Raw genomic sequence first — 57,671 nt, 5'->3', positions numbered from 1 at the left:
TCGCGTTCCTGTATATCGGCGATGTCGCGGTTGATGTCGAGCAACGGACGGGTGAACCACGGGTGCACCAGCAGCAGGTAGGCCAATGCCAGCGCGGCCAGCAGCAGGCCCAGTGCCAGCCAGCGGTCACGGCGTGTCGGCGGCATTGCCATCGGCAACCTCCGGGGCAGGCGCGGCAGCGGCAGGTGCGGCCGGGGCCGGTGCACCGGGCAACGGCTGCAGCTCGGCGGTGAGGGTGAAGCGGTCGCGGCCACCGGCGCCACCGTCGGCCTGCAGCACGCCGGTCAGGTTGACCTTGCGCCACAACGGCGAGTCCTGCAGCAGCGGCACCAGCTGCGAGGCTTCGCGGCTGAGGCCGATCAGCTGCAGGGTGTTGCCTTCCACCGACAGCTTTTCCAGGTACGTGCCGTCAGGCAGGAGGCGGGTGAGTTCGTTCCACAGCTCCACGGTGCTGGCATGCTCGCTGCGCTTGGCTTCCAGGAACGCGGCGCCGTCGACCAGCTCCTGCAGCTGCTGGCGTTGCGCGGCCACGCGGCGCGCGTCGCGCGCGGAGGCGTCGACCTGCTCGCGCAGGCGCTCGGCGGCGGCCTGGCGGTTGTCCAGCAGCTGGGTCGCGGCGAGCGCCAGCAGCACCACGGCAGCGCAGCCGAGCAGCAGGTTCCAGCGCCGCATCGGGTCGCGGGTGAGCTGGCGCTGGGTCGCCGGCAACAGATTCACGCCGAGCGGTTGGCCGTGGCCGTCGTCGGCATCCACGCCCGCCAGCTGCTGCGCCCAGGTGCCGGCCTGCTGCGACCACTGCTCCAGCGCCTGGCGCGGAATCACCACCAGTTCCACCTGCAGCTGGCCGTCGGGCAGCGCACCCAGTTCGCGCACGTCGTAATGCACCTGGCTGGCTTCGAACGGGGTCTGCCGGTCGATCTCGAATCCGACCACGTCGCGCAGGCGCGGCGCGGCGGCGGCCGGCAGGCGCAGTGGGCGGCGCAGCACGGCAGAGGCCGGCAGCACCCAGTGCCGGGGCAGTCCGCGCAGCCGCGCGTCCAGTACCTGCTCCAGATCGGCCGGCGCGGTCGGCCACGGCAGTTCGGCCACGGCCTGGACCTGCTCGGCGGTATCGCGGCGCAGCACCAGCTGCTCGGCATGCCGCGACAGCAGCAGCCGCGACTGCGACCAGCCCATGGCCCACTGCCAGCGCAGCGGCAGCCAGGCCAGCAGCGAACGCCGCCACCAGCGCAGGCTATTGCCTACGCCGGGAGCGAGCCGTCCCCGTGCCTGTTCCAGACTGTCCCGCCAAACCGTCATCGAGCTGCCATTCCCTGTTCCCAGCGAAGTACCGTGTAAGTCGTTCCGGGCGTGCCCGCCGCGCCCATGCGTACCACCGCGCGCAGCACCGAGACCCGGCCGCGCGCGTCCATCGCGCGGCTCTCGATACTATAGGTGCCGCTGCCACTGGCAAGCGCGCCGGTCACGTTTTCGTCGCCCGCCGCCTCGCTGCGCTCGCGCTGGGCCAGCAGCGGTTCGGCGTCCAGCCCGAGCGCGGTCAGCACCGGCCCGGCCGCGAAACGGGGATCCGGACGCGACTGTCGACTGTACAGGGTCAGCATCGGTTCCATCCGTTCATACAGGTCCGCGTCCATGCCGAGCACCCGCTGCAGTTCGCCCAGGGTCTCGAAGCGCCCGTTGCGCGCGCCATACGGCAGGCCGGCCGCCTGGTAGTCGGTCGTTTCGGCACCGCCACCGGGTTGCTTGAGGCTGTCGGGATCGCGCCAATCGGCGATCGCGCCGGCCAGCTGCTGGGCCCGTCCCGGTTCCACGTCCAGTGCGCGCAGGAAACCTGCCAGCAGGGCGGTGTCGGCCAGGTTGAGGTTGATCTTGCCGTTCTCGTCGACCACCCGCAGGTCGATGCGGCGCTCGTCGAAGGTCCATCGGTAGCGTCGCCCGTCGGCCTGCCAGGACGGCTGCAGCGCGGAGGGCCGCATGCGGAACAGCGCGTACTCCAGTCCGGCGCGGGCATGCTCCTGGCCGATCGCATCGTCGCCGATCACCCGTTGCTGCAGGTGCTCGATGCGCGCGCTGAGCGCGAATGCGCCGACCACGGCGGTAAGCAGCGCGATCAGCCACAGCACCAGCACCAGTGCGGCACCGCGCGCGCGCCTCATCGACGTGCCTCGCGCGCCTGCGACAGCGCGGCCACCATCGGCGGCCACGCCGGTCCCTGCAGCGGCACGATGCGGATTTCCACCAGCAGCGGCAGCCGCCGGGTGTCGTCCCACTGGGTCTGCCACTCGCCCAGCTGGCCGCTCTGCGGGTCGATGCCGCGATAGCGGAAGGCCACCTCGCGCAGTGCATCGGCCAGCATTTCCGGCGGGCGCGGCGGGGTTTCGGCAATGCGTTCGCCGTTCTGCACCAGGCTCAGCGCCACGTCGAGGCGCAGGTCACTGCCGCTGCGGTTGACCTGCAGTTCGTGCACATACGACCCGCCACGGCCGAGGTAGCCGGGCAGTTCGGACACGAACAGCATGTGCTGTGGTTCGCCGAGGAAATACAGTGGCTCGCGGGTCGGATCGGGCGGTTCGGCGGCGGTCGGCAGGGCCATGCTCAAACGCCGTCGCAGGAAGCCTTCGACCGCGCGCATGCGCTCGTTCTGCGCGGCCACGCGCTCGCCGCGCTGGGCGATGTTCATCGCCGAACGCACGGTGGCAAACGCCAGCGCAAGACCGCCGACCAGCAGTACCGTGGCCAGCAGCACTTCGATCAGGGTGAAGCCACGCGCGGTGCGGTGGCTCATCGCGCCGCCTCCGGAGTGGTGGGCAGCAAGCGCAGCGATCGCCACTGCAGGCGCTCGCCGTTGCCCTCGCCCCAGCGCACCTGCAGGGTCAGCTGGGCCAGGGTGGGGCCGGTGGCGACGCTGGCTGCCGACGGTTGCAGCGTATCGACGCGCGGATCCACATACGGTTCGACCTGCAGGTCCCAGCGATAGCGCCCGTCTTCCCAGTCGCCCTGGGTGCGCCCGACCTGCAGCGGCGCCTCGATCCCGGTCGCCGCCAGCAGCGACTGTGCGTGCAGGGTGGCGCGGGTGCGCAGGTCGGCGCCGTGCACCTGGCGCGCCGCGCCGGACAGGCTGCCCAGCAGCAGGGTCAACGCGAGCGCCAGCAGGGCGAAGGCGACGATCACTTCCAGCAGCGAATAGCCACGCTGCCGTTTCATTGCGCGCCCCGCACGGGGCCGGAGCGGACCTCGCCGGTGATCCAGGCCACATCGATGCGCCACAGCGCGTCGCGCACGCCCAGCTCGATGGTGCCGCCGCTGGAGCCGCCGTCCGGATGGAAGGCGATGCCGCCCTTGCCGGACGCGACGCCCGCGACCTGGCCGGCGCCGCGGAAATGCACCTCGATGGCGGCTGGCAGACTGCCGTGACGTCCGTTGGCAGCTTCCCACGTGCGGTTTTGCGGATCGATCAGGAACCGCTGCTGCTCGCCGGTGGCAATGGCCTGGGTGCGCGTGTAGCGCAGCTGGCTGGCCACTTCCTTGCCGGCGTTGCGCAGGCGCATGCCATCGATGCCGCCGTTCATGGCGGTGGCGGTGATGGCGCCGATGATCGCGATCAGTGCGACCACCAGCAGCATTTCCAGCAGCGACACGCCACGCACGGCCCGCCGCCGCGGTGCGACGCGACGGGGCCGGGTGCTGCACGGCGCTGCGGAAGGAGCCAAGCGCGCTTACTCGTACTTGATGTCCGCGTCGTAGCTGCTGCCACCGACCTTGCCGTCCTTGCCCAGGCTGATCAGGTCGAACGGCTGGCCTTCGCCGGGCGCGCGGTATTCCAGCGCATTGCCCCAGGGGTCGTTGAGCTCGGCCGGCTTCGCATACGGGCCCAGCCAGCCGCTGCTGCCACCGGGCTGGGTGACCAGGTCGTCGAGCTTGGCCGGCAGCTTGCCGGTGTCGAGCTGGTAGTTCTCGATCTTGCCGGCCATGGTCTGCACCTGCGACTTGGCGATGTTGGCCTTGCCGCGGTCGGCGCCACCGAGCACGCGGCTGCCGACCAGGGTCAGCACCGCGCCGATCAGCACGATGACGATGATGATTTCCAGCAGGCTCATGCCCGACTGGCTGCGCGGCGAAGCGAATTGCACACGGGTGCGACGGTGGATCATGGAAGCTCCTTCAGCCTATGGCATTGGTGAGGTCGTACAGCGGCACCAGCACGGCGACGATCACCAGGCCGACCACCGAGGCCAGCACCAGCGTGATCACCGGTACCAGCGCCGACAGCAGGCGGTCGATGGCACGTGCGGTTTCCTGTTCGAAGGTATCTGCAGTCTTGAGCAGCATGACATCCAGCGCGCCCGATTCCTCGCCGACCTGGATCATCTGCAGCGCGAGCCGCGGGAAGCGCTTGCCCTTGCCGAGCGCGGCGGACAGGCCGTTGCCATTCTTGACGTCGTCGCTGGCGGCGTCGATATCGGCGGCCAGCGCGCGGTTGCCCAGCACGTTGCGCGCGATGCCCAGCCCGGACAGCAGCGGCACGCCGTTGCGGAGCAGCGTGCCGAGGGTGCGTGCCAGGCGCGCGGTTTCAAGTTTGGCGATCAGCCCGCCGATGCCTTTGCGCTGCAGCAGCCAGCCATCCAGCGCCAGTCGCGCGGTCGGTTGGCGCAGCTTGCGTTCGACCACCAGCAGCGCCAGCGCCGGCACCACGATCATCGCCAGCCAGCCCTCGCGCACCACCAGGCCCGCGTTGAGCACCCACTGGGTGAACCACGGCAACGCCACATCCAGGCTTTCGTACATCAGCGCGAACTGCGGCACCACGTAACCGAGCAGGAACAGCAGCGCGCCGCCGACCACCGCGAGCAGGATCGCCGGGTAGATCAGCGCGTTGATCACGCGGCCTTTCAGTTCCTGGCTGCGTTCGAGATAGTCCGACAGCCGCTGCAGGGTGTCGTGCAGGCTGCCGCCGGCTTCACCCGCGCGCACCATGTTGATGTACAGCCGCGAGAACAATCCGTGCTGGCGTTCCAGTGCGGTGGACAGGGCAGCACCGCCACGGACCACGTCGCGGATGTCGGTGATCACCCGCCGGCTGCGTTCGTCTTCGGGCAGTTCCAGCAGGATGGTCAGCGCGCGGTCCAGCGGCTGCCCGGCACCCAGCAGCGTGGCCAGCTGCTGGGTGAACTGGACCAGCGCGGCGCCGTCGAACGGCTTGCGCCGCAGCAGCGCGGTCCACGAGGTGCTGCCCGCCCCGCCCTCGCCGGCCAGGCGCGCTTCCATCGGAAGGTGCCCCTGGTCCTGCAGCTTCGCGGCGACATCGGCTTCGCTGGCGGCATCCATCTGGCCATCGAACAGCTCACCGTGCGCGTTGAGGGCCTTGTAACGGTACTGCGGCATGCTCAGCTTTCCTCCGTCACGCGCAGCACTTCTTCAATCGTGGTGTAGCCCTGCAGCGCCTTGGAAAGGCCGTCTTCATACATGGTGCGCATGCCGGCCGCGCGCGCGATCTGCTCGACCTCGCCCATGCCAGCGCGACGCATCACCGCGCGGCGCAGCTCGTCGTTCATCACCAGGAATTCCATGATGGTGGTGCGCCCGAGGTAACCGGTGGGCGCGAGCGCGGAGGGCTGCGCGCGGTACAGATGGATGTCGCCTTCCGGCTGCAGGCTGCGCAGGTCGAAGCGTTCGATCTCTTCGGGCGAGGCCAGGTAACGCAGTGCATGCTGCGGTTCCAGCCGGCGCACCAGGCGCTGGGCCAGGATGCCGTTGATGGTGGAGGTCAGCAGGTAGTCTTCCACGCCCATGTCGAGCAGGCGGGTGATGCCGCCGGCGGCGTTGTTGGTGTGCAGGGTGGAGAGCACCAGGTGGCCGGTCAGCGCGGACTGGATCGCGATGCGCGCGGTCTCCAGGTCGCGCATTTCGCCGATCATGATGATGTCCGGGTCCTGGCGCACGATGCTGCGCAGCGCGCTGGCGAAATCCAGCCCGATCTGCGGCTTGGCCTGGATCTGGTTGATGCCTTCGATCTGGTATTCGACCGGGTCTTCGACGGTGATGATCTTGACGTCGGCGGTATTGAGCTGGCTCAACGCGGTGTACAGCGTGGTGGTCTTGCCCGACCCGGTCGGCCCGGTGACCAGCAGGATCCCGTGCGGCTGGTCGAGCACCTTGCGGAACTGCGGCAGGAACGCGTCGGTGAAGCCGAGCCGGTGGAAATCGAACACCACCGTGTCGCGGTCGAGCAGGCGCATCACCACGCTTTCGCCGTGCGCGGTCGGTACGGTGCTCACGCGCAGGTCCAGCTCCTTGCCCTGCACCCGCAGCATGATGCGGCCGTCCTGCGGCAGGCGGCGCTCGGCGATGTTCAGCCGCGCCATGATCTTGATGCGGCTGATCACCGCGGCGGTCAGGTTGGCCGGCGGGCTCTCGCCTTCGATCAGCACGCCGTCCACGCGGTAGCGCACCTTCAGCCGGTTTTCGAACGGTTCGATGTGGATGTCCGAGGCGCGCAGTTCCACCGCGCGCTGGATCACCAGGTTGACCAGGCGGATCACCGGCGCTTCGGAGGCGAGGTCGCGCAGGTGTTCGATGTCGTCGACCGCGCTGCCTTCGCCGTCGGCGGTTTCGACGATCGCGCCCATCGCACTGCGGCCCTGGCCGAACCAGCGCTCGATGACGTCGTCGATTTCCGAGCGCAGACCGACATGCAGGCGCACCGGCACCGCCATCGCCAACTGCACCGCGTCGGCGGTGTAGGGTTCCTGCGGATCGCTCAGCCACAGGTCGAGCACGCCGTCGTGCAGCGCCAGCGGACAGGCATGGAATTGTTTGAGGAAGCGCAGCGACAGCGGCAGCGCGTCGAGCAGGGATTCGGGCGGCGCTTCGGGCACTGCCTTGCCTTCCAGCAACGGCAACGCCAGCACCTCGGCGCAGGCCTGGGCATGGTCGCGTTCGGACACCAGGCCCAGCCGCACCAGCAGCGGCAGCAGGCTGCCGCCGGATTCGCGCTGCAGCGGGCGCGCGCGGGCCAGGTCGGCCTCTTTCAGCCGCCCGTTGCGCAGCAACAGCGCCACGATGCGGGCTTCCGCATCGGTGGACGACTCTTCAGCAAGATCGTGGGTTACCGCATTCACGAAAGCTCTCCTGGCGACCTGCCGACTTTAGCAGTTCGCCGCCGGGCCACATGCGGTGGTGGCCAACAGAAAACGGGCGCCCGTCACATTGACGGGCGCCCGCAGGGACTACCGGGCCGTTACTGGACGGCCTGGATGCTCACGCCACTGAAGGCCGATTCGCCGACCAGCTTGATGTAGTACGTGCCCGCCACCGGCGCGGTGAAGCGCACGGTTTCGCTGTTGCCCGGACGGCTCGATTTGGCATCGTAGTCGGTCGCGGACGGCTCTTCGCCGGCGCTGACATACAACGAGACGTTGCCGCTGCCGCCGTAGGTGAGGAAGCTCACCGTCTTGCCGGCCGCCGCTTCGAAGCTGTACAGCGTTTCGCTGCCGCCGGCGCCGGTCAGGCCGGTGACCGCCACGCGGTTGGTCAGTGGCGTCGCATCCGGCGCGCAGTCGACCGTGCACGGCTCTTCCAGCGCCTTGTCGAGCGCGCCCTTGGCGTCGACGATGCCGCTGCCGATCGGGGTCGCGGCCGGGATGGTCACCGGGAAGTTGCGGGCGCTCTGCTTGAGCAGCGTTTCCAGCTGGGCCGGGGTCAGCGGGTCCTTGCCGGCCGACGCCAGCGCGCCCTGCACCAGCGCGGCGACGGCGGCCACGTGCGGCGAGGCCATCGAGGTGCCGCCCATGCCCATGTAGCTGTAGGCACCGGAGGTCGGGGTGGTCAGGCCGTTGTAGCCGGCCTGCCAGACGTAGCCGCCCGGGTTGCCATCCACGCCGCCGCCACCGCCCGGACCCGACAGGTCCACTGCCGCGCCGAAGTTGGAGTAGGAGGCGATGCCGCCGGTGATGCGGGTCGCACCGACCGCGATCACGTTGGCGCAGCTGGCCGGGCGATAGCCGGAGGCGTTGGAGGCCTGGTTGCCGGCCGCCACCACCACGGTGGTACCGCGCGACACCGCGCCGTTGATCGCATCCTGGTAGGCCGGATCGCACGCGCCGCCGCCGCCCAGGCTCATGTTGATCACTTCGGCCGGGTTCGGGTTGGCCGGTACGCCGGCAACGGTGCCGCCGGAAGCCCAGGTGATCGCGTCGGCGATGTCGGAGAGGTAGCCACCGCACTTGCCGAGCACGCGCACCGGCAGCACCTTGGCCTTGTACGCCAGGCCGGCCATGCCGATCGTGTTGTTGGTCGCTTCGGCGACCGTGCCGGACACGTGCGTGCCGTGCCACGAGCTGTCTTCGGCCAGCGAGCCGGCATAGCACTCGTTGTCGTTCTCGACCCAGTCGCCGTAATCGAGCGCACCCGGGACGCGTTCATCGGTCGGACGGCGCGAGGTTTCCGCGTCGCTGATGAAGTCGTAGCCTTCCAGCAGGGTGCCGGCGGCAAAGTCCGGATGCTGCGGCAGGATGCCGGTATCCAGCACCGCCACCACCACGCCTTCGCCCTGCGCCACGTCCCACGCGGCCGGTGCATTCACGCCACCGGTGGCGCTGTGCAGGTGCCACTGGTACTGCGCGTAGTACTGGTCGTTCGGCACCAGCTGCGGGGTTTCCTTGGCACGCGTGTCAGCGCGCTGCAGCTTCACGTCGACGGCGGCGTACTGCACCGACGGGTCGGCCTGGATTTCCTTCAGCACTTTCTGCAGGTCGGCCTGGCTGAGCTTGCCCTGCAGGCGGATCACGTCCGCCCCGGTGCCGAGCCGGCGCAGCAGCTGCGGGCTTGCCGCGGCCGCACGCGAGGCGGTGCCACCCACGCTGGCGCGCGACACGGCCGAGGTGACCGTGGCCAGCTTGGCCGAACGGTCGGCGGCAGCGGCGGTGCCGGTGCGGTACTTGACGATGATGCGCTCGGAGTTCTGCTGGGCGGTGCTGGCCTGGCGCGCCGGCTCCTTGACCGGCAGGCCGGCGGCATAGGCGCTGGCGCCCACGGACAGCGACAGCACGGCGGCTGCCAGCACGTTGATGCGAAGGTTCTGCTTCTTGGTCACGTTGAAATCCTCTTCAAGGTCATGGATCAAACGACGTTCAGGCCAACACTCCATCGGTCACCCCCGGCCGGCCCTGGCCGGGGTTCCCGTGACCCGCCCCCTCAGGCCTTGCATTGCATGCGCGGTTACCAGCCGAAGCCCGCACCCACGCCCACCGAGCTGTCATCGCTGGTGAACGCACCGCCGAAGGTGACGGTGGCGCGGTCGCTGATGGCGCGCTGGTAGCCCAGCGACAACGCCGACTCGCCGCTCTGGAAGCCGACACCGACACCGACGCGGTTCTGCGTGCGGACACCGGCGGCGCTGGTGGCCATGTTGAGCATGGCCGCGTTCATCGCACCCTGGCGGTCGATGCGACGGTCCTGGTGACGCAGGCGTTCGTCGATCTCGCCCTTGTAGATGTCGAAGGTGTCGGCCATCGCGCTGTACCGCTGGTCGGTATAGCTGTTGGCCGAGGCCACCCCGCCATCCAGCTGGCCCTTGTTGACCGCGTCGGTGGCAGCGCTGCCGGCGGCCACGTTGGTGACCTGGCGTTCGGCCCCCACCGCACCTACCGAGACCGTGTCGGCACGGTCGGCGACCGAGCCCTGGCCCAGGGCCACCGAGTTGGCGGCCGTGGCGCTGGCCCCCTGCCCGATCGCGGTCGCCGAAGCGCCGCTGGCGATGGCGCCTTCGCCCATGGCCACCGAGGTGACCGGCAGTGCGGCCGCCACCGGCTGCGAGCTGCCGTAGCTGGCCGCCGTCGGCGTGCCCTGCACCACCGGCGCAGCCGCATCGGCAGCGGCCACGCGGGCCGTGTCGGCGCTGGCTGCGGTCGCCGCAGTGTCGGCCGCTTCGGGGGTGGCCGCCACGCTGGCGGTGGACACCGACGCGGTGCGCGCACGCGCCGCGTTGCTGCCGCCACCGGCGATGCGCTGGTCGAGGTCGCTGACCTTGGCATCGAGCGCGCCGAGTGCATCGCCCACGTTGTTGTAGGTGCTGCCCTGGATCACGTAGTTCGGGGCCACGAACACGCCCTGCATGCCGACGCTGGCGCCGCCGCCGAGGAAGCTGGCGGTGTCGGTCAACGCCTGGAACAGCTGCCCGCCGTTGATCGCCTGGCGGCTGCTGCTGGCGATGGAGCCGTTGCCGACGTTGTCCACGGTGGTGCCATCGATCCCCGCCAGGGTCAGCGTGTCGCGACTGCTGTCGTCGTAGCTCAGCGCGTTGACGGTGGCGTTCTCCACCGACCCGATGCGGTCGTCGATGTCGCCGACCCGGGTTTCCACTGCGCCCACGCGCTGGTTGGTGGTGTTGAGCTGGCCACCGGTGACCGCGTCGGTGCTGCCGGCGGCGACACGACCGGCCGCGACATTGACGATGCGGCGGGTGGCCGGCGAATCGGTACCGTTGCCGCCACCGACCGAGACCACGTTGGCTTCGGTGGCCCTCGACCCTGCACCCAGCGCCAGCGAGTTGGCCCCGGAGGCGGCCGCGCCGGCACCGAGTGCGACGCCACCGGCACCGTTGCTGACGAACGCGCCGTTACCGATCGCCACCGCGTTGGTGGCGTTGGTGGAGGACAGACGGCCAAGCACGGTGCTGTTGGTACCGCTTGCCGTGGCATCGGCACCGACCGCGGTGGCGCCGGTGGCCGACGCGGTGGCGGCGGTGCCCAGCGCGCTGCTGCGGGTGCCGCTGGCAGTGGCCGCCGAGCCGGCGGCCAGCGCGTCGGTGCCACTGGCGGTTGCGACGCCGGTGCCGCTGGCCTTGAAGCGCTGCCCCACGGCATCGGCGTTGGCCGCGACGCTGTCCAGCTGCGCCTTGTTCACCGCATCGGTGGCATTGACCGCCGCGCCGACGTTGGTGATGCGGCGCGTGGCCGGACCGGTGGTGCCGTTGCCGCCACCGACCGAGACCACGTTGGCTTCGGTGGCACGCGAGCCTGCGCCCAGTGCCACGCTGCCGGTGCCGTTGGCCGAGGCGCTCTTGCCCAGTGCGGTGGCGTTGATGCCGCTGTACGCGAAGCTGTCCTGGCCGATGGCGGTTGAGCCCGCCGAGGTCGCCCACGCGAACTGGCCGACGGCGGTGGTCTGCGCGGCGGTGGCCCAGGCGCTGGCGCCAGCGGCGAAGCTGTTGGCGCCGCTGGCCAGTGCGCTGTTGCCGATGGCGATGCCATAGGCGCCGGACGCGGTGCTGCCCCAGCCGAACGCAGAGGAGTAATCGCCTGTGGCTTCTGCACCGTAGCCTACGGCCGTGGTGCGCACGCCGCTGGCCGCGCTGAAGGCGCCGACGGCGGTGCTGTAGTCGCTGCCCGCTTCGGCGCTGTAGCCGAACGCGGACGACTGCACACCCGCCGCAGTGGAACCGGCACCGCTGGCGGTGCTGAACGCCCCGCCCGCCTGCGCACCGGCGCCCAGCGCGGTGGCGCCGGTGCCGCTGGCACTGGTCGCCTTGTCCAGCAGCACGTTGCCGTTGGCATCTTCGTAGTACAGCGCACCACCGACCGCCGTAGCCGAATCGGCGGTGGCCGACGCGTTGTAACCCGACGCCGACGCATAGCGGCCGGACGCCAGCGAACCGCTGCCGTAGGCCGAGGCACCGGTGCCGAACGCGTTGGACGCTTCACCGGCGGCGGTGGCGTAGGCGCCATCGACGTAGCTGCCCACGTCATCGCCGTTGCCGCTGCCGGAGGCCTTGAAGTAGCGGTTCGTTTCCTCGGCGGTATCGGCCACTTCGTTGAGTTGGTCGAGGTTGACCGCGTCGGTGCCTTCGGTACCGGCGGCGACGTTGGTGATCTGGCGCTGCGAGGTGGCGGTGCCGACCGAGACGCTGTTGTCGCGGTCCGCACTGGAACCCGCACCCAGCGCCACACTGTTCACGCCGGTGGCGGTGGCGCTTTCGCCCAGTGCGGTGGCACTGACGGCGTCGGCCCACGAGTTCCAGCCGATCGCGGTGGTGTAGTCGTCGGTGGCCCAGGCACCGGCACCGAACGCCGCTGCACCGGTGCCCGACGCACGCGCCGGAATGAAGCCGAAGAACGTGCTGCCGCCGATGGCGACGCTTTCATCGCCGGTGGCTTCGCTGAACTCACCGACGGCGACCGCGCTGGCGCCCGATGCGATGGCACCGTAACCCAGGGCCGAAGACAGCTGGCCGGTGGCTTCGCTGTAGCTGCCGAACGCGGATGCACCGGCTTCCGAGGCGGTGGAGCGGAAGCCGTTCGCGGTGGCCTGCTGGCCCGACGCGACCGCTTCGCTGCCACTGGCGCTGCTGTACGCCCCCGAAGCCTGCGCGCCGGCACCGATGGCGCTGGCACCGATCTCGCTGGCGGCGGCACCGTTACCGACCGCGACGCTGTTCTCACCGGTGGCCTGGGCGTCGCTGCCCAGCGCTGCAGCGCCTTCCGCCGCGGCCAGCGCGTTGAAGCCCACTGCGGTAGCGTTGTCGGCCAGGGCGTTGGCGCCGCTGCCGAGCGCGCTGGCACCGTTGCCGATCGCATTGGACGCCTCGCCGGCGGCCAGCGCGTTGTCGCCTTCCACATACGCACCGGCGTCGCTGTCGTCGCTGCCGCTGGCCTGGAAGTACTTGCTGGTGGTTTCAGCCACCGCCGCGACTTCCTTCAACTGCGCCAGGTTGACCGCGTCGGTGTCTTCGGTACCGGCACCGACGTTGGTGATCTGGCGATCAATGGCGTCATGCACGACACCGGCGGCATCGGTCCACGCCTGCGCGGCGCCGACCGACACCGAGTTGGCGCGATCGGCCAGCGTGCCGGCACCGAGCGCCACGCTGTTTTCGGCGTCCTTGGTGGTCCAGGTGTTGCTGCCGAGCACGGTCGAGTTCACCGCCTGCGCGTAGCTGTTGTAACCGACCACGGTGGCACCGTCTTCGGTGGCCCAGGCTTCGCTGCCGACCGCCGTGGTCTGCACGCCCTGGCTGGTGCTGTTGGCATCGGCGCCGGCCAGCGCGTTGAAGCCGACTGCTACGCCGGAGTCGGCGGTAGCTGCGTTGTTGCCCAGCGCGACGCCGTAGGTTCCGGCGCGGGCCTGCACGCCGAATGCCGCACCGGCGATGTCGGCGAAGGTGCCCTGGCCGACCGCGGTGGCGACTTCAGAGGCCTGGCTGTAGGTACCGATGGCCGTGCCGAAGAAACCGGCGGTGGCGCCTGCACCGAACGCACTGGCGGCCCAGCCGTCGGCGGTGGCGAAGTTGCCGATCGCGGTGGTCTCGCGGCCCAGCGCCCACGCGCCGTAACCGACTGCGGTCGCGGCCAGGCCGCTGGCTTCGGAACCTGCACCGATCGCCACGCCGCCGAAGCCCTGCGACAGCGCGCCGCCGCCGATGGCGACCGAGGCGTTGCCGCTGGCACTGCTCAGGTCGCCCACCGCAACGGCACCCGCGCCGCTGCTGGCCGCATTGCTGCCCAGCGCTACCGCGTTGTCGGCAGTGGCAGTGGCATTGAAGCCGACCGCGGTGGCTTCATTGGCCACCACGGTGCTGCCGGCGCCGAGCGCGGTGGCGCCATTGCCGATGGCGTTGCTGGCTTCACCGGCGGCCAGTGCATCGTCGCCGTCGACGAACGCACCGGCGTCGCTGGCATCGCTGCCGCTGGCCTGGAAGTACTTGCTGGTGGTGGCGGCCGAGTCGGCCACCGCGTTGAGCTGGTTCACGTTGACCGCGTCGGTGCCTTCGGTACCGGCGGCGACATTGGTGACCTGGCGTTCGCTGCCGGCACTGCCCACCGACACGCTGTCGTCGCGGTCTGCGATCGAGTCCGCACCCAGCGCCACGCTGTTTTCGCCTTCCGAGGTGGCGGCGTTGCCCAACGCGGTGCTGTTCAGGCCCGGCGACCAGGCGCCACCGCCCACGGCGGTGGAGTAGTTGCCGGAGGCTTCGGTCGGCAGCAGGCCGAACAGTGCGCCACCGACGGCCACGCTGTTGGTGCCGCTGGCCAGGCTGCCCTGGCCGGTCGCGGTGCTGTAAGCGCCGCTGGCCACGGCGTCGCCGCCGAGTGCGACGCTGTTGGAGCCGGTGGCCTGGGCGAAGCTGCCCAGCGCGGTGGCATTGAAGGCGGTGGCCGCCGCGTATCCACCAATCGCAGTGGTGTAGCCGGCGGTGGCTTCGGAGGCGAAGCCGTAACCGGCCGACAGCGTGCCGCTCACCACGCTTTCGGCGCCGACTGCGGTGGCGCCGGAGCCGCTGGCGGAGCTGTAGTAACCGAGCGCGACCGATTCCTCACCGGCCGCTTCAGACAGCGCGCCACCGGCGAGGCTGCCTGCGCCGGAGGCGACGCTGGCGGCACCGCTGGCGGTGCTCTGCTCACCCGAGGCCAGGCTTTCGGCACCGCTGGCGGTGGCGTATTCGGCGGTGGCCTGCGCGTTGGCGCCGGACGCGGTTGCGTTGGCGGTGGTGGCCAGTGCGTTGAACCCGACCGCCGTGGCATTGGTGTCGAGGGCGAACGCACCGCTGCCGACGGCCGACGCGCCGCTGCCGCTGGCGAAGCTGCTGGAGCCCACTGCCGTGGCGTAGTCGCCATCGGTGGCGGCATTCGAACCGGCCGCCACGCTTTCCGCGCCGCCAGCCACGGCCACGCCGTCACCGGTGGCCTGGAACTTGTCGGTAGCGGCGGTCAGCTGGTCCACGTTGACCGCGTCGGTGCCTTCGGTACCGGCGGCGACCTGGGTGATCTGGCGCTGCTGGTCGTCGTTGCCGACCGAAACGGTGTACGCGCGGTCCGCGCGCGAGCCCGCACCGAGCGCCACTGCGTTGGAGGCGCTGGCGTTGCTGCCGGCACCGATGCCGATGGCGCTTTCACCGCCGGCAACGACATTCGTGCCGATGGCGATGGTGTTGATGCTGTTGCCCAGCGCCTGGTAGCCGACCGCGACGCTGTTGTCGCCGTAGCCGAACGCGCCGCGGCCGAGTGCGGTGGAACTGGTGCCGCGCGCCCAGCTGTTGTAGCCGACCGAGGTGGCGCCGGCGCCATCGGCCCAGGCTGCGTAGCCCACGGCAGTGGCATTGGCGTCGGTGGCCCAGGCGCTGGCGCCGAACGCGGTGGCGCTTTCAGCGGTGGCCCATGCGTAGGCACCGGTCGCGGTGCTTTCCACGCCGCTGGCGAAGGCGTTGTCGCCCTGTGCGGTGCTGTAGTCGCCGGTGGCGCGCGACTTGTAGCCCTGCGCCAGGCTGTTGTCGCCGGTGGCCTGTGCGCCATTGCCGAACGCGTTGCTCTGCGCACCCGTCGCCTGCGCGCCGGCACCCACGGCGACCGCATCCTGCGCGGCGGTGGTGCCCACGGTGACGGCATTGCCGTCGCCGTCGACGATGGGCTGGTTGTACTGGTCGTAGGCCTGGCCGAGGCCGCCGATGGCGACGCTGCCGGCGCCGGTGGCGGCGACGTTGCGGCCTACCGCTACGCTGTCATCGCCGAGCGCGGAGGCGCCATTGCCCACCGCGGTCGCGCCTGCGCCGAACGCATTGCTGGCTTCGCCTGCGGCCAGTGCGCCGTCGCCGTCGGCGAACGCGCCCACATCGCTGTCCTGCGAGGGATTGGCCTTGAAGCGCTTGGCGGTTTCATCGGCGGTGGCGGCCACGCTGTCCAGCTGCGCCTTGTTCACCGCGTCGGTGTCTTCGGTGCCGGCGGCCACATTGGTGACCTGGCGTTCGCTGCCGACGTCGCCGACCGATACAGTGTTGTCGCGCACCGCAGTGGAGTTGGCACCCAGGGCCACGCTGTTTGCGCCGCGCGCGGTGCTGTAGAAGCCGACCGCGGTGCTCAGCTCGCCGCTGGCCCAGCTTTCCGCGCCGAGCGCGGACGCGCCGTCGCCCGGGGCGTAGGCGAAGTAGCCGAGCGCCGTGGCTTCGGTACCGGACGCTTCGCTCAGCGTGCCATTGGCCACCGCGTAGTCGCCGCTGGCAATCGCACCGGCGCCGACCGCGGTGGCGGCTTCGCCGCTGGCCTGGGTCTGCACGAAGAAGCCCAGGCCCGGGATCAGGTCGGCCGGACCGCCGATGGCGGTGCTGCTGGTGCCGGCAGCCACGCTCTGGGTGCCGACTGCCGTGGCGTAATCGCCGGTCGCATTGGCGACCGCACCGAACGCGGACGACTGTGCGCCGGCGGCATACGCGCCGACGCCGTAGGAAGACGCAGCGAAGCCGGACGCTTCGGCACTGGCACCCACTGCGGTGCCGCCGACGCCGGCGCTGGTGGCACCGGTATCGACCGGCACGCCGCCGTTGGTGATCAGCGGGTTGCCGTCTTCGTCCACGGCTGCACCGCCGACCGCGACGCTGCCCGGCCCGTTGGCCTGTGCGTTGTTGCCGAACGCGGCGCTGTTCTGGCCGCTGGCAAGCGCGTTGTACCCCACGGCCGTAGCGTTCTGCGCAACCGCGCTGGCGCCGCTGCCGAGTGCGGTGGTGCCGTTGCCGAGTGCGTTGGTGGCTTCACCCACCGCAGTGGCGTTGTCGCCATCGGCAAAGGCACCCGCATCGCTGTCGGCGCTGCCGGTGACCTGCACGTACTTCGCGGTGGTGGCGGCCACGTCGCCCACGTCGTCGAGCTGGGCCTTGTTCACCGCGTCGCTGGCTTCGGTGCCCGCAGCGACATGCGTGATCTGGCGTTCCAGGCCGTTGTTGTTGCCGACCGAGACGGTGTCGACGCGATCCGCATACGAGCCTGCGCCCAGTGCGACGCTGCCCACCGCAACCGCGGCGGAGTTGGAACCGAGTGCGGCACTGAAGTCGGCCACGGCCGTGCTGAAGGCACCCACGGCAATCGAGGCTTCGCCGCCGCTACCGGCGCCGCGACCGAGCGAGGTGCTGCCCGCACCGATCGCCAGTGCGCCGCCACCAATCGCGGTCGCGCCGTCGGCACTGGCTTCTGCCAGGCCACCAATGGCGGTGGCCGCGCCGTTTTCGCTGGCCGCGAACGCGGACGCACCGAGCGCGACATCGCCGAGGCCGAAGGCCATCGCGTTCTGCCCTGCGGCCACGGTCGCGTCGCCGATGGCCAGGCTGCCCTGGCCGAAGGCGCTGCCGCCCAGGCCCGCGGCGACTGCACCGCTGCCGACCGCCGTGGTCGCATTGGCCAGTGCCTGGCTGGTGTTGCCCAGCGCGGTGGCGCCGTCGCCGTCCGCGTTGGCATCGGCACCGGCGGCGAGTGCGCCGTCACCGTCGATGGTGGCCGCGTCGCTGTTGTTGCCTGCGCCGTCCGCCTTGAAATACCGGGTTGCGCCGGCGGCGGTGGCCGCCACCGTGTCCAGCTGTGCCTTGTTCACCGCGTCGGTCGCGGCGGTGCCGGCGGCCACGTTGGTGACCTGCCGTTCCTTGCCGGCGTCACCGACCGACACCGTGTTGGCACGTGACGCACGCGAGCCGGCGCCGAGCGCCACGCTGTTGGCGGCCGAGGCCGTGCTGTTGCTGCCGATCGCCACCGCATTGGCGCCGGACGCCGTGGCGTTGCCGTCGACCACGCAGCTGTCGATCACGTTGCTGTTGAGCACCACGCAGTTCGCGTTGCCGCCCACTTCCACCGACTGCGCGCGCGCATCGGATATCGCACCGCTCATGCCGAGTCCAAGCGTCAACGCAATGGCGGCCGACAACACCGACGCGCCACGCGCGTCGGTAGACCGTCGCTGGTCGATCACCACGCCCGGGGTCTGGCTGCTGGCCAATTCGGAGGCAACCACCATCTGCCCCAGTGCTTTGTTCCAGACCTTGCGATAAATCCGATTCATCGATGCGACTCCTGGTTGGACTGGTTTTGGGCAAAGCGACGCCAACGCCGGACACCGTGGTCCAACGTCCCCTGGGGGCGTGTGCTTAAACTTTTTGGATTACTGCGTGAAGTGCCGAACGGCGTGAGCGACGAACAGAGAACGCGCCATCCTTGGGGCTACTGCAGAACTGAACGCTGTCGAAATGAGACCTCAGTGTTAACGCAGGGTTTTGGTTGCGTCAAGACTTTGACGTCAGAAAGTGTGCGAACGCGAGAACCGTCACACATCTGACTATTCATCAACGTGTTTTGTTAGATCGATGTGAGCATTCTTCATCACACGCGTCCACGCATGTAACGCGCTGTAACTCGTTGCTTCGTCACAGTTTGGAATCGCGCGCAAAAAAAAACCGCCGACAGCGTCGGCGGTTTTTTCACATGGTGCTCACCACGTCATCACATGAGATCAGCCGCACCATACTCTTGCGTTGCGGAACATGCGCAGCCACGGCGAGTCGCCGTTCCAGTCCGCCGGCCGCCAACTCAGGTTCACCGCACGCGGCGTGCGCTCCGGGTGCGGCATCATGATGGTGACGCGACCGTCGCTGGTGGTCAGGCCGGTGATGCCGTCGGGCGAACCGTTCGGGTTGAGCGGGTACTGGCTGGCAACGTTGCCATCACCGTCCACGTAGCGCAGCGAAACGCGTGCTGCGGCCTGGTCCACCGGGCTGGCGAACACCGCCTGGCCCTCGCCGTGCGCCACCGCCACCGGCAGGCGCGAACCGGCCATGCCACGCAGCAGGATCGACGGCGACTCCACCACTTCCAGCAACGCGGTGCGCGCTTCGAACTGCTCGCTGCGGTTGCGGCGGAACTGCGGCCAGTGTTCGGCACCGGGAATGATGTCCTTGAGCTGGCTCATCATCTGGCAGCCGTTGCACACGCCCAGCGCGAAGCTGTCGTCGCGTGCGAAGAACGCAGCGAAGGCATCGCGCAGCGCGCTGCGCTCCAGCACCGAGGTCGCCCAACCGCGGCCGGCACCGAGCACGTCGCCGTAGCTGAAGCCACCGCAGGCGGCCAGGCCGGTGAAGTCGGAGAGCTGCACGCGGCCTTCGATCAGGTCGCTCATGTGCACGTCGAAACTATCGAAGCCGGCACGTTCGAAGATGTTGGCCATTTCGATCTGGCCGTTGACGCCCTGCTCGCGCAGCACCGCCACGCGCGGACGCGCGCCGGTGTTGATGAACGGCATCGCCACGTCTTCACTGAGGTCGAAGGTGAGCTTCGGCTTCAGGCCCGGCGCAGTGAAGCTGCGCGCGATGGCGCGCTCCTGGTCGGCGTTGTCCGGGTTGTCGCGCAGCTTCTGCATGGCATGGGTGACCGACCACCACGCGTCGAACAGCGCTTCCCAGCGCCACTCGACCAGGCTTTCGCCCTGCAGCGACACCCGTACCACCGGTGCGGTGGTCGGGCGGGCGATGCGCTGTGCGCACTCGGTCAGCGCATGGCGCTCGACCAGGTCGGCGAACGCGGCGCGGTCTTCGCGTGCGATCTGCACCACGGCGCCCAGTTCTTCGTTGAACAGGCTGCGGAACGGGTCATCGCCCCAGGCGTCCAGGGTGATGTCCAGGCCCTGGCGCGAAGCGAAGGCCATTTCGCACAGAGCGGCGAACGCGCCACCGTCGCTGCGGTCGTGGTACGCCAGCAGAAGGCCCGCCTGGCGCGCGTCGCGGATCAGTTCGAAGAAGCCACGCAGGCGCTGCGGGTCGTCCAGGTCCGGCACTGCACCGGCGAAGGCCGGCAGCGCGCTGTGGTCGGCATGCACCTGGGCCAGGATCGAACCGCCCAGGCGCTGTTTGCCCGCGCCCAGGCCGATCAGCCACAACTCGCTGTCGGTGTCGCGGTCCAGCAGCGGGGTCAGCTGGGTGCTGGCGTCGGCCACCGGCGCAAACGCGGAGATCACCAGCGACACCGGCGAGACCGACTTGTGCGCCTGACCGGCGTCGTGCCACTGCGCCTGCATCGACAACGAATCCTTGCCGACCGGAATGCTCAGGTCCAGCTGCGGGCACAGTTCCATGCCCACCGCGCGCACCGCGTCGTACAACAGCGCATCTTCGCCGTTGTGGCCAGCGGCAGCCATCCAGTTGGCCGACAGCTTGACGTTTTCCAGCGAATCGACCGGGGCCGCGCATAGGTTGGTGATGGCTTCGCCGACCGCCATGCGCGCCGACGCGGCCGCGTCCAGCAGGGCCAGCGGGGTGCGCTCACCGATCGCCATGGCTTCACCGGCCAGGGTGTCGAACCCGGACAGGGTGATCGCGACGTTGGCCAGCGGCAGCTGCCACGGGCCGATCATCTGTTCGCGCGCAGTCAGGCCGCCGACGCTGCGGTCGCCGATGGTAACCAGGAAGTTCTTGGAAGCCACCGACGGATGCGCGAGCACGCGCAGACCGGCCTCGTGCAGGTCCAGACCGTTGGTTTTCAGCGCCGGCCAGCGCGGTGCCGGCGGGTGTGCGGTATCGCGGTGCATCTTCGGCGGCTTGCCGAACAGCACGTCCATCGGCAGGTCGATCGGCGCGTCGGCCGGGGTATGGCCGGGCACGGCGCCATAGGCCACCACCAGGTGCTCTTCGGCCGTGGCCACGCCCACCGCGGCGAACGGGCAGCGCTCGCGGGCGCACAGCGCGGCGAACTCGGCCAGGCGCTCCTGGGCCACGCCCAGCACATAGCGTTCCTGCGACTCGTTGCACCACAGCTGCATCGGCGACAGCGACGGATCATCGGTGGGCACCTTGCCCAGGTCGATCACGCCGCCGACCTTGGAGTCGTGCAGCAGTTCGGGGATGGCATTGGACAGGCCACCGGCACCGACGTCATGGAAGAACTTGATCGGGTTGTTGGCGCCCATCGCCACGCAGCGGTCGATGACCTCCTGGCAGCGGCGCTCCATTTCCGGGTTGTCGCGCTGCACGCTGGCGAAGTCCAGGTCTTCGGCGCTTTCGCCGGAGGCCACCGAGCTGGCGGCACCGCCGCCCAGGCCGATCAGCATCGCCGGGCCACCCAGCACGATGACCGCATCACCGGCCTGCAGCTGGATCTTGTCGACCTGCACGCGATCGATCGCGCCGAGGCCACCGGCCAGCATGATCGGCTTGTCGTAGGCACGCACCAGATCGGCGCCTTCCGGCAGCTCGAAGCTGCGGAAGTAGCCAAGCAGGTTCGGGCGGCCGAATTCGTTGTTGAACGCAGCACCGCCGAGCGGGCCATCGGTCATGATTTCCAGCGCCGGTGCCATGCGCGGGTTCAGCGCGCGCGGCGCTTCCCACGGCTGCGGCAGCTCCGGGATGCGCAGGTGCGACACCGAGAAACCGGACAGGCCGGCCTTCGGCTTGCCGCCGCGGCCGGTTGCGCCTTCGTCGCGGATCTCGCCACCGTTGCCGGTCGATGCGCCCGGGAACGGCGCGATCGCGGTCGGGTGGTTGTGCGTTTCCACCTTGATCTGGAACGCGCTGGGCACCTGTGCTTCGCGGCGGTATTCGCCACTGGCCGGGTCCGGGCGGTAACGCGAGGCCGGATGGCCTTCAATCACCGCCGCATTGTCGCTGTACGCGCTGAGCGTGTGCTGCGGGGTCTGCTGGTGGGTGTTCTTGATCATCCGGAACAGCGAGCGGTCCTGCTCCTGACCGTCGATGGTCCAGCTGGCGTTGAAGATCTTGTGCCGGCAGTGCTCGGAATTGGCCTGCGCGAACATCATCAGTTCGACGTCGGACGGCGCGCGGCCCAGCGCGGTGAAGCGTTCGCGCAGGTAGTCGATCTCGTCCTGGGCCATGGCCAGGCCGAGGCGCTGGTTGGCGGCCTCCAGCTGGTCCACCGGCACGCGTTCCAGTTCGCCGCGGGCCGGCGCCGAGAACAGCGCCTGGCCCTGCTGCACGGTCTCCAGCACCGACTGCGTCATCGGGTCGTGCAGCGCCTTGACCAGCGCCTGCTGGGCGGCTGCATCAGCCGGCCAGCCCTGCACGTCGATGCGCAGGCCGCGCTCGACCCGGCTCACCGGCTGCCCGGCACCGCGGACCAGCTCGGTGGCCTTGCTCGACCACGGCGACAGCGTGCCCAGGCGCGGCACCACGAAGCGGGTGACGGCTCCGGCGTCCTGCGGCGCCAGCGTGGGCTGGGCTTCCAGGATCCGGCTCAGGATCGCCGGGTCCGGCGTGGCCTCGCTTTCGGTCTGGATGAAGTAGAAGTGCCAGGCACCGGTGATGCGAACGTCGGCGGCAAGGGACTGCAGGCGGGTTTCAAGCCGTTCGCGGCGGAACGGCGAAAGGGCGGATGCGCCCTCGAGGACCATCATGTCCGGGGAACCGTGGTTGGAGACGGGGCCCACTATTGTACCGGTCCAGCGCCCCCCGGTGGTCCCTGCCCGACCGCCGCCCGGTCGGCCGGGGCGGCCGACCAGCCGCCCGAACCTTGCGCTGGCGCACGGAATGGCCGGGCGATCCATGACAACGTTGCCACGACCCGCCCAGCCCGACGCCCGGCGGGGCCCTGTCCGCCCCCACTGCTGTTGCCGGCCCCTCTCACCGGCCCCGGACCTGCTGCACCGCTGGGCGGCACCCCGCCGCCCAGCGCCACCCTTGATCGGAGTACGACCATGGCTGACCCGATTGCGCGCAGTACGGTGACATCGTTATCCCCCCGCTGGCTGCTGGCGCTTGCGCTGGCCTCGGCCACCCTCGCCCCGGGCGTCGCGCTTGCCGCGAGCTGTACCGGGGTGCCCGAGTGGAACGGCAATGCGATCTACCTGGCCGGCAGCACCCTGCAGAAGGGCGGCGTGCTGTATCGGGCCAACCAGGACATCTGGAACGCCCCGCCCGACCATCCCGCCGGCGCGCCGTACTACACCAACCTGGGCGCCTGCGACAGCGGCGGCAGCAACCAGCCGCCCAGCGTCAGCCTGACATCCCCGGCCAACGGCGCCAGCTTCAGCGCCGGCAGCAGCATCACCGTGAGCGCCAATGCCAGCGACGCCGATGGCAGCGTGAGCAAGGTCGAGTTCTTCCGCGGCGGCACCTCGCTGGGCATCGACACCAGCGCGCCCTACAGCGTTACCTGGGCGAACGCGTCGGCCGGCACCCACACCTTCAAGGCAGTGGCCACGGACAACAACAATGCGGTGACGTCTTCATCCACGGTGAGCGTGACCGTCAACGCGGCCAGCAACGACACCACGGCACCCAGCGTGCCGGGCGGGCTGTCCTCACCGTCGAAGACCGCCACCACGGTCAACCTGGCGTGGACCGCGGCCACCGACAACAGCGGCGGCAGCGGCGTGGCCGGCTATGACGTGTACCGCAACGGCGCCCTGGTCGGTTCGCCCAGCGCCACCCAGTACACCGACGGCGGGCTGACCGCGAGTACGGCCTACACCTACCGGGTGCGTGCGCGCGACAACGCCGGCAACGCCTCGGCGCAGAGCGCGTCGATCAGCGTCACCACCGCAGCAGGCGGTGGCGGCGGCGGCAACAAGCGGGTGATCGGCTACTTCACCCAGTGGGGCATCTACGGCCGCAACTACCGGGTCAAGAACATCGACACCAGCGGCTCGGCCAGCAAGCTGACCCACATCAACTACGCGTTCGGCAACGTACGCAACAACCGCTGCGAAGTGGGCGTCACCCAGCCTTCGGACCCGAACACCGGTGCCGGCGGCGACGCGTTCGCCGACTACACCAAGGCCTTCCAGGCCGGTGAAAGCGTCAGCGGCAGCGCCGACACCTGGGACCAGCCGCTGCGCGGCAACTGGAACCAGCTCAAGCAGCTCAAGGCCAAGCATCCGAACGTGAAGGTGCTGATCTCGCTCGGTGGCTGGACCTGGTCGCGCGGCTTCTCCAGCGCGGCGCAGCCGGCCAACCGGCAGGCCTTCGTCGCTTCGTGCATCGACGCCTACATCAAGGGCAACCTGCCGGTCACCGACGGTGCCGGTGGCGTGGGTGCGGCGGCCGGCGTGTTCGACGGCATCGACATCGATTGGGAATACCCGGTGGCGTGCGGGCTGAGTTGCGGCACCGCGGCCGACAACGCCAACTTCACCGCGCTGATGGCCGAGTTCCGCCGCCAGCTCGATGCAGTACGCCCGGGCCTGTTGCTGACCGTGGCGGTAGGTGCGGGCATCGACAAGATCCGCGTGACCGACCCGGCGGCGTATCACGGCTATCTCGATTACATCAACGTGATGACGTACGACTTCCACGGCGCGTTCGACCCGATCACCGGCCACCATTCGGCGCTGTTCGATTCGCCAGCGGACCCGTCCACCGGCGATACCAAGCTGTACAACAGCAACGATGCGATGGAAGCGTTCATCGCGCGCGGCGTGCCGGCCAGCAAGCTCAACCTGGGCATCGGGTTCTACGGTCGTGGCTGGACCAACGTGCCGAACGTCAACAACGGGCTGTACCAGAGCGGCAGCGCGGCGCCGGGTACGTACGAAGCGGGCATTGAAGACTGGAAGGTGTTGAAGAACCTCAACCATCCGATCTTCACCGACGCCAATGCACGCGCCACCTGGAGCTACAACGGCACCACGTTCTGGAGCTTCGACACCCCGGCGATGGTCACCGAGAAGATGGGCTACGTGAAAACCCAGGGCCTCGGCGGCGCGTTCTTCTGGGAGTTCAGCGGCGATGACACCCAGGGCACGCTGGTGAACACGATCAGCAATGGCTTGAAATAACACGCAGGACGCGCCCGGGGCCGCAATGGCTCCGGGCGCGATACACCGAAATCGTTGATCGATTCATGGAAGCCGGCTGCAGCCGTCGCCGACGAATAATGGGCCACCCTGCTCAACAGTGTGGTAACCCTGCTTGCGAACCCCAACGGTACTTCTTCGCGTGGCCGCTGTATTCGGCAACGCGCGCGCCCGGGAAAAAGTAGAGATCCGGACGCTGCTCAAGCCCATCTCCATCAAGACGATCAGGAACTGGCAGGCCGCCCGCCGATGGGAGCCGACCTGGCGCAACGGCAGCAGGACAACCACGCCAGACCTGACGACAACGCCGCTACGCAGCTGCGTCCCCGAGGCCGTTTCCAATCGCGTTGCCGCGGTCGTCTCCGACCGGGCAACGTCCAACGTCAGTTGGCTGCACAACGGATGGGGCGCCCCGTGAATCAGGCGCCGGGTCGCCCCAGGCTCAGTTCGCCTGGCGCTCCAGCGCCTTGATCAGCTGCGCCGGCGGCACGTAGCCGCCCAGCTGGGTGCCGTCGGCCGCGAACACCGCCGGTGTGCCGCTCACGCCGACCTGCTGGCCGAGGTCGTACTGCATCGCCACCGGGCTGGTGCACTTCTTGGGGGCGACCGGCTGGCCCTGCTTGGCATGGGTGAGCGCCTGGCGACGGTCGGTCGAACACCAGACCGAGACCATGTCGGTGAAGTCCTGGCTGGCCGGGCCCATGCGCGGGAAGGCCAGGTATTCCACGGTGATGCCCAGCTTGTTCAGTTCCGGAATGTCCTGGTGCATCTTGCGGCAGTAGCCGCATTCGATGTCGGTGAACACCGTCAGGGTGTGCTTGGGATTGGGCGCAGCGAACACGATCCGCTCGCCGCGCGGCACCTTGTCCAGCAGCGCCTTGCGGTAGGCCAGCAGGCCAGCGCTGCTGGCCGGGGCGCGGTTCTGGATGTCGTAGGGCTGGGACTGCATCAGGTAGCGGCCGTCGTCGGAGACGTACAGCACCTGGCCGCCGACCAGCACTTCGCGGAAGCCCGGGAACGGCGCGGCGCCGATATAGTCCGGCTTGAATTTCGGGTCCAGCCCGGCCAGCGCGCTGCGCACGGTCTGGTCGGCATTGGGATTGTCTTTGGCGGCCGGGGCGGCAGCGCTGCTGCCCGGCTTGGCGGCCGGCGTGGCACCGGGGGCGGCCGGCTGGGCGCAGGCGGTCAGGCTGAGCGCACCGAACAGGGCCACGGTAAGGACTCGACGCATCTGTACATCCACGGGAGAGAGTGGGCGGATTCTCGCACAGCCGCCCCGGCGAAGCCTGTGAGGCCGAGGGAATTCTGAAAGTCGCTGCCGCCCCGGGCGGCGATGATGCCTTCCCCCGAATCGATTCCCGGCCGCATGCGCATTCCTTCCTCCCTGCTCTGGTTCAAGGCACAGCTTGGCAGCACGTCGGCCAAGGTGGAGCTGAGTGTCCGTGCCCCCCACGATGGCAATCGCCTGAGCACCGCCCTGATGGCGATCCAGAATCGGGAGGCACGTTTGACCCGGGCGTGGCAGCGGGACCAGGTGTCGGAACCGCAGCTGGTCGCGCGCAGCCGCTACCTGACAGACCTGCGCCAGGCGCTGTACAGAAACGCATCTACGATGGCACACAGCCGGTCCATGCACGACATGCTGACCCGCATCAGCAACCCTTCGCTGGTGCCCGGACCGCGCAGCCTCTCGGGATCGCTGGAATCGCTGGCATCGCGCACCTCGGCGAGCTCCAGGACCTCGGTCACGTCCACCGAACAGTTCCAGAACCGCGCACTGGCTGCCCTGTCCGATGCCGTGTGGAACGGTCAATTGAATTCACTCAAGGACCTGCGCGCGGAAGTACTGGCCGCCGCCGACCTCATGGCCGAGGCGGATCCCACCCGGAGCCCGTCCGAGGTGGTGGCGGAGGTGTTCGACACGCTGCAGGCGCGTGCGCCGGTCGGGGTCGGCATGAGCGCGGAATGGAGCGTGGTGCGCTACCTGCGGCGGGAAATGCTGACCAACAGCGACGGCCCGAGCGGTCGTGTAGCGACGGACAGGTTGGTCGACCCCGACAACCCTGACCGATTTGCGGCGTTTCTCGCACGACCACTGCCCACCGGCGACGCCCCGCCGAAGCCGCCGCGCGTAGGGCAGCCCCGCGCGATCAGCCTTGCGCGCGACTGGCGGCCGGGTGAATCCAACGCCTGAGGTGGCGCTACCCGCGCGGGTGGTGCTTCGCGTGCAGCTTCTGCAGGTGCTCGCGCGCGACCAGGGTGTAGATCTGGGTGGTGGACAGCGAGCTGTGGCCAAGCAGCATCTGCAGCGCGCGCAGGTCGGCGCCACGGTTGAGCAGGTGGGTGGCGAAACTGTGGCGCAGGCCGTGCGGGCTGATCCGCACCGGGTCGATCCCCGCCAGCACCGCGTACTTCTTCACCAGCGCCCAGAACTGCTGGCGGCTCGGCGGATGCAGTGACAGCTCCAGGAACAGCGGCACGCTGCCGTCGCGGGCGGCGGGCACCGTGCGGATACCAGTCAGCTGCGGGCGCGCTTCGCGCAGGTAGCGTTCCAGCCAGTGCTGGGATTCCTCGCCCAGCGGCACCAGCCGTTCCTTGCTGCCCTTGCCGGTGACCCGCAGCACGCCCTGGCGCAGGTTGACCGCGTTGGCCGGCAGGTCCACCAGCTCGCTCACGCGCAGGCCGGCGGCGTACATCAGTTCAAGCATGGCGCGGTCGCGAAGGCCGAGCGGTTGGTCCACGTCAGGCGCAGCCAGCAAGGCATCGATCTGGCTCTCGGCCAACGCCTTGGGCAGCAGCCGCGGCAGCCGCGGCGGGTCGAGCAGCGCGCTGGGATCGTCGCTGCTCAGGCCGCGCCGCAGGGCGTCGCCGTAGTACGCGCGCAGCGCCGACAGCAGGCGCGCATTGCTGCGCGGCGACCAGCCGTGTTTCGCGCGCCAGGCCAGGTAGTCGAACAGGCCGGCGCGGTCGATGCCGGCCAGGCCACCGCCCTTGCCGTCCCGCCAGCGTGCCAGCCCCTCCAGGTCGCGCCGGTAGCTGTCCAGGCTGGCCCGGGCCAGGCCCTGCTCGGCCCAGATCGCATCGAGGAAGTGGCGGATCGATGCCGCGTCGTCGGGGCGTAGTTCGGGCAGGTGCTGCACCAGCTGGCGGCGCGCGGCGGGCGTGGAGGGAGTGGACATGCGCACAGGATACGCAGGTATGCTCGGCGCATGAGCACGCCGACCGTTGCCGCCGCCGACACGCCCCGCCCCAGCGCGCTGCTGCACTGGCGGCTACTGGCGTTGGTGTATGACTTCTTCCCGGCGCTGGCGCTGTGGATGCTGGCGGGGGCGCTGTTCACCGCCGGCTATGCGGTGGGCCATGCGACGCGGGACAACATCGCGCCGTTCAGTGCCTTGCAGTGGGCACTGTGGGCGTGCTGCTGGTTGGTTACCGGGCTGTACGCCACGATGAGCTGGCGGCGCGGCGGGCAGACGTTGGGGATGCGCCCGTGGCGGCTGCAGGTGGTGGGCGCCGATGGCAGCGTGCCTACCGCCAGGCAGCTCTGGATCCGCTACGCGGTGGGCACCGTGTCGATCGCGCTGGGCGGATTGGGATTCTGGTGGGCGTTGGTCGACCGCGAACGCCTGACCTGGCACGACCGTGCAAGCGGTACGCAGTTGCGACGTAATCCGAAACGGTGAAGGGATGCGTGGGCCGGCCAACGGCCGGCGCTACCCCGACTTGCGCCGGAACAACATCCCCGACACCACCAGCATCACGATCGGTGGCAGCGCGTAGGCGATGCGGTAATCGAACTTCAACGCGCCAGCCATGCGCCCGAAGAACAGCTGCAGCAGCCAGAAGCCCAGGGCGAACAGGATGCCCAGGAACAACCGCTTGCCCATGCCGCCGCTGCGCAGCGAGCCGAACGCGAACGGCACCGCGGCCAGGCACAGCGCGAGCACGTTGAGCGGGTAGAACCAGCGGCTCCAGTAGATGTCTTCGTAATCGCGCGCATCCAGCCCATTGCGCTTGCGGTACTCGATGCTGGTGCGCAGGTCGCGCGCAGCCAGGTTGCGCGGCTTGGAGAAACCGGTTGCCAGCGCGCCGGCGTCCAGCTGCGAATCCCACTTTTCCGACTCGGCGGTGGTGCGCGTGGCCGATCGTTCGGCAAAGGTATCGCGACGTACCTTGTTCAGGGTCCAGCCGTTGGTGTCATGCACCACCGAGTCGGCATGGGTCAGCGATGCAATGCTGCCGTTTTCGGCGATCTTGTACAGCCGCACGTCATTGAGCACCAACCGCGTGCCCGCGCCCGGCAGCAGCTGCTCGTCGCCGCTGCCCGCGCTGAGGAACGTATCGCCTTCGCGTACCCACACGCCGGAATAACGCGAGGACGCCAGGCTCTGTCCGGACTTCGCGCTGGCCTTGATGTTGTCGGAGCGCTCCTGCGCCCACGGCGCCAGGGTTTCGCCGTTCACCACCATCACGGCGGTCATCAACGACAGGGCGATCGCCACCGAGGCACTGAGCCGCTTGCGCGACAGGCCCAGCGCACGCAGCGCGGTCAGCTCGGACGTGGCGGCCATCTGGCCCAGGCCCATCAGCGCGCCGATCACCGCTGCGGTGGGGAAGAACGTATAGGCCCGGCGTGGCACGGTGTAGAGCACCCCGGCCGCCGCATGGCCGAGCGTGTAACCGCCCTTGCCCACGTCCTTGAACTCGCCGGAGAACGCCATCACCACGTCCAGGCCGACCAGCACGGCCCAGGTGATCAGGACAGTGCTGAACACCGCCCGGCCCAGGTACAGGTCGAACCGCATCGGGAGAAGCTTCATGCGGTCCTCCGCGGGCGCGACAGCTTGCCGTCACGCAGGTACATCCAGATCGCCAGCGCCAGCAGCGGCAAGCTCAACCACCACAGACCGACCGTGCCCGACAACTTGCCGTCGGCGATCCAGCGGGTACCAATGAACATCAGATTCATGCCAACCATGTAGGCGAGGAAGGCCAGCATCATGCGGCCATAGCGCTGCTGGCGCGGCGAACTGCGCGCCAGCGGCACGGTCATGAGCGCGAATGCCAGCGCGATCAGCGGCGGGGTGATGCGCGAATGCAGCTGCGCCTGCGCCTCCGGGCGCTCGTCGCCGAACAGCCGTGTGGTCGGCAGCAGCTCCGGGTCGTTCTCGTCGCGCGTGATGGCACCGTCAGGCAGCGCCACATCGTTGCGGGCAAAGCGCATCAGGCGGTAGTCCAGCCCGCCGTTCGCCGGGCCCTCGATCTGGTGGCCGTCATCCAGCTGCAGGTAGCGCTGGCGGTCGCCTTCGAAGAACATCTTGCCGCTGGCCGCAGAGGCCACCTCGATCCGGTCCCCGCGCGAGCGCTGCAGGAAGATCCGGCCCAGGCCGCTGCCGTCGGGGCTCACCGAGGACAGGTAGACCACCCCGCCGTTGGGCAGCATGGTGAACTTGCCAGACTCCAGCCCGGCCATGACCAGGCTCTTGTTGGCGCTTTCGATCATCTCCTCGCTGGTGCGGTCGGCCCAGGGCCCCAGCCACAGCGAGCACAGGCCGACCAGCCCGACCACCGGCAGCACCAGCATCAGGACCGGCCGCAGCAGCCGCTTGGGCCCCACCCCGATGGCGGTCAGCACCGCCATTTCCGAGTCCCGGTACAGCCGCGCAACGGCCAGCAGCAGGCCGAGCATCAGGGCCAGCGGCAGGATCAGCGGCATGTAGACGATGAACTGCAGGCCCAGCTGGGAGAACAGCAGCTTGGCCGGGAGGCGGCCGTCGGCGATGTTGCCGAGGATGTCCACCAGCACGCCACCCACGCTCACGACCAGCAGGACGATCAGGGTGGCCAGGAAACTCTGGGCGAAATCACGCAGGAGATAGCGATCGAGCTTCGACATGGGGCGGTGGTTTAAACTCTCGGATTCGTTCGCGTGGCTGCCCAGTCTACTGACGGGACGTAAACAGCTCGCGATTGTACGGATTTGCCAACGGAATCTGATCAATGGCCCTCGAATTTACCCTGAATCACGCAGCCCCGGCATCGGCCGAGGTCGACTGCGTCATCGTCGGCGCCTACGCCGACCAGACCCTGAGCCCGGCAGCACAGGCCCTGGACGCCGCTTCCGGTGGCCGCCTGGCCGCCCTGGTCGCCCGTGGCGATGTCAGCGGCAAGACCGGCGCTACCACCCTGCTGCATGACGTGGACGGCGTGTCTGCCCCGCGCGTGCTGGTGGTCGGGCTGGGCGACCGGGCCAAGTTCGGCGTGCCGCAGTACCTCAAGGCGGTCGGCGACGCGAGCCGGGCGCTGAAGAGCGGGGTCAGCCGCCACGCGCTGTTCACCCTGGCCGAGCTGGAGATCAAGGGCCGCGACGCCGCCTGGAACATCCGCCAGGCCGTGATCGCCGCCGACCACGCCAGCTACCGCTACACCGCCACCCTGGGCACGAAGAAGCCGGAGGCCCCGGGCCTGGCCACGCTGGCCATCGCCGGCACCGACGCCGAGGCCCTGCTGCAGGGCCAGGCCATCGCCGCCGGCGTGCAGCACGCCCGCGAGCTGGGCAACCTGCCGCCGAACCTGTGCACCCCGGCCTACCTGGCCGAGTCCTCGGTCGCCTTCGCCCAGGCCCATCCCGGCGCCGAAGCCGAGATCCTGGACGAGACCGCCATGGAAGCCCTCGGCATGGGCTCGCTGCTGGCCGTGGCCCGTGGCTCGGCCAACCGCCCGCGCATGGTGGTGCTGAAGTGGAACAACGGCGGCAGCGCCAAGCCGTACGTGCTGGTCGGCAAGGGCATCACCTTCGACACCGGTGGCGTGAACCTGAAGACCCAGGGCGGCATCGAGGAAATGAAGTACGACATGTGCGGTGGCGCCAACGTCATCGGCACCTTCGTCGCCGCGGTCACCGCCAAGCTGCCGCTGAACCTGGTGGTGGTGGTGCCGGCCGTGGAAAACGCCATCGACGGCAACGCCTACCGCCCGTCCGACGTGATCACCTCGATGTCGGGCAAGACCATTGAAGTGGGCAACACCGACGCCGAAGGCCGCCTGATCCTGTGCGACGCGCTCACCTACGCGCAGCGCTTCGAGCCGGCCGCGCTGGTCGACGTGGCCACCCTGACCGGCGCCTGCCTGGTCGCACTGGGCCACCAGACCGCCGGCCTGATGACCAAGCACGACGACCTGGCCAACGAACTGCTGGCCGCCGGCGAGCACGTGTTCGACCGCGCCTGGCGCCTGCCGCTTTGGGACGAGTACCAGCCGATGCTGGATTCCAGCTTCGCCGACGTCTACAACATCGGCGGCCGCTGGGCCGGTGCGATCACCGCCGGCTGCTTCCTGTCGCGCTTCACCGAAGGCCAGCGCTGGGCGCACCTGGACATCGCCGGCGTGGCCAGCGACGAAGGCAAGCGGGGCATGGCCACCGGCCGCCCGGTCGGCCTGCTGACCCAGTGGCTGCTGGACCAGGTCGACCGCGCACATGTCGCGGGCTGATTTCTACCTGATCGCCAAGCCGCGGTTCCTGACCGAACCGCTGCGCCTGGTCTGCGAGTTGGCCCGCAAGGCCAACGACGCCGGGTTGCAGACCCTGGTGCTGGCCCGCGACCAGGCCCAGGCCGAGGAGCTGGACGAACTGCTGTGGGCGTTCGACAACGACGCTTACATCCCGCACCAGATCGCCGGCGAGGACATGGACGAGGAAGAAGCGCTGGTGCTGATCGCCGTACCCGGCACCGGGGCACCGGCGCGTCCGCTGGTGATCAACCTGCGTGATGAACCCTGGCTGGGCGAGTGCGAGCGCGTGCTGGAAGTGGTTCCGGCCGACCCGGAAGCGCGCGAACCGCTGCGCGAACGCTGGCGCCAGTACAAGGCCGCCGGTTACGACCTGAACAAGCACGACATGTAAGCGCGCCCCGGCCCCCTTGATGGGCCGCCGCCGCGCCCTGATCCTTCAACGATTACCTCCTGGTTCCCCCGCATGACCCAACTCGCCTCCAGCTACGACCCGAAGTCCTTCGAGACCGACCTCTACGAGGCCTGGGAGAAGGCCGGCCACTTCAAGCCGTCCGGCACGGGCGAGCCGTACACCATCCTGCTGCCGCCGCCGAACGTAACCGGCACCCTGCACATGGGCCACGCGTTCCAGCAGACCCTGATGGACGCGCTGGTGCGCTACCACCGCATGCGCGGCTACGACACGCTGTGGCAGGTCGGTACCGACCATGCCGGCATCGCCACCGAAATGGTGGTCAGCCGCAACCTGGCGCTGGAAGGCAAGGGCGAGACCCGCGATTCGCTGGGCCGCGAGGGCTTCATCGGCAAGGTCTGGGAGTGGAAGCAGCAGTCCGGCGACACCATCGAGCGCCAGATGCGCCGCCTCGGCACCTCCGCCGACTGGTCGCGCAGCACCTTCACCATGGACCCGCAGCCGTCGGCGGCGGTCAACGAAGCCTTCGTGCGCTGGTACGAACAGGGCCTGATCTACCGCGGCCAGCGCCTGGTCAACTGGGACCCGGTGCTGAAGACCGCCATTTCCGACCTGGAAGTGGAGAGCGCCGAGGAGGACGGCTTCCTGTGGTCGATCGCCTACACCCTGGATGAAGGCCTGAGCTACGAACACGTCGAGCGCGATGCCGACGGCGTGGAAACCCTGCGCGAAACCCGCGATTACCTGGTCGTCGCCACCACCCGCCCGGAAACCCTGCTGGGCGATACCGCGGTGATGGTGCACCCGGAAGATGGGCGCTATGCGCACCTGATCGGCAAGAACGTGGTGCTGCCGCTGACCGGCCGCCGCGTGCCGGTGATCGCCGACGACTACGTGGACCGTGCGTTCGGCACCGGCGTGGTCAAGGTCACCCCGGCGCATGACTTCAACGACTACGAAGTGGGCGTGCGCCACAGCCTGCCGATGATCAACCTGTTCACCCCGGTGGCAGCGCTGAACGAGAATGCGCCAGAACGCTTCCAGGGCCTGGACCGCTACGCAGCACGCAAGGCCGTGCTGGCCGAGCTGGAAGACCTGGGCATCCTGGTCGAGACCAAGGCGCACAAGCTGCAGGTGCCGCGCGGCGACCGTACCGGCCAGGTGATCGAGCCGTACCTGACCGACCAGTGGTTCGTGAAGATGGACGACCTGGCCAAGCGCGGCCTGGAACTGGTCGAAGACGGAACCATCGCCTTCGTGCCACCGAACTGGATCAACACCTACCGCCACTGGATGAACAACATCCAGGACTGGTGCATCAGCCGCCAGCTGTGGTGGGGCCACCGCATTCCGGCGTGGTTCGACGCCGCCACCGGCAACTGCTACGTCGGTCGCAGCGAAGACGAAGTGCGCGCGAAGAACAACCTCGGCAGCGATGTGGTGCTGAACCAGGAAAGCGACGTGCTGGAGACCTGGTTCTCCTCGCAGCTGTGGCCCTTCTCCACCCTGGGCTGGCCGAACGAGCAGGCGATGGCCGAGCGCGGCTTCGACCGCTACCTGCCGTCGTCGGTGCTGATCACCGGCTTCGACATCATCTTCTTCTGGGTGGCGCGCATGATCATGGCCACCGACAGCTTCACCGGGAAGATTCCGTTCAAGGACGTCTACATCACTGGCCTGATCCGCGATGCGCAGGGCCAGAAGATGTCCAAGTCCAAGGGCAATGTGCTCGACCCGCTGGACATCATCGACGGCATTTCCATCGACGACCTGGTCGCCAAGCGCACCACCGGACTGATGAAGCCCAAGGACGCGCCGAAGATCGAGAAGCAGACCCGCAAGGATTTCCCGGACGGCATCATCGCCCACGGTGCCGACGCGCTGCGCTTCACCATCGCCGCGCTGGCCACACATGGCCGCGACATCAAGTTCGACATGAGCCGCGCCGAGGGCTACAAGAACTTCTGCAACAAGCTGTGGAACGCCAGCCGCTTTACCCTGATGAACACCGAAGGTGCGCAGTTCAGCGGCGTGCCGCAGCCGCGTACCGATGCCGAGCGCTGGATCCTGGCGCGGCTGGCGGTGGTCTCGGCCGAAGCGCAGGGGCATTACGCCACCTACCGCTTCGACCTGCTGGCGCAGGCGCTGTATGAGTTCGCCTGGAACGAGTTCTGCGACTGGTTCCTGGAGCTGACCAAGCCGGCCCTCAACGGCGACAACGCCGAAGACGCGGCCAGCACCCGCCACACCCTGCTGTACGTGCTGGAAGCGCTGCTGCGCCTGCTGCATCCGCTGACCCCGTTCGTGACCGAGCAGCTGTGGCGCCAGGTGGCCCCGCGCCTGGGCCTGGACGAGGACACCATTTCGCTGCGCGCCTATCCCACTGCTGCAGAGTTCGCCGGTGATTACGCACGTGCCGAAGCGGACGTGGAATGGCTGAAGTCGATGGTCAACGCGCTGCGCCGCGTGCGCAGTGAACTGAACCTGCCGCCGGCCAAGCAGGTCTCGCTGCTGCTGCAGGGTGGAAGCGAAGACGACCGCAACCGCGTTGCGCGCTTCACCGCGCCGCTGTCGTTCCTGCTCAAGCTGGAGCGCATCGAATGGCTGGCGTCGGATGCGGACACCCCGCCGGCCGCTGCCGCCATCGTCGGCGAACTGAAGCTGCTGGTGCCGCTGGAAGGCCTGGTCGACCTGGGTGCCGAACGCGCCCGCCTGGACAAGGAAATCGGCCGGGTGGAGTCGGAGAAGGAGAAGAGCGCGATGAAGCTCTCCAAGTTCACCGACAAGGTACCGGCAGCCGTGGTCGAGCAGGAGCGCGTGCGCCTGGTCGAATGGACCACGCAGCTGGAAGGCCTGGTCGCGCAGCGCGCGAAGCTGTAAGCAGGAATCGGGGTGGCGGCTGCGGTCGCCACCTTCGGGAAGCAGCCACGCAGGGCGTGGCTCTACAACGGCGGCATCACCGTGATGTCGTCGTCCACCAGCTCCATCGCCATCACCAACGCATCTTCGCGCCCGTCCTTGGCCGGGTAATACCGCGGCCGACGCCCGATCTCATTGAATCCTTCGCTGTGGTACAGCGCCACCGCAGGCGTATTCGAAGGGCGCACTTCCAGGAACACGCGCTGCGCGCCGTGGTCGCGCGCCAGCTTCACCAGCGCGCGGAACAGCATCCGCCCCAGCCCACGGGTCTGGCTGTACGGATCGATGCAGACATTGAGCACATGCGCCTCGTCGGCGGCGATGCTGAGCACGCCGTATCCGACCAGCACGCCGGCATCTTCCATCGCCAACGCCGGGTACCCGGCGCGCAGGCAGTCGACGAAGATGCCACGCGTCCACGGGAACGGATACCCGCGCAGTTCGATTTCCATGACCGCGTCGAGGTCAGCTTCGCGCAGCGCGCGCAGCGCCGGCGGGCGCGGCGAGCTGACCGCGCTCACGCCCTGCCCCGCTTACGCAGTGCCCTCAACTGCGGCCACAGCGCGCGCTTGGCGGCGGCGTTGCCGCGCAGTTCGTCCAGGTTCCAGCTGGCCATGAGTGCCTGGGTTTCAGGATCGTTCGGGTTGCAGCCGGACGCGCGCAGCAGCGCGATCTGCAGCGGCGGCGGCATGCGCACGGCCGGGCGCCGGGTACCGGTGCGGGTGGGCGTTGACGTTGGAGCGACCGCATCTTCGGCCGCCGGAGCGTTGCGACGCGGTGGCGCAGCGGTACCGGACGGTCGTAGCGCCGGGCTCTGCCCGGCTGAGGCGGCGTCCGGCCCCCGGGCGTCGGCAGCACGCCGGGCAGGGCCCGGCTCGACCGGGATCGTGCCCAGTTCGACCACCGGTTCCGGCGCCGCTTCCACGCTGCCGTCCACGAACACCGTATACCCCATCGCCTGCAGCCAGGACTGCTGGGCGGGGGTCCACAGTGGCGGAGCGGCCGGCGTGCTCACGCCTTGGGCTCGACCGGTTTGCGGGTGCGCTGCCAGATCCAGCTGACCGGGCCGGACAGCGCGTAGACCACACCCACCGCGAACAGCACGCGCGGCAGGTCGATGACCATGATCGCAATGGCGATCGGCACCAGCGCCAGTGCCAGGAACGGCACGCGGTCTGCGCGCGGCCCCTTCTCACCGCCGCCCTTGAAGCTCCAGAAGCGGATCCGGCTGACCATCAGCAGCGCAGCCACCAGGGTCACGCCCAGCGCCACGTAACGCAGTTCGTTGCCGTCCCAGCCCAGCGCGCCGTCGGCGAAGGCCCACACGAACGACATCATCAGCCCTGCGGCGGCCGGGCTGGCCAGGCCGATGAACCAGCGCTTGTCGACCACGCTGACCTGGGTGTTGAAGCGGGCCAGGCGCAGGGCAGCGCAGGCTGCATACAGGAATGCAACCGCCCAGCCGACCCGGCCCATGATCGGGTCGTCGAACTTCAGCCACGACAGCGACCAGTGGTACATCACCAGCGCCGGGGCCATGCCGAAGCTGACCAGGTCGGCCAGCGAGTCGTACTGCACGCCGAACTCGCTGCTGGTGCCGGTGAGCCGGGCCACGCGGCCGTCCAGACCGTCCATGACCGCGGCCACGAACACCGCGATGGCGGCATTGACGAAATCGCCATTGGCGGCGGCAATGATCGCGTAGAACCCCGCGAACAGGCCGGCGGTAGTGAACAGGTTGGGCAACAGGTAAATGCTGCGCGAGCGCGGCGGGGGTTTCATCTGATCCATGCGGCCAGTTTAGTGGCTGCGGCCCGGTTTGGGGGGAGGCTTGCCAGCGCCGGGCGGGAATGCTGCAATCGCGCACCTGACCCCCTTGCTGCCCGGAGTTGCCATGCGTGCCCTGCCCCTCATGTGCTGCCTGCTGCTCGTCAGCGCTACGGCCAGCGCTGGAAACGTCTACAAGTGGAAAGACGCCAATGGCGTCACCCAGTATTCCGAGAAGCCGCCCACCGGCCAGAAGGCCGAGCAGCGCCAGATCCAGAACCGCGACCCGGCCGCCGGCCCGGTCACCGCCAAGGCAGCCGCCCCGGCCGAATCGACCGACTGCACCAACGCCCGCAACAACCTGACCCTGCTCAACGGCAAGGGCGAGGTCATGCAGGACACCGACGGCGACGGCAAGCCCGACAAGGCGCTGGACGCCGACCAGCGCACCGCCCAGAAGGGCCTGGCTGAGGCGGCGATCAAGGCCTACTGCAAGCCGGCGGCCTGACAGGCCAGATTCGGGAGGGTCGTGTCAGAATATCGGTTTCCGCCGTTCAGCGAAGCCGACGATGCGCCTCTCCCAGTTCCACCTGCGTACCACCAAGGAAACCCCCAGCGACGCTGAGCTCACCAGCCACCGGCTGATGCTGCGTGCGGGCATGATCCGCAAGCTGGCCTCGGGGCTGTACACCTGGTCGCCGCTGGGCCTGCGCGTGCTGCGCAAGGTCGAGCGCATCGTGCGCGAGGAAATGGAACGTGCCGGCGCCGTGGAATTCCAGGTGCCGACCATCCAGCCCAAGGAACTTTGGGAAGCCACTGGTCGCTGGGAAAAGTTCGGACCGCAGCTGCTCAAGATCAAGGACCGCAAGGAGCAGGTGTTCTGCTACAGCCCCACCGCTGAAGAGGCCGCGGCCGATTTCGCGCGCCAGGAGCTGTCCAGTTACAAGCAGCTGCCGGTCAACTTCTTCCAGATCCAGACCAAGTTCCGCGACGAGATCCGCCCGCGCTTCGGCGTGATGCGCGCGCGCGAGTTCCTGATGAAGGACGCCTACTCCTTCCACCTGGACGACGCCTGCCTGGTGCGCGAGTACGAGAACATGAAGGCCGCCTACGCCCGCGTGTTCACCCGCCTGGGCCTGGACTTCCGCATGGTGCAGGCCGACTCCGGCGCGATCGGCGGCGACGCCTCGCAGGAATTCCACGTGATCGCCGACTCCGGCGAAGACGCGCTGGTGTTCTCGACCGGTTCGGATTACGCAGCCAACATGGAAGCGGCCGTTGCCGCGGCCCCCGCCCCGCGCGCCGCCGCCAGCGAAGACCTGCGCAAGGTCGAGACCCCCACCCAGAAGACCTGCGAGGCGGTTGCCGCCCTGCTCGGCATCGAGCTGGCGCGCACCGTGAAGTCGGTGGCGATCATGACCGAGGCCGGCTTCGTGCTGGCGCTGGTGCGTGGCGACCATGACGTCAACGAAATCAAGCTGGGCAAGGTGGAAGGCCTGCAGGGCTACCGCATGGCCGGCGAAGCGGAAATCGCCGCGCACCTGGGCAGCGAACCCGGTTTCCTCGGCCCGCTCAACCCGGCCCAGCCGATCCGCATCGTGGCCGACCGCGATGTGGCGGCCATGGCCGATTTCGTCGTGGGCGCCAATGAAGTCGGTTTCCACATTGCCGGCGTCAACTGGGGCCGCGACCTGCCCGAGCCGGAAGTGGCCGATATCCGCAACGCGAAGGAAGGCGACCGCGCCGCCGACGGTGGCGAACTGCGCGTGGCGCGTGGCATCGAAGTGGGTCACGTGTTCCAGCTGGGCCGCCAGTATGCGCAGGCCCTCAATGCCACCGTGCTGGATGAGAACGGCAAGGCACAGGTGATGGCGATGGGCTGCTATGGCATCGGCATTTCGCGCATCGTGGCTGCGGCGATCGAGCAGAACCACGACGACGCCGGCATTATCTGGCCGGACGCGATGGCGCCGTGGCAGGTGGTGGTGTGCGTGATCAATCCGAAGCAGGACGAAAGCGTTTCCGGTGCCGCCGCCGAACTGCTTGCGGAGCTGCAGGCCGCCGGCCTGGATGCCGCGCTGGACGACCGTGGCCTGCGCCCGGGCAACATGTTCGCCGACATCGAGCTGATCGGCGTGCCGCACCGGGTGGTGGTCTCCGAGCGCGGCCTGGCTGCCGGCACGTTTGAATACCGTGCGCGCACCGCCAGTGAAGCGGAAAGCCTGGACCGCGCCGGGCTGATGGCCAAGTTTGCGAAATGATGACGGATGCCGGGTGAAAGACCCCGGCATTTAATTGTCCCATTTCCATTGATTATTCCTACGAGCTGTGCATTGCGCAAATGAGAATGTATGCTGTTGCCGATGCCAGGGACTGGCCCTCACCCCGTCCTTCTTTTTCAGATTCCGGAGTAGTTGATGAGTATTGACCTGAGTGGTTTGTCCGCCAAAGAGCTGGGCGCGCTGATCAAGAACGCCAAGAAGCAGCAGACCATCGTCGCAAAGCGTCCGCCCCTCACCAAGGTCCGCGCCCAGTTGAGCAAGCTGGCCAAGGCCAACGGCTACACCCTGGAAGAAGTGGCGGGCGTTGCTCCCACCCGCGGCCGCGCCGCCAAGGCGACCAAGGCCGCTCCGGCCAAGGCCGTACGCAAGCTCGGCAAGGTCGCCCCGAAGTACCGCAACCCGGCCAATCCCAAGGAAACCTGGACCGGTCGTGGCAAGCAGCCGCGCTGGCTGGCCGCGCACACCACCAAGGGCAAGAAGCTGGAAGATTTCCTGATCAAGAAGTGAGCGGCGCGCCCATGGCGCACGCATTGAAAGCGCCGGCGGGATGCCGGCGTTTTTTTTGGTCGCACCGATGTGTTTTCGCGCAAATCCCCGCGTAGAGACACGCCATGCGTGCCCCTGGGAAACTCTCAGAAACTCACAGATTCTTGCGCGCCGGGAACAACAGGTTACCGAACAACAACCCCGCCACCAGCGCCATCACCACATTCAACACGGTCATCAGCACTACCTGCCCCGCGCCCATGTCCTGCTGCTGCACCAACGTCAGCACCCCGCGCAGGCTGGTACTGCCCGGCACCAGCATGATGATGCCGGGCAGCCGGATGATCGCACCCGGCCGCTGCACCAGCCGCCCGAACAGATTGCCCGCAGCGGTCATCACCATCGCCGACATGAAAATGCCCGCCGGCATGCCCCACGCCTGCCCGGCAAATTTGGAAATCGCATAACCGGCAACAGACGCGGCAATCACCCACGGATAGTCGCGCCGGCTGGCCTTGAACAGCATCGCGAACGCGAAGGCCGCCAGCAGCAGCGCGCTCCATTCCACCCAGGCGTCCTGCGGCCGCGACGCGCGGACCAGCGGATCCAGGCCGAGAATGCCCGACAGGGTCACCGCGATCACCGCACCCACGGTCAATTTGAGGATGGTGGTGATCGCACCCGCGAAGCGTGCCGTGCCCGACACCCAGTGCTGGCTGGCCAGCTCGTTGACCGCGTTGGTCAACGACATGCCGGGCAGCATCACCACCAGCGAGGCGATGATCACCGTATTGAGGTTCAGCGCGCCGACGAACGACGCCACCAGCGCCGCTACGGTGCCGGCCAGCAAAGCGGCCAACGCCTCGCTCGCCTCGCGGCTGGCCGGACGGCGGTCGGTGATCAGCGTCATCAGGCCGATCAGCAGGCCGATCACCCCGGCGGTGGCGATGTCCAGCCAGGGCAGTTTCCACAGCCCGGCCACGCCGGCCGCACCCAGGCTGTAGGACAGGATCATGCGGATCTTGCCGCGCCGGCCGGGATCCTTGTCCAGTTGCCGCAGTGCGGTATGGCCCTGGGCAATGCTCATGGTGCCATTGGCCACCGCATCGGTGATCTGGTCGGCAATGGAGAGCTTGTGCAGGTCGTTTTCGCCCGGGGCCAGCCGGATCACGCGCGTGATGTCCGACGAACCGATCGCCTTGGTCGGGTCGCTGAAGCTCAGGATCAGCCCGGTCGGATTCGACCAGGGCTCGCAGTCCAGGTCCAGCCGCTGCGCCAGCGCCACCACCGCCGCCTCCAGCCGCTGGGCCGTAGTGCCGTAGCTGTGCAGCCGCCCGGCGATCTCGGACACGAAGGCCACCCGCTGGGCGTAGGTGGCTGGAGGGGTAACGATGGCGGGTGCGTCGGCAGACATGCGGCGTAGTATTACCCGAAGCCTGCCCCGGCTGAACAGCGCTGTTGCCGACCGCACACACTTGGCGTCCACGCAGACAGGTTATGCTGCGCGTAGACGCCTATGACGCCAGACACCGCCCCCCACCTCGAACAGGATCCACAGGACCCCGGCAAGATCCGCTTGTCCGGCCAGTGGACCCTGCGCACCGCGATGGACGCGGCCGAAGCGCTGCGTGCCGCACCGGAAAACGTCACCGGGATCGACGCCAGCGGCATCACCCAGCTGGATTCGGCCGGCGTGTTGCAGGTACTGCGCGTGGCCCATCGCGCCGACCTCGGCGAAGACGCGCTGACCTTCCGCGAAGAACACCGCGCGCTGGTCTGCACCATCGAGGAAGTCGCCGACGACCGGCCCAAGGCCAAGCGTGACTTCGGCGTGCTGGCTGCGCTGGAGCGCCTGGGTGTCAGCGTCCACGCCACCGCCCACAACATCGTGGCACTGGCCAGCTTCCTCGGCGAAAACCTGGTCAAGGCCGGCCGGTTGATCCGCGAACCGCGCCGCTTCCGGCTGACCGCCACCGTGCACCACATGGAACAGGTGGGCCTGGACGCGGTGCCGCTGGTGGCGTTGCTGTCCTATCTGGTCGGTGCGGTGATCGCGTTCCTCGGCTCGACCATCCTGCGCGACTTCGGCGCGGAAATTTACGTGGTGGAACTGGTCAGCATCGCCTTCCTGCGCGAATTCGCGGTGCTGCTCACTGCGATCGTGCTGGCCGGCCGCACCGCCAGCGCGTTCACCGCGCAGATCGGCTCGATGAAAGCACGCGAGGAGATCGACGCGATCCAGACCCTCGGCCTGGACCCGGTCGACCTGCTGGTGCTGCCGCGCCTGATCGCCCTGCTCATTACCCTGCCGCTGCTGACCTTCATTGCGATGATCGCCGGCCTCGCCGGGGGCGTCACCGTGGGCGCGTTCGACCTGGATATTCCGCCGCAGATGTACCTGGCACGCCTGCACGACACCATTGAAGTGCGGCACATGCTGGTGGGCCTGGCCAAGGCCCCGGTGTTCGCCGCGGTCATCGGCCTGATCGGCTGCCTGGAAGGCCTGAAGGTGGAAGGCACCGCGCAGTCGGTGGGCGAGCGCACCACCTCCAGCGTGGTGCAGACCATCTCGCTGGTGATCATCATCGACGCGTTCGCCGCGTTGTGGTTCATGCACATGGATTGGTGATGACGACCACGGCCGCCCTAGAAGAAGACACCCGCACCGAACTGGCCGACGAGGCCGGGCTGGCCATCCGCGTGCGCGGGCTGACCAACCGTTTCGGCAGCCAGACCGTGCACGACGGGCTGGACCTGGACGTGCGCCGCGGCGAGATCCTCGGCGTGGTTGGCGGCTCGGGCACCGGCAAGTCGGTACTGATGCGCAGCATCCTCGGCCTGCGTCATCCCGACGAAGGCCAGATCGAAGTGCTCGGCGTGGACGCGCGCTCGGACAACCGCGCCGACCGCCTGCACATCGAGCGCAACACCGGCGTGCTGTTCCAGGACGGCGCGCTGTTCTCCTCGATGACTGTCGGCGAGAACGTGCAGGTGCCGCTGAAGGAACACCACGGCGAGCTGCCCGAGCGCTGGCATTACGAACTGGCCCTGCTCAAGGTGAAGCTGGCCGGCCTGCCCGCCGATGCGATCAACAAGCTGCCCTCGCAGCTATCCGGCGGCATGCGCAAGCGCGCCGGCCTGGCGCGTGCGCTGGCGCTGGACCCGCCGCTGCTGTTCCTGGACGAACCCACCGCCGGGCTCGACCCGATCGGCGCGGCCGCCTTCGACCGCCTGATCAAGACCCTGCAGGAAGCGCTGGGCCTGACCGTGATGCTGATCACCCACGACCTGGACACGCTGTATGCGATCTGCGACCGCGTGGCGGTACTGGCCGACCAGAAGGTGATCGCCAACGCCCCGCTGCACGAAATCGAACAACTGGACCATCCGTGGATCCAGGAATATTTCCACGGACCGCGCGCGCGTGCTGCACGCGACGCAAAGCAGAAGAGCGAGTAAGCCATGGAAACCAAAGCCAATTACGTACTGATCGGCGCGTTCACCATCATCGTGGGGCTCGCCCTGCTGGCCTTCGGGCTGTGGGCGGCCAAGTACTCCTCCGATCGCACCTGGACCGAATACCGGGTGGTGTTCCGAGAGGCCGTAACCGGCCTGTCGGTGGGCAGCCCGGTGCAGTACAACGGCATCGCGGTCGGCTCGATCACCGAGCTCAACCTGGTGCCGGACGACCCGCGCCAGGTAGTGGCCCGCATCCGCCTGAACTCCAATACGCCGGTCAAGACCGACACCCGCGCCAAGCTGGCCATCACCAGCCTGACCGGTCCCTCGATCATCCAGCTCAGCGGCGGCACTCCGCAGGCGCAGGCGCTGACCGCGGTGAACCGCGATCCCGCGCCGATCATTCCAACCACCCCGTCGGCCCTGCAGAACATCACCGACGTCGCCAACCGCATCGTCGAGCGCATGGACCAGGTGCTGAGCGACCGCAACGTGGCCAGCATCAACGCCACCCTGGCCAACCTGGAAACCATCAGCGGCGGCCTGGCCGACCGCGACCAGGGCACCAAGGCACTGCTGCTGAGCGCGCGCGACGCCGCGCGCAGCCTGGAAGTAACCCTGAAGACCACCAACGGCACCGTGGAACGCCTGGACAAGAACCTGGTGCAGCAGTTGCCGCCGATCCTGGACAAGCTGGAAACCACCCTGACCAAGCTCGACTCGGCGGCCGGCAGCGCTGACTCCATCCTTGGCGAGAACCGCGCGGCGATCAACAGCTTCGCCAACGACGGCCTGGCCCAACTCGGCCCGACCCTGACCGAACTGCGCGGGCTGATCCGCGACCTGCGACGGGTCAGCGACAAACTGGACAACAACCCGGCCCGCTACCTGCTCGGCCGTGACGCGCCGAAGGAGTTCGAACCCAAATGAGCCGCATGCCGCTTCTTCCCGCTTCCCTGCCCCGCCTGCTGCTGCCGGCCGGCCTGATGATCGCGCTGGGCGCCTGCTCGTTGCTGGGCGGCGGCGAGCGCAGCCAGGTCACGATCTACTCGCCGGTGGTACGCGTGCAGCCCGACCCGTCCTGGCCGAAGGTCGACTGGGCGCTGGTGCTGGTCAAGCCGACTGCCGCGCGCGTGGTCGACAGCCCGCGCATCAACGTGCGGCCCAACCCCGGCGAGCTCGAGGTCTACAAGGGCGTGAGCTGGGCGCAGCCGGCCACCGACATGGTGGACGACGCGCTGGTGCGCGCCTTCGAGGATTCCGGCCGCATTACCGGTGTGGCGCGTGCCACCACCGGCATCCGCGCGGACTACAAGCTGGCGCTGGATGTGCGGCGGTTTGAATCCGACTACCGCGGCCAGGCGACGCCGACCGCGCTTATCGAGATCAACGCGAAACTGATCCACGTGATCGACCAGCGGGTTGTTGCCGATCGGACGTTCCGTCAGGAACAGCCGGTGGGAAGCACGGCGACCGGTGATGTGGCGCAGGCGCTTGAGAAGGGCCTGGAGGAAGTGACCCGGGAGCTGGTGGGTTGGACGTTGGTGACCGGGCAGAACGACAGCAAGACGGCGACCGTCATTCCTACGCGGTTGCGTTGATCCACCGGAACGTCAGGTTGATGCGCTCGGCCAACGGCCGCGCGCTCTTCGCCAACGCGTGCTGGTAGAACGCCTGGGTGCGCCCACCCATCACCAGCAGATCGCCATGACCGAGGGTCACCTCGGCTTTGCGCGCGTGATCATCCCGCCGCCGCAGCAGGAACCGGCGCGCAGCACCCAGACTCACTGACGCAATCAACGGCGCAGGCCCAAGCTCCGGCTCGTTGTCGCTGTGCCACCCCATCCCGTCGTCGTTGTCGCGATAACAGTTCAGCAGCACGCTGTTGAACGGCTGTCCGCAGAACTCCCCCAATGCATCGCGCAACGGCACCAGCGCCGGATGCCAGGCATGAGGCACGAAGTCCGTGCCCGAATACCGGTAACGCGCCGCCGGGTCGCCCATCCAGCAGCTCAAGCGCGGCGAATCCACCTGCCGGCCGAACATTTTGATCCTGTGCACCTCCCACGGCACCTCCCCGCGCAGCTGGCGCTGCAGCGCGTCGGCGGCAGGCGCAGCCAACCAATGGCGGTGCCAGTGCACCCGTGCGTCGGGAAGATGAAGATCCATGGCGAAACGCTAGCACGGCGGGTACTCACCCGGATCCCCCCACCCACGCGACTCACCCCACGCCCCGCACACCCGTCCCGCCTACAATGGACCACTTTCCCCACCGTGACCCGCGGCCAGCACCACGCCGCCCACAGCCAGAGACCCCGCAATGAGAAGTCATGACAGCAGCAAGCGCATCCTGGTCACCGGCGGTGCGGGTTTCCTCGGCTCGCACCTGATCGAGCGCCTGCTCGGCCAGGGCCATGAAGTGGTGTGCGCGGACAACCTGTTCACCGGCACCAAGCGCAACATCGCGCACCTGCTGGGCAACCCCCACTTCGAGTTCCTGCGCCACGACGTGACCTTCCCGCTGTACATCGAAGTGGACGAGATCTGGAACCTGGCCTGCCCCGCCTCCCCGGTGCACTACAGCCATGACCCGGTGCAGACCACCAAGACCTCGGTGCATGGCGCGATCAACCTGCTGGGGCTGGCCAAGCGACTGGACTGCCGGATCTTCCAGGCCTCCACCAGCGAGGTGTATGGCGACCCGAGCGTGCATCCGCAGCGGGAGGAATACTGGGGAAATGTGAACCCTATCGGCCCGCGCTCCTGCTACGACGAAGGCAAGCGCTGCGCTGAGACGCTGTTCTTCGACTACCACCGCCAGCACGGGCTGGATATCAAGGTGGCGCGCATCTTCAACACCTATGGTCCGCGCATGCACCCGAATGATGGGCGCGTGGTGTCGAACTTCATCGTGCAGGCATTGCGCGGCGAGAACATCACGATCTACGGCGAGGGCCAGCAGACGCGTTCGTTCTGCTACGTGGATGACCTGATCGAGGGGTTCATCCGGTTGATGGCGACGGACAAGGACTTCACCGGGCCGGTCAACCTGGGGAATCCGGCCGAGATGACCATTCGGGAACTGGCCGAGGCCGTGATTGCGCTGACCAATTCCGGGTCGAAGCTGGTGTTCAAGCCGTTGCCGCAGGATGACCCGATGCAGCGGCAGCCGGATATCACGTTGGCGAAGAGCACGCTGGGTGGGTGGGAGCCGCAGGTGAAGCTGGAGGATGGGCTTCGGCGGACGATTGCGTATTTCGATGGGTTGTTGAGCGCGTAAGATCGCGCTCCGGCCCCACCGTCACTTGCACTGGTAGGTGACGTCCTGGCGGCTGTGGCGGAACGGGTCGGTCAGGTCGTCGGAGTACTTGCCCAGCAGCAGGCGCTGCCTGGGCAGGAAGTGCTGGCGGTAGAAGCGGCTGATGGCTGCCACTCGGCGGCCCTTGTCGGTCAGCAGTACGCAGCCGTTGGCGATGTGGATGGTGCCCGAGCTCTCCTGCTCCGTCAGACGCACGTCCACCAGCCTGTGCTCCACCATGTATTCCTTGGTGAACACGTCCTGGAAGGCGTCCTGGCGGATGCCGCCGCCGCGCTGGTCCAGCTTCTCCAGGATGTAGAACGACAGCGAGCGATCGATCACGGTCGGCACTGAGATAGCGAAGGCGTAGCCGCCCAGCAACCATACCGCCACCAGCAGGACCTTCTCGGTCAGGGTGAAGCGGCGCAGCGCGGGCACGAGCAGCAACAGGCCGGTGAGCACCGCCGCCAGCATCGCATCGCCGATGGCCGCGTAGAACACCACGTCGACGCTGAAGAAGCGCACATGCAGGAAATGGATGCCCAGCAGCAGCACCACGTAGACGGCGGTGAGCAGCAGTGCGTTGCGCAGGGTTTTCATGGTTTGAACACCAGCAGGCGGTTGCCGAGGAATGAGAGGATGAACTGGATGATGCTGATCAGCACGAAGCCGATCCGGTAATCGAACTTGAACAGGTCCGACCATAGCGCCATCAGGCCGCCATTGATCAGCGCAATGGCGGCATACAGCAATACGAACCGCCACAGCTGGCCGCTGGCCCGGGCCTGTGTGGCGGCGAACACGAAGTAGCGGTTGCCCAGGAAGGACGCCACGATGGCAACGGCTGCCGCCACCAGGTTGGCAACCCCCTTGGAGGGCACGTGCACGACCTCCACCAGCAGGGTCAGTACCGCGAAGTGCACGCCGGTGGCCACCAGCCCGTTGATGACATACCGCAGCAGCTGGCGGAAATCAGCGCGGCGCGTCATCGGCGGTGACTTCGGTGACGCCCGCCAGGTATTCGCGATAGGCACCCGGTTTCTGGATCGTGCCGCGCACGATCCCGCTCAGCATCAGCGTCATCAGGGTCAGCGTGCCGGTCTGCAGGAAGACCAGGAACAGCACGCCCAACGCCATCGAGAACCAGCCCGGCGTGGCATACCCGGCCAGCTTGAGCAGGGTGGCGACCACGGCCAGCACGATGGAGGCCGAGGACACCAGCACGCACATCAGGCCCACCCGCACCAGCACGTCTTCGGCGAACACCATCAGCGCGCGGAACCCGTGCAGGGTGAGGCCCACGAAGTTCATCTTGCTCTGCCCGGCGTAGCGCGGGCCACGGTCGATCGGGCACACCGCCAGGCGCAGCTTGCTGGCGATCAAGCCCGCCGCCACATGGGTCCAGACTTCGTGCATCGCGTTGAGCCGGTGCAGCGCACTGACCTTGATCGCCATGAAGTTGCCGAAGCTGATGGTGCGCCCGGTGAGCAGCTGGAAGATGAACTTGTAGACCACGTAGAACGCGCGGAAGCGCAGCGTTTCCACCCGGCTCTTGCGCCGCGCCACGGCCACGTCGACATTCTCGTCGCGGGTCGCTTCCAGCAGCGTGGCGATGGTTTCGGGCAGGTCCTCGCCGTCCGAGTCCATCACGATCACCCGCTGCGCGTCCGGCAGGTTTTCTTCGACATAGCCCAGCCCGACCGCGATGGCCTTCTGATGGCCGACATTGCGGCGCAGCTTCAGCACCACCCCGCTCACCCCGGAGCTTGAAAGCTGGAACGGCTGCACCGGTTCGCGGATCGAGCCGTCGTCTACCGCCACCACGTACACACGGTCGCCATACAGACGCGCCAGCTCGGTGAACAAGCGGGTCGAAGCCACGTGGTCCTCATAGACCGGAGTGACCACCACGAACGATTCGTTGGGCTCAAGCATTCCGTTCTCCTGCACGCGGGTGCGGCGCAGCCTGTTTCCACTGGTCCAGCAGCACCAGGACGCCGTACATCAACAGCAACTGTACCGGCAGCGCCACGCGCTTGGCACTGGTGGCCAGGTGCCAGACCAGGTCATGCGGGGTGCTCAGGTACACCGCAAACAGGACGCCGAAGTAGGCTACGGCGACCATCAGCGCGGCCCGGGCAGCCGGCACGCGCCACATGCGCGCCCACAGTACCAGCAGCAGTACCAGCGGCACCCACGCAGCACTGCGCAGCAGGGCCTTCAGGATCAGCACGCTCTGGGTCATGTCGGGCAGGCGCGCCAACAGCTGCCCCTTCAGATCGCTCTGGGCCAGGTCGTTGCCCAGATCCGCACCTGCGACGGCCAGCTTCCAGGCCACCAGCGGCACCATCGACAGAGCGAAGGCGGCCAGCAGGACCCAAGGGATGCGCCGGTCGCGCAGCAGGACGGTGGTGATGGCGGCCAGTCCCACCAGGATGGCCAGCACCGCGCCTTCGTTCTTGATCAGGGTCAGTACGGCCGAGAGCGCCGCATAGGCAGCAAGGTTGAACCACTGACCCTCGGCGGCGTCCCGGCGCGGCTGGATGGCCACGGCCAGCGCTGCCACCGCGTACACCGCCAGGAAGGCGTCCATATAGCCGTCAACCAGATAGCGCCCGCCCACTTCCAGCACCGCCACCGCGAACAGGCCCGCCGCCCACCATGTGCGCAGGCTGCGCGCGATCAGCAACAGCGGCGGCAGCAGCAGAAGCGTGGCGGCGGCCTTGGGGAAGATCTCGTTCCAGTGCCCAACTACCTTGGCCGCGGTGGCTGACCACAGCGGCATCAGCGAGGGGTAGTCGTTGTGGCTGAAGATGGCGTAGCCGTCCAGCTGGGCGTACAGCGAATTTTCGAGATAGATCCGCTTGGCGTGCAGCATCCAGATCGAGCGCGGATCCCATTCGTCGGTGGGGCTGCCCAGCGCGAGGACCAGCAGCACCGCGACAATGCCCACCATCCAGGCCGAACGCCCGTCGCGCAGGGCCAGCAGCGACCAGACCGCACAGGCCAGCACGGCGATGAAGGCGATCTGGGCCGGCAGCCCTACCCAGCCAAACGCGGCGAAGGCATAGCAGAGCAGCACGCCGGCCAGCATGCCCAGCGCGGCGCGCGCGCCACCGTCAGTGGCAGTCAACGAGAACAATGCGCTCACTCCTTGAGATTTCGGTGCAGTTCGGTTGCTGCGGGCCCGGGGTGCGCCAGAGCATCAGGCCCTTGTCGGCCCAATGCACGCGACGGGGGTACAGCCCGTCCCACAGACGCTCGCGCACCAGCGGGTCTTCCCAGAGGCCCGGCGCCAGCGCTACCGGCACGCTGGTATCCCCGTGGTGGGCGAGCAGCTCGCGGGCTTCGACCACCTCTGGCGGTACAGACTCATTCCACCCCGCACCCGCGTTAAAGGCCTGCCGCAGCAGCGAGCCGTCGAAATGAATGTCCTTGGCGATGCCGCGCAACCCCACAAGCAGCAGCGCGCCGATCAACAGGCCGGCCAGCCAGCGTTGCAGCACGGAGGAGGTTCCCTTCCCGGGTTTGATCACGGCAGCGTTCCAGGTTCAGCCAAGCCGGAAATTTTAGCATTTGCTACCGAGGCGACTCCCGTTAACGCATGGACCCCTGATCAACATGGCGCCGACACCGCGCGGAACAGAAAAATCTGAGCGTGTTCCGGACGGTGAGGGATTCGGCGACGGAGGGCGTCGCCCTGCAGCGGGAACACTGGCACTGGGGCTGAACCGTGCCCCATGCCCTGCCTACCGAAGGCCTGGACCGTGTGAGCCACGCGTTGCCCGGCTCCCGGGGAAGCGGGAGAATGCTGCGATGAACGTGCTGAATTACTTGAATCTGCTGTGGACGCCCTGCCCTACCCCCTGCTCGGGCGTGGGGATTCGGCATTGAGCCTGCGCCGTTACCTCGACGCCGCCCGCCGTTCGGTTGGGCGCCATGGCGGCGGTTCCGCAGGCGTGTGGGCGGTTCTGCGACGTGCGATGAAAGTCATTCGCGCCATGGGACTGAAAGGCCTGATCAGCCGTCTGCAGTCGGCCAGCAAGGTACATGCCCCGGCAGTCGAGCCTTTCGACACGCCTGCACTGCCCGACCCCGCTCCGCTGCGCGACGTCAGCCTCCGGGTCGGGGTCATGGCGCACGTGTACTACCCGGATCTGATCGAGGAGTTCGCAGCGACGCTGTCATTGCTTCCCGTTCCTTACACCCTGCTGGTGTCAGTGGTCGACGCGGACGCTGAAGTCCACGCCCGACAGCGGTTCGCCTCGCTGCCCAACCTTGCCAGCCTGGTCATCAAACGCGTTGAGAACCGCGGGCGCGATATAGCCCCGCTGCTGGTCACGTTCCATGATGAGGTCATGGCGCTGGACCTGATCGGTCACATCCATACGAAAAAATCCCTCTACACCGGCAGCGAACAGGAGGAGTGGCGTCGCTATCTTCTCAACAGCCTGTTCGGCTCCACCGAACGCCTCGCCTGGATTTTCGGCATGTTCCAGGCCGACGCCAGACTGGGCATGGTTTACCCGGAGAGCCATGCAGGCATGCCGTTGTGGGGTCATACCCTGCTCAGCAACGCGGACGCGTGCGATGCCCTCGCCGGGCGCATGGGCATCGCGTTGGATCGGCAACGCTATCTCGACTTCCCCGCCGGCTCCATGTTCTGGGCACGCGTGGACGCGCTGCGGCCGATCTATGAACTGCACCTGCGACTCGAAGAATTTCCTGCCGAAACAGGGCAAACGGACGGCACGCTGCAACATGCGGTAGAGCGCCTGCTGGGTGTCGTGACCCGCCATCAGGGATACCGGCTGGGCATCCTCCCCGCCGACGGCCGATTGGCACTTCCGGTGGAGGGAGAGCGCAATATGGCGGCCGCTTTGGACGGCGATGTGTTTGAACGGCTGCAAATCGCGTCTCTCGAGGCTGAACTGGTCACCGTGGATGTTTTCGACACGCTGGTCGTCCGCGCATTCCTCACGCCGGCGGCTGCACGTGAACATCTTGCGTGGCGACTGCGACGCCATTTTGGCGTTGATGACTTTGCTCGCCAGCGCGAAGACGCCGAAGTCGCTTTGAGGGCCCGACTGCGTCGCGACCCGGTCCTGGCAGAAATCCACGAAGCGCTGGCCCAGAAGATTGGACTCCCCGACCTTGACGCTGCAGCGCTTGCTGAAATCGAGCGTTCGCATGAAAAGGCACTCCTTCGGCCTCGCACGGGTGTGCTTGCAGCGCTTCAGCGCATTGGTGCGGCCCCGCTTACCGCGTTTTCGGACATGTACCTGTCCAGACAGGACATGCAGGCCATCTTGCCTGCTACGGTAGTTCAGGATATCGGGCGCTGGTGGATTTCGTGCGAGACAGGACGCCGCAAGGACAGTGTCGACACCTGGCAGAACGTGGCGCGGGAGCAGGGTCGCACGGATGGACGCTGGCTTCACGTCGGCGACAACGAGCATTCCGACATCCAGCTTCCGCAGCAGGCCGGCCTGCTTACGCCCGTGCATGTGCTTCGGCCCGCGGCCTTGCTCGATGTCGTGCCTGGCCTGCGGCCGCTACGTCATCCGCTGGGCGCGCGAGCGCCATGGCAGGAGCAGCTTTGGCGCGGGTTGATAGCCAACCGCTTCGCGGAAATAGCCGATACAGCGCCCAGGCAACTATTGGGGGCACCCGTCCTGGACGCTGGAATGCTGGGATACACGGCAATAGGACCGTTGGTTCTGGACTTTCTGCTTGCTGTAATCAATGTGGCAAAGGAGAAGGGCATCGAGACCCTGCTTTTCCTCAGCCGCGAGGGTCACCTTCTGCAACGGGCCTTTGTCAGACTCCAACGCGCCCACGCCACGGCGGCGACCATGTCAGGGCACTACTTCCTTGTGTCGCGTCGCGCCACACTGCTTCCCTCACTGCGCACCGAACAGGATCTTGCACGGGTTGTCCAGAGCAACTTCAACGGCAGCCTTGAATCGTTGCTCCGCGCTCGACTGGGCGACGAAGCCACGGATGCAGTGCGAACCCATATGCCGGAACGGCTGGATCAGGATGTATTCCTGCCCGAAATGTCCGCCGAAGTGGAAGGCTGGTTGGCGCCCGCGTTGCCGGCGCTGTTGTCGCTCGCGCGCCAACAACGCGAGGCCTATAACGCCTACCACGCCGCGACGGTCAGCGGAACGACATCGATGCTTATCGATATCGGTTATGCGGGTAGCATCCAGCGCAACCTGGCGCAACTACTCGCTGCGCCGCAAGGCGGGTACTACATGGCACTGAGCAGCAACGCGCACGTGCTTTCCGACGATAACTGGGCGTACGCACGGTACTTCGACGGTCGTCACTCTGAAAGCCCCGCCATGTCCACCATCCTCTCCAATGATCTGCTGCTCGAGTCGTTGCTGGCCGCTCCACACGGCCAGTTCAATGGGTTTACCGGTGGGGACGTCCTTCAACCCACGCCGAACTTCGGTCCGATTGAACTGTCCGCAGATGGAATCAACGCTCTGGCCAACGTTCACGCGGGCGCGCTGGAGTTCATCGATGATGTCTGCACGGCGATTGGTGAGGACGTTACCGGGTTGACACTCGATCCAGCAGGGGTGCAGATCCCCCTCCAATGTATCGGCAGCGGGCGGTGGGACGCCAAAGTCCCACTCGCCCTTCTGGCGACGGAAGATGCCTTCACAGGCCGCGGCAAAGTCTCCGCCGGCGAACCGGGCTAGTTCCCGGCGCGCCGCCGATCCAGGCGCCACTGCCAGACGTAACCGATGGCGCCTCATCCAGAGGGTGGCCGCGCCTCGGCAACGCCCTGGATCAGGTGAATCTGACGCCGGTCTTTTCCCTCAATTCTTCATCGCTCACACCAGGCGCCGCTTCCACCAGCTTCAAGCCCGCGTCGGTGACGTCGAATACGGCCAGATCGGTGATGATGCGATCCACCACGCCCACGCCGGTCAGCGGCAGCGTGCATTCGGCCAGGATCTTGTGTTCGCCGTTTTTGGCGGTGTGCTCCATCAGCACCACTACGCGCTGCACGCCGGCTACCAGGTCCATGGCGCCGCCCATGCCCTTCACCATCTTGCCCGGCACCATCCAGTTGGCCAAGTCGCCCTTGTCGGTGACCTGCATGGCGCCAAGGATGGCCAGGTTGACGTGGCCGCCGCGGATCATCGCGAAGCTGTCGTGGCTGCCGAAGTAGCTGGCACCGGCACGTGCGGTGACGGTCTGCTTGCCGGCGTTGATCAGGTCGGCGTCCACTTCGGCTTCGGTCGGGAACGGGCCGATGCCAAGCAGGCCATTCTCCGACTGCAGCCACACGTCCACGCCGTCGGGAATGTGGTTGGCCACCAGGGTCGGCAGGCCGATACCCAGGTTCACATAGGCGCCGTCGGTGAGTTCGCGGGCGGCGCGCTGCGCCATTTCATCGCGGGTCCATGCCATCTCAGTTGCCCTCCGCACGCACGGTGCGCTGTTCGATGCGTTTTTCGGGAGTCGGGTTGTGCACGATGCGGTGCACGTAAATGCCCGGCAGGTGCACCTGGTCGGGGTCGATGCTGCCCACCGGCACCACTTCTTCCACTTCCACAACGCACAGCTTGCCGGCCATGGCGCAGGCCGGGTTGAAGTTGCGTGCGGTCTTGCGGAACACCAGGTTGCCGGCCTCGTCGGCCTTCCACGCCTTTACCAACGCCACGTCCGCGCGCAGCGCGGTTTCCATCACGTAGTGCTTGCCGTCGAACTCGCGGGTTTCCTTGCCCTCGGCCACTACAGTGCCGTAGCCGGTGGCGGTGAAGAACGCGGGGATGCCCGCGCCGCCGGCGCGCAGGCGCTCGGCCAGGGTACCCTGCGGGTTGAACTCCAGTTCCAGTTCGTTGGCCAGGAACTGGCGTTCGAATTCCTTGTTCTCGCCCACATAGGACGAAATCATTTTCTTGATCTGGCGCGTTTCCAGCAGCTGGCCCAGGCCGAATCCGTCCACGCCGGCATTGTTGGAGATCACCGTCAGGCCCTTGACCCCGGTATCGCGCAGCGCCGCGATCAGCGCTTCGGGAATGCCGCATAGGCCGAAACCGCCGACCGCCAGGGTCTGGCCGTCGGCCACCGCGCCCTGCAGCGCCTCGGCGGCACTGGCGTAGCGCTTGCCGCGCCGGCCGTTGTCTGGGGACTTGCTCATCTACGCCCTCACCTCGTTGATGTAAGGGCGTAGTGTAGCGGTTGGGCGCTGATTTCCCTGCCGCGCTGCAACGCATTCAGGCCGCGGGCAGGCGCTCCATCACCTGCGCCAAGCCGGTCTCCCAGGTGGGCAGCACGATGCCGAAATCGGCCTGCAGCCGCGATACGTCGAGGTGAGAGTATGCGGGCCGTCGCGCGGGTGTCGGGTACTCAGCCGTCGTGATGGGCTCTACCCGGGGTGCACGCGCCAGCATGCCACGCGCAACGGCTTCGGCGAAGATGGCTTCCGCAAACCCGTGCCAGCTGGTCTCACCCGTGGCGGTCAAGTGCCAGGTACCCGACAACCCACCGGGATGCTGCAGCGCGCGCGCAGTGACGTCCGCGATCAGCGCGGCCGGCGTCGGCGTACCGCGCTGGTCGGCGACCACGCGCAGCACGTCGCGCTCGGCGCCCAGCCGCAGCATGGTGCGCAGGAAGTTGGCGCTGTGTTCTGCGTACACCCATGCGGTGCGGAAAATGAGGTGGCGCCCGCCGGCAGCGCGGATCGCACCTTCGCCTTCCAGCTTGGTAGTGCCATATACATTGAGCGGTGCGGTCGTCGCACCCTCCACGTAGGGCACATCGGCTCGACCGTCGAAAACGTAGTCGGTGGAGTAATGCACCAATGGCACCGAATGCCGCGCGCACCACTGGGCCAGCACTGCAGGTGCCTCGGCGTTGGCACGTCGGGCAGCCTCCGGCTCCTGCTCAGCGCGGTCAACAGCGGTATAGGCCGCAGCGTTGAGTACCCGGGCGGGACGAACACGGTCAAGCAACGACGGCAGGAGCGACGGCGAATCGAAATCGGCAATCTCGCAGGGAGTGCCGTCGGCGAGCCGGCCGCTGCGCGTCGTAGCAACCAGCGGCCCTGCCGGAGCCAATGCACGCAGTAGTTCCTGCCCGAGCTGGCCGTTGCCGCCCAGCACAAGCGTCGTCATGGCACGTAAACCGGCAAACGATCCTCGGCGATGTCCTGTAGAAACGGAGCCTGCTCGTCCTTGGCCGACAGCGAAGGCGCGCTGATCGGCCAGTCCACGGCCAGATCGGCATCGTTCCAGCGGATCGCGGCGTCCGCCTCTTTCACGTACACGTCGGTGCACAGGTAGTTGAACAGCGCTGTCTCGGACAATACGGCGAACCCGTGCGCAAAGCCAGGTGGAATCCACAGTTGCCGACGGTTTTCGCCGCTGAGCACGAACGCCTCCCAGCGCCCAAACGTGGGCGACCCCCGGCGGATATCTACAGCAACGTCGTACACCTCACCCTGCAGTACCGTCACCAGCTTTCCCTGCGGCCGCGGCCACTGGTAATGCAGACCACGCAGCACACCGCGTGAAGAGCTGGAGACATTGCTCTGCACGAAGCTGCCGGGCAACCCCTGCTCGGCATAGCGCTCAGCGTTCCAGGTTTCGAAGAAGAAACCCCGGGAGTCACCGAAGACTGCCGGTTCGATCACCACGCATCCCGGCAGGGTAGAGGCAACTACTTTCACCGCACGACACCCCGTTGCACCAGCTTGTGCAGGTACTGCCCGTAACCGTTCTTGATCAGCGGAGCGGCAAGCGCTTCAAGTTGCTCGGAAGAGATCCATCCTTGGCCGAACGCAATTTCTTCCGGGCAGCAGACCTGCAGACCCTGGCGAGTCTGGATGGTTTCGATGAAATTGGAGGCTTCCAGGAGCGACTGATGCGTACCGGTGTCGAGCCACGCATAGCCTCGACCCAAAGCTTCCAGATGCAGATTGCCTTCGCGCAGGTAACGCTGGTTGAGATCGGTGATCTCCAGCTCGCCTCGCGGGGACGGTTGCAATTCGGCGGCGTGGTGACTGGCATTGCCGTCGTAGAAGTACAGGCCGGTGACCGCATAGTTCGAACGTGGGTTCGCCGGCTTCTCGACCAGATCAATTACCTTGCCGGCCTTGTCGAACTCAGCCACGCCGTAACGTTCCGGATCATTGACCCAGTAGCCGAAGACAGTCGCGCCGGTTTCGCGCTGATCGGCGTTGCGCAGCATTTCGCCCAAGCCGTGCCCATGGAAGATGTTGTCCCCCAGCACCAGGCAGCTCGGCTTGCCGCCGACGAAATCCTTGCCAATCAGGTAGGCCTGCGCCAGCCCGTCAGGGCTTGGCTGGACGGCGTACTCGATGTTCATACCCCACTGGGAACCGTCGCCCAGCAGGGCCTGGAACAGCGCCTGCTCATGCGGGGTATTGATGATCAGCACGTCGCGAATGCCTGCCAGCATCAGCACACTGAGCGGGTAATAGATCATTGGCTTGTCATACACCGGCAACAGCTGCTTGCTGACGCCCTTGGTGATGGGATACAAGCGGGTGCCGGAACCACCGGCGAGGATGATGCCTTTACGCTGGGTCATATCTGGATTCCTGATTCAGGCCGCTGTGCCGATACGCTGCAGACGATAGCTGCCGTCAAGCACGCCATTCACCCATTCCTGGTTCTCCAGGTACCAGTCGACGGTGAAGGCAATACCTTGGTCGAAGGTGTACTTCGGCTCCCAGCCCAGCTGGTCCTTGAGCTTGGAAGCGTCGATGGCATAACGGCGGTCATGGCCCGGGCGATCGGCCACGTAGGTGATCTGGCTGCTGCGCGGCTGGCCATCTTCGCGCGGGCGGCGCGCATCGAGCAGCGCACAGATGGCGTGCACCACTTCAATGTTCTCCTTCTCGGAGTTGCCACCCACGTTGTACGTCTCGCCGACCTTGCCCTTGGCCAACACGGTGCGGATCGCTTCGCAGTGGTCGGACACGAACAGCCAGTCGCGCACCTGC

At 67.9% G+C, this 57,671-nt stretch carries 47 protein-coding genes and 1 pseudogene (1 of these 48 running past the window's edge); 16 read left to right on the top strand and 32 right to left on the bottom strand.

Translation table 11 applies throughout. The features are described 5' to 3' along the window. From gspM to purL, 12 genes are all read right to left on the bottom strand, one after another. Positions 1–152: the beginning of a type II secretion system protein GspM gene (gspM, locus tag RYM47_RS15840; protein WP_315389058.1), read on the bottom strand. It extends 586 nt beyond the left edge of the window; only the first 152 of its 738 coding nucleotides appear in the window; its start codon is at positions 150–152; its stop codon lies off the left edge, out of view. After that, entirely contained in the window at positions 127–1,299 is a 1,173-nt protein-coding gene (locus RYM47_RS15835) for a PilN domain-containing protein (protein WP_315389057.1), read from the bottom strand. Before RYM47_RS15835 ends, gspM begins: the two co-directional genes overlap by 26 nt. Then, the gene (locus tag RYM47_RS15830; protein ID WP_315389056.1) at positions 1,296–2,156 is read right to left on the bottom strand and encodes a type II secretion system protein GspK; all 861 of its coding nucleotides are present in this window, start codon (positions 2,154–2,156) and stop codon (positions 1,296–1,298) included. Before RYM47_RS15830 ends, RYM47_RS15835 begins: the two co-directional genes overlap by 4 nt. Further along, complete coding sequence (locus RYM47_RS15825) at positions 2,153–2,785, bottom strand: type II secretion system protein J (protein ID WP_315389055.1); 633 nt, start codon at positions 2,783–2,785, stop codon at positions 2,153–2,155. Before RYM47_RS15825 ends, RYM47_RS15830 begins: the two co-directional genes overlap by 4 nt. Continuing rightward, the gene (locus tag RYM47_RS15820) at positions 2,782–3,204 is read right to left on the bottom strand and encodes a prepilin-type N-terminal cleavage/methylation domain-containing protein (RefSeq protein WP_315389054.1); all 423 of its coding nucleotides are present in this window, start codon (positions 3,202–3,204) and stop codon (positions 2,782–2,784) included. Before RYM47_RS15820 ends, RYM47_RS15825 begins: the two co-directional genes overlap by 4 nt. Next, positions 3,201–3,623 carry a GspH/FimT family pseudopilin gene (locus RYM47_RS15815; protein ID WP_315389071.1) on the bottom strand — a complete coding sequence of 141 codons (423 nt, stop codon included), beginning with the start codon at positions 3,621–3,623 and terminating at the stop codon, positions 3,201–3,203. Before RYM47_RS15815 ends, RYM47_RS15820 begins: the two co-directional genes overlap by 4 nt. A 93-nt stretch (positions 3,624–3,716) precedes the next feature. Beyond that, complete coding sequence (gspG, locus tag RYM47_RS15810) at positions 3,717–4,151, bottom strand: type II secretion system major pseudopilin GspG (RefSeq protein WP_315389053.1); 435 nt, start codon at positions 4,149–4,151, stop codon at positions 3,717–3,719. 10 nt (positions 4,152–4,161) lie between these two features. Continuing rightward, on the bottom strand, positions 4,162–5,382 hold the full coding sequence (locus RYM47_RS15805) for a type II secretion system F family protein (RefSeq protein ID WP_315389051.1): 1,221 nt from the start codon (positions 5,380–5,382) through the stop codon (positions 4,162–4,164). Positions 5,383–5,384: 2 nt separating this feature from the next. Continuing rightward, a complete protein-coding gene (gene gspE / locus RYM47_RS15800; protein ID WP_315389050.1) occupies positions 5,385–7,118 on the bottom strand; it encodes a type II secretion system ATPase GspE in 1,734 nt (577 codons plus the stop codon). A gap of 119 nt (positions 7,119–7,237) precedes the next feature. Next, on the bottom strand, positions 7,238–9,091 hold the full coding sequence (locus RYM47_RS15795) for a S8 family peptidase (RefSeq protein WP_315389048.1): 1,854 nt from the start codon (positions 9,089–9,091) through the stop codon (positions 7,238–7,240). A gap of 125 nt (positions 9,092–9,216) precedes the next feature. Then, the gene (locus RYM47_RS15790; protein ID WP_315389047.1) at positions 9,217–17,808 is read right to left on the bottom strand and encodes an ESPR-type extended signal peptide-containing protein; all 8,592 of its coding nucleotides are present in this window, start codon (positions 17,806–17,808) and stop codon (positions 9,217–9,219) included. Positions 17,809–18,255: 447 nt separating this feature from the next. Continuing rightward, complete coding sequence (purL, locus tag RYM47_RS15785) at positions 18,256–22,140, bottom strand: phosphoribosylformylglycinamidine synthase (RefSeq protein WP_315389046.1); 3,885 nt, start codon at positions 22,138–22,140, stop codon at positions 18,256–18,258. A 300-nt stretch (positions 22,141–22,440) separates the two neighbouring features. Here purL and RYM47_RS15780 point away from each other — a divergent pair, with 300 nt between their 5' ends. Both RYM47_RS15780 and RYM47_RS15775 read left to right on the top strand, forming a co-directional pair. Next, the gene (locus tag RYM47_RS15780) at positions 22,441–24,522 is read left to right on the top strand and encodes a glycosyl hydrolase family 18 protein (RefSeq protein WP_315389045.1); all 2,082 of its coding nucleotides are present in this window, start codon (positions 22,441–22,443) and stop codon (positions 24,520–24,522) included. Positions 24,523–24,682: 160 nt separating this feature from the next. Next, on the top strand, positions 24,683–24,958 hold the full coding sequence (locus tag RYM47_RS15775; protein WP_315389043.1) for a hypothetical protein: 276 nt from the start codon (positions 24,683–24,685) through the stop codon (positions 24,956–24,958). Positions 24,959–24,982: 24 nt separating this feature from the next. Here RYM47_RS15775 and RYM47_RS15770 read toward each other — a convergent pair whose 3' ends face one another. Then, on the bottom strand, positions 24,983–25,771 hold the full coding sequence (locus RYM47_RS15770; RefSeq protein WP_315389041.1) for a thioredoxin fold domain-containing protein: 789 nt from the start codon (positions 25,769–25,771) through the stop codon (positions 24,983–24,985). A gap of 135 nt (positions 25,772–25,906) precedes the next feature. Between RYM47_RS15770 and RYM47_RS15765 the strand changes: the two genes are divergently transcribed. After that, entirely contained in the window at positions 25,907–26,734 is an 828-nt protein-coding gene (locus RYM47_RS15765) for a hypothetical protein (RefSeq protein WP_315389039.1), read from the top strand. A 7-nt stretch (positions 26,735–26,741) separates the two neighbouring features. On the opposite strand, the gene xerD is transcribed toward RYM47_RS15765, so the two are convergent. Then, entirely contained in the window at positions 26,742–27,719 is a 978-nt protein-coding gene (xerD, locus tag RYM47_RS15760) for a site-specific tyrosine recombinase XerD (protein WP_315389037.1), read from the bottom strand. Positions 27,720–27,749: 30 nt separating this feature from the next. Here xerD and RYM47_RS15755 point away from each other — a divergent pair, with 30 nt between their 5' ends. Continuing rightward, positions 27,750–28,223: an RDD family protein gene (locus tag RYM47_RS15755; RefSeq protein WP_315389035.1), complete on the top strand. Its 474-nt coding sequence runs from the start codon at positions 27,750–27,752 to the stop codon at positions 28,221–28,223. A 30-nt stretch (positions 28,224–28,253) separates the two neighbouring features. Here RYM47_RS15755 and lptG read toward each other — a convergent pair whose 3' ends face one another. Both lptG and lptF read right to left on the bottom strand, forming a co-directional pair. Beyond that, the gene (lptG, locus tag RYM47_RS15750) at positions 28,254–29,360 is read right to left on the bottom strand and encodes an LPS export ABC transporter permease LptG (RefSeq protein WP_315389033.1); all 1,107 of its coding nucleotides are present in this window, start codon (positions 29,358–29,360) and stop codon (positions 28,254–28,256) included. Further along, positions 29,357–30,436: an LPS export ABC transporter permease LptF gene (gene lptF / locus RYM47_RS15745; RefSeq protein ID WP_315389031.1), complete on the bottom strand. Its 1,080-nt coding sequence runs from the start codon at positions 30,434–30,436 to the stop codon at positions 29,357–29,359. Before lptF ends, lptG begins: the two co-directional genes overlap by 4 nt. A gap of 104 nt (positions 30,437–30,540) precedes the next feature. Between lptF and RYM47_RS15740 the strand changes: the two genes are divergently transcribed. The 3 genes from RYM47_RS15740 (at position 30,541) to RYM47_RS15730 (ending at position 35,344) form a co-directional block, all read left to right on the top strand. Next, positions 30,541–32,031, top strand: a complete 1,491-nt coding sequence (locus tag RYM47_RS15740) for a leucyl aminopeptidase (RefSeq protein WP_315389030.1) — start codon at positions 30,541–30,543, stop codon at positions 32,029–32,031. Then, positions 32,018–32,443 (top strand): DNA polymerase III subunit chi, encoded by a 426-nt coding sequence (locus tag RYM47_RS15735; protein ID WP_315389029.1) that lies wholly within the window; start codon positions 32,018–32,020, stop codon positions 32,441–32,443. The genes RYM47_RS15740 and RYM47_RS15735 overlap by 14 nt, the downstream gene beginning before the upstream one ends. Positions 32,444–32,515: 72 nt before the next feature. Continuing rightward, entirely contained in the window at positions 32,516–35,344 is a 2,829-nt protein-coding gene (locus tag RYM47_RS15730) for a valine--tRNA ligase (RefSeq protein ID WP_315389026.1), read from the top strand. Between the two features lie 62 nt (positions 35,345–35,406). Here RYM47_RS15730 and rimI read toward each other — a convergent pair whose 3' ends face one another. Genes rimI through pssA form a run of 3 tightly spaced genes read right to left on the bottom strand, consistent with a single transcriptional unit; the run spans position 35,407 to position 37,174 of the window. After that, a complete protein-coding gene (gene rimI / locus RYM47_RS15725) occupies positions 35,407–35,904 on the bottom strand; it encodes a ribosomal protein S18-alanine N-acetyltransferase (RefSeq protein WP_315389024.1) in 498 nt (165 codons plus the stop codon). Further along, positions 35,901–36,398 carry a hypothetical protein gene (locus RYM47_RS15720; RefSeq protein WP_315389023.1) on the bottom strand — a complete coding sequence of 166 codons (498 nt, stop codon included), beginning with the start codon at positions 36,396–36,398 and terminating at the stop codon, positions 35,901–35,903. The genes rimI and RYM47_RS15720 overlap by 4 nt, the downstream gene beginning before the upstream one ends. Next, entirely contained in the window at positions 36,395–37,174 is a 780-nt protein-coding gene (pssA, locus tag RYM47_RS15715; protein WP_315389021.1) for a CDP-diacylglycerol--serine O-phosphatidyltransferase, read from the bottom strand. Before pssA ends, RYM47_RS15720 begins: the two co-directional genes overlap by 4 nt. Positions 37,175–37,277: 103 nt before the next feature. Here pssA and RYM47_RS15710 point away from each other — a divergent pair, with 103 nt between their 5' ends. From RYM47_RS15710 to RYM47_RS15700, 3 genes and pseudogenes are all read left to right on the top strand, one after another. After that, entirely contained in the window at positions 37,278–37,658 is a 381-nt protein-coding gene (locus tag RYM47_RS15710; protein WP_315389019.1) for a DUF4124 domain-containing protein, read from the top strand. Positions 37,659–37,719: 61 nt separating this feature from the next. Next, positions 37,720–39,411 carry a proline--tRNA ligase gene (locus RYM47_RS15705; RefSeq protein ID WP_315389017.1) on the top strand — a complete coding sequence of 564 codons (1,692 nt, stop codon included), beginning with the start codon at positions 37,720–37,722 and terminating at the stop codon, positions 39,409–39,411. 156 nt (positions 39,412–39,567) lie between these two features. Next, positions 39,568–39,936 (top strand): annotated as a pseudogene (locus RYM47_RS15700) (H-NS histone family protein); the annotation flags it as partial. A gap of 136 nt (positions 39,937–40,072) precedes the next feature. Here RYM47_RS15700 and RYM47_RS15695 read toward each other — a convergent pair. Continuing rightward, entirely contained in the window at positions 40,073–41,332 is a 1,260-nt protein-coding gene (locus RYM47_RS15695) for a threonine/serine exporter family protein (protein ID WP_315389015.1), read from the bottom strand. 102 nt (positions 41,333–41,434) lie between these two features. Between RYM47_RS15695 and RYM47_RS15690 the strand changes: the two genes are divergently transcribed. From RYM47_RS15690 to RYM47_RS15675, 4 genes are read left to right on the top strand one after another with little or no spacing between them, the layout of a single operon-like run. Further along, positions 41,435–42,547 carry an ABC transporter permease gene (locus RYM47_RS15690; protein WP_315389013.1) on the top strand — a complete coding sequence of 371 codons (1,113 nt, stop codon included), beginning with the start codon at positions 41,435–41,437 and terminating at the stop codon, positions 42,545–42,547. After that, positions 42,547–43,377, top strand: coding sequence for an ABC transporter ATP-binding protein (locus RYM47_RS15685; protein ID WP_315389011.1), 831 nt, complete (start codon positions 42,547–42,549; stop codon positions 43,375–43,377). Before RYM47_RS15690 ends, RYM47_RS15685 begins: the two co-directional genes overlap by 1 nt. 3 nt (positions 43,378–43,380) lie before the next feature. Next, complete coding sequence (locus RYM47_RS15680; protein WP_070207659.1) at positions 43,381–44,307, top strand: MlaD family protein; 927 nt, start codon at positions 43,381–43,383, stop codon at positions 44,305–44,307. Continuing rightward, positions 44,304–44,978 (top strand): ABC-type transport auxiliary lipoprotein family protein, encoded by a 675-nt coding sequence (locus RYM47_RS15675; protein WP_315389007.1) that lies wholly within the window; start codon positions 44,304–44,306, stop codon positions 44,976–44,978. The genes RYM47_RS15680 and RYM47_RS15675 overlap by 4 nt, the downstream gene beginning before the upstream one ends. On the opposite strand, the gene RYM47_RS15670 is transcribed toward RYM47_RS15675, so the two are convergent. After that, positions 44,962–45,546, bottom strand: coding sequence for an alpha-ketoglutarate-dependent dioxygenase AlkB (locus RYM47_RS15670; RefSeq protein WP_315389005.1), 585 nt, complete (start codon positions 45,544–45,546; stop codon positions 44,962–44,964). The genes RYM47_RS15675 and RYM47_RS15670 overlap by 17 nt on opposite strands. Positions 45,547–45,697: 151 nt before the next feature. Between RYM47_RS15670 and RYM47_RS15665 the strand changes: the two genes are divergently transcribed. Then, on the top strand, positions 45,698–46,657 hold the full coding sequence (locus RYM47_RS15665) for a UDP-glucuronic acid decarboxylase family protein (RefSeq protein ID WP_315389004.1): 960 nt from the start codon (positions 45,698–45,700) through the stop codon (positions 46,655–46,657). Between the two features lie 21 nt (positions 46,658–46,678). Here RYM47_RS15665 and RYM47_RS15660 read toward each other — a convergent pair whose 3' ends face one another. The 5 genes from RYM47_RS15660 to RYM47_RS15640 are packed head-to-tail and all read right to left on the bottom strand — an operon-like array spanning position 46,679 to position 50,181. Next, positions 46,679–47,275 carry a hypothetical protein gene (locus tag RYM47_RS15660; protein WP_315389002.1) on the bottom strand — a complete coding sequence of 199 codons (597 nt, stop codon included), beginning with the start codon at positions 47,273–47,275 and terminating at the stop codon, positions 46,679–46,681. Further along, positions 47,272–47,664 carry a GtrA family protein gene (locus RYM47_RS15655; protein ID WP_315389000.1) on the bottom strand — a complete coding sequence of 131 codons (393 nt, stop codon included), beginning with the start codon at positions 47,662–47,664 and terminating at the stop codon, positions 47,272–47,274. Before RYM47_RS15655 ends, RYM47_RS15660 begins: the two co-directional genes overlap by 4 nt. Next, on the bottom strand, positions 47,648–48,610 hold the full coding sequence (locus RYM47_RS15650) for a glycosyltransferase (RefSeq protein ID WP_315388999.1): 963 nt from the start codon (positions 48,608–48,610) through the stop codon (positions 47,648–47,650). The genes RYM47_RS15655 and RYM47_RS15650 overlap by 17 nt, the downstream gene beginning before the upstream one ends. Next, complete coding sequence (locus tag RYM47_RS15645) at positions 48,603–49,817, bottom strand: hypothetical protein (RefSeq protein WP_315388997.1); 1,215 nt, start codon at positions 49,815–49,817, stop codon at positions 48,603–48,605. The genes RYM47_RS15650 and RYM47_RS15645 overlap by 8 nt, the downstream gene beginning before the upstream one ends. Continuing rightward, entirely contained in the window at positions 49,795–50,181 is a 387-nt protein-coding gene (locus RYM47_RS15640) for a hypothetical protein (protein ID WP_315388996.1), read from the bottom strand. The genes RYM47_RS15645 and RYM47_RS15640 overlap by 23 nt, the downstream gene beginning before the upstream one ends. Positions 50,182–50,565: 384 nt before the next feature. Here RYM47_RS15640 and RYM47_RS15635 point away from each other — a divergent pair, with 384 nt between their 5' ends. After that, positions 50,566–53,391: a rhamnan synthesis F family protein gene (locus RYM47_RS15635; RefSeq protein WP_315388994.1), complete on the top strand. Its 2,826-nt coding sequence runs from the start codon at positions 50,566–50,568 to the stop codon at positions 53,389–53,391. Positions 53,392–53,482: 91 nt separating this feature from the next. On the opposite strand, the gene RYM47_RS15630 is transcribed toward RYM47_RS15635, so the two are convergent. The 6 genes from RYM47_RS15630 to RYM47_RS15605 all read right to left on the bottom strand — a co-directional run. Next, the gene (locus RYM47_RS15630; RefSeq protein ID WP_315388992.1) at positions 53,483–54,109 is read right to left on the bottom strand and encodes a CoA transferase subunit B; all 627 of its coding nucleotides are present in this window, start codon (positions 54,107–54,109) and stop codon (positions 53,483–53,485) included. Between the two features lies 1 nt (position 54,110). Then, a complete protein-coding gene (locus tag RYM47_RS15625) occupies positions 54,111–54,842 on the bottom strand; it encodes a CoA transferase subunit A (protein ID WP_315388990.1) in 732 nt (243 codons plus the stop codon). Between the two features lie 76 nt (positions 54,843–54,918). Then, complete coding sequence (gene rfbD, locus RYM47_RS15620; RefSeq protein WP_315388988.1) at positions 54,919–55,818, bottom strand: dTDP-4-dehydrorhamnose reductase; 900 nt, start codon at positions 55,816–55,818, stop codon at positions 54,919–54,921. Then, positions 55,815–56,372 (bottom strand): dTDP-4-dehydrorhamnose 3,5-epimerase, encoded by a 558-nt coding sequence (gene rfbC, locus RYM47_RS15615; protein WP_315388986.1) that lies wholly within the window; start codon positions 56,370–56,372, stop codon positions 55,815–55,817. Before rfbC ends, rfbD begins: the two co-directional genes overlap by 4 nt. Then, positions 56,369–57,256, bottom strand: a complete 888-nt coding sequence (gene rfbA, locus RYM47_RS15610) for a glucose-1-phosphate thymidylyltransferase RfbA (protein ID WP_315388984.1) — start codon at positions 57,254–57,256, stop codon at positions 56,369–56,371. Before rfbA ends, rfbC begins: the two co-directional genes overlap by 4 nt. Positions 57,257–57,271: 15 nt before the next feature. After that, positions 57,272–57,671, bottom strand: a 400-nt coding sequence (locus RYM47_RS15605; RefSeq protein ID WP_315388982.1) for a GDP-mannose 4,6-dehydratase, incomplete at its 5' end; no start/stop codon positions are given.

Origin of the sequence: uncultured Stenotrophomonas sp. (assembly GCF_963519125.1) — a bacterium.
Classification (GTDB): Bacteria; Pseudomonadota; Gammaproteobacteria; order Xanthomonadales; family Xanthomonadaceae; genus Stenotrophomonas.
This window is presented reverse-complemented; position numbering and strand designations above follow the sequence as displayed.

Bases quoted from the DNA above. Each gene is read 5' to 3' on its own strand.
- rfbA (WP_315388984.1), bottom strand. From the start codon at position 57,256: ATGACCCAGCGTAAAGGCATCATCCTCGCCGGTGGTTCCGGCACCCGC.
- RYM47_RS15630 (WP_315388992.1), bottom strand. From the start codon at position 54,109: ATGGCATGGACCCGCGATGAAATGGCGCAGCGCGCCGCCCGCGAACTC.
- RYM47_RS15710 (WP_315389019.1), top strand. From the start codon at position 37,278: ATGCGTGCCCTGCCCCTCATGTGCTGCCTGCTGCTCGTCAGCGCTACG.
- RYM47_RS15655 (WP_315389000.1), bottom strand. From the start codon at position 47,664: ATGACGCGCCGCGCTGATTTCCGCCAGCTGCTGCGGTATGTCATCAAC.
- RYM47_RS15695 (WP_315389015.1), bottom strand. From the start codon at position 41,332: ATGTCTGCCGACGCACCCGCCATCGTTACCCCTCCAGCCACCTACGCC.
- lptF (WP_315389031.1), bottom strand. From the start codon at position 30,436: ATGTCGAAGCTCGATCGCTATCTCCTGCGTGATTTCGCCCAGAGTTTC.
- purL (WP_315389046.1), bottom strand. From the start codon at position 22,140: ATGATGGTCCTCGAGGGCGCATCCGCCCTTTCGCCGTTCCGCCGCGAA.
- RYM47_RS15815 (WP_315389071.1), bottom strand. From the start codon at position 3,623: ATGCTGCTGGTGGTCGCACTGATCGCGATCATCGGCGCCATCACCGCC.
- RYM47_RS15780 (WP_315389045.1), top strand. From the start codon at position 22,441: ATGGCTGACCCGATTGCGCGCAGTACGGTGACATCGTTATCCCCCCGC.
- RYM47_RS15835 (WP_315389057.1), bottom strand. From the start codon at position 1,299: ATGACGGTTTGGCGGGACAGTCTGGAACAGGCACGGGGACGGCTCGCT.
- RYM47_RS15735 (WP_315389029.1), top strand. From the start codon at position 32,018: ATGTCGCGGGCTGATTTCTACCTGATCGCCAAGCCGCGGTTCCTGACC.
- RYM47_RS15770 (WP_315389041.1), bottom strand. From the start codon at position 25,771: ATGCGTCGAGTCCTTACCGTGGCCCTGTTCGGTGCGCTCAGCCTGACC.
- RYM47_RS15705 (WP_315389017.1), top strand. From the start codon at position 37,720: ATGCGCCTCTCCCAGTTCCACCTGCGTACCACCAAGGAAACCCCCAGC.
- RYM47_RS15660 (WP_315389002.1), bottom strand. From the start codon at position 47,275: ATGAAAACCCTGCGCAACGCACTGCTGCTCACCGCCGTCTACGTGGTG.
- RYM47_RS15755 (WP_315389035.1), top strand. From the start codon at position 27,750: ATGAGCACGCCGACCGTTGCCGCCGCCGACACGCCCCGCCCCAGCGCG.
- RYM47_RS15680 (WP_070207659.1), top strand. From the start codon at position 43,381: ATGGAAACCAAAGCCAATTACGTACTGATCGGCGCGTTCACCATCATC.
- xerD (WP_315389037.1), bottom strand. From the start codon at position 27,719: ATGTCCACTCCCTCCACGCCCGCCGCGCGCCGCCAGCTGGTGCAGCAC.
- RYM47_RS15650 (WP_315388999.1), bottom strand. From the start codon at position 48,610: ATGCTTGAGCCCAACGAATCGTTCGTGGTGGTCACTCCGGTCTATGAG.
- RYM47_RS15690 (WP_315389013.1), top strand. From the start codon at position 41,435: ATGACGCCAGACACCGCCCCCCACCTCGAACAGGATCCACAGGACCCC.
- RYM47_RS15670 (WP_315389005.1), bottom strand. From the start codon at position 45,546: ATGGATCTTCATCTTCCCGACGCACGGGTGCACTGGCACCGCCATTGG.
- RYM47_RS15820 (WP_315389054.1), bottom strand. From the start codon at position 3,204: ATGAAACGGCAGCGTGGCTATTCGCTGCTGGAAGTGATCGTCGCCTTC.
- RYM47_RS15675 (WP_315389007.1), top strand. From the start codon at position 44,304: ATGAGCCGCATGCCGCTTCTTCCCGCTTCCCTGCCCCGCCTGCTGCTG.
- gspG (WP_315389053.1), bottom strand. From the start codon at position 4,151: ATGATCCACCGTCGCACCCGTGTGCAATTCGCTTCGCCGCGCAGCCAG.
- RYM47_RS15685 (WP_315389011.1), top strand. From the start codon at position 42,547: ATGACGACCACGGCCGCCCTAGAAGAAGACACCCGCACCGAACTGGCC.
- RYM47_RS15825 (WP_315389055.1), bottom strand. From the start codon at position 2,785: ATGAGCCACCGCACCGCGCGTGGCTTCACCCTGATCGAAGTGCTGCTG.
- RYM47_RS15765 (WP_315389039.1), top strand. From the start codon at position 25,907: ATGCGCATTCCTTCCTCCCTGCTCTGGTTCAAGGCACAGCTTGGCAGC.
- RYM47_RS15625 (WP_315388990.1), bottom strand. From the start codon at position 54,842: ATGAGCAAGTCCCCAGACAACGGCCGGCGCGGCAAGCGCTACGCCAGT.
- RYM47_RS15830 (WP_315389056.1), bottom strand. From the start codon at position 2,156: ATGAGGCGCGCGCGCGGTGCCGCACTGGTGCTGGTGCTGTGGCTGATC.
- RYM47_RS15665 (WP_315389004.1), top strand. From the start codon at position 45,698: ATGAGAAGTCATGACAGCAGCAAGCGCATCCTGGTCACCGGCGGTGCG.
- RYM47_RS15805 (WP_315389051.1), bottom strand. From the start codon at position 5,382: ATGCCGCAGTACCGTTACAAGGCCCTCAACGCGCACGGTGAGCTGTTC.
- lptG (WP_315389033.1), bottom strand. From the start codon at position 29,360: ATGAAGCTTCTCCCGATGCGGTTCGACCTGTACCTGGGCCGGGCGGTG.
- RYM47_RS15740 (WP_315389030.1), top strand. From the start codon at position 30,541: ATGGCCCTCGAATTTACCCTGAATCACGCAGCCCCGGCATCGGCCGAG.
- rfbD (WP_315388988.1), bottom strand. From the start codon at position 55,818: ATGACGACGCTTGTGCTGGGCGGCAACGGCCAGCTCGGGCAGGAACTA.
- RYM47_RS15730 (WP_315389026.1), top strand. From the start codon at position 32,516: ATGACCCAACTCGCCTCCAGCTACGACCCGAAGTCCTTCGAGACCGAC.
- pssA (WP_315389021.1), bottom strand. From the start codon at position 37,174: ATGGATCAGATGAAACCCCCGCCGCGCTCGCGCAGCATTTACCTGTTG.
- RYM47_RS15790 (WP_315389047.1), bottom strand. From the start codon at position 17,808: ATGAATCGGATTTATCGCAAGGTCTGGAACAAAGCACTGGGGCAGATG.